Below are 57671 nucleotides of genomic sequence, written 5' to 3' on the forward strand. Positions count from 1 at the left end.
CGCTTCCGGGTGTCGGTCACCGCCGACGACACCGTCAGCACCAAGCCCGCCCCCGACCCCTATCTCGCCGCCTGCCGCGCCCTCGGTGTCGAACCGGCCCGCTGCGTGGCCGTCGAGGACACCCCCACCGGCGTCAGCTCCGCCGAGGCGGCCGGCTGCGCGGTCCTCGCGGTGCCGTCGCTCGCCCCCATCGAGGCGGCGCCCGGGCGGACGGTCGTGGCCAGCCTGGAGGAGGTGACCGCGGAGCGGCTGCGGGGCCTGGTCCGGCCGCGGCTGCGCGTACTGAGCTGGAACCTCTGGCACGGCGGCACGAAGGTCGACGACCACCGCGCCAAGCAGCTCAAGGTCATCCTCGACACCGAGGCCGACGTGGTGGGCCTGCAGGAGACGGCCGGTACGGCGGCCCGGGAACTCGCCGAGGCACTGGGCTGGCACCACCACCAGGCCGGCGAGAACCTCGGCATCATCAGCCGCCACCCGATCACGGCCCGCCTCGGCGACCCGGCCGTCGGCTTCTACGGTGCGGCCGGAGCCCGCATCCGCCTCGGCGGCACGCGGGAGCTGGACGTGTGGACGGCCCACCTGCACTACACACCGTACGGGCCCTACGAGGCCGCCTTCGACGGGCTGCCGGCGGCCGAGCTGATCGCCCACGAGGACGTGCGGCTCGCGCAGATGCGGCAGGCCCTGCGGCAGATCGCCGAGGCGGCCGGCACGACCACGCCGGTCGTCCTGACCGGCGACTTCAACTGCCCTTCCCACCTGGACCGGACGGACGTGGCCTGGCCGGTGACCAGGGCGGCCGAGGAGGCGGGGCTGCGCGACTCCTACCGGGAGGCCCGTCCGGACCCGGCGCGCGACCCGGGCCACACCTGGTCGCCGGTCCACCCCCGGCACGAGGACGACCCCTCGCTCCCCGAGCCGCAGGACCGGATCGACTACGTGCTGCACAACGGCCGCGGCCTGCGGGTCCTCGACTCGCGCACGGTCGTCACCGGCGTCCCGCGCGCCTGGCCCGACGTCGCGGGCAACGACTGGCCCTCGGACCACGCGGCGGTGCTCACGACGTTCGAGCTGAACCCGCCGGACTGACCGGGGCCGGGCGCCCGGCCGCCGTCACCCGGCGGCGTTGTCGACCCGCAGACGCACCTGCTCCTCCAGCCGCTCCAGGCTGTGGTCGAGGGCCTCGCACGCCGCCGCCTCGCCCGGGTCGTGGCCGTCCTCGAGGAAGGACAGGTGCACGGTCACCTCGCTGGTGCCGGTGTCCAGGCCGGCGACCTGGAGCCAGCCGGCGTAGCCGCCGTCCTCCCGGGTGCCCCACTCCAGGCGCATCTGGTCGCGGCGCCGGCGCAGGAGCGCGGGCGTGTCGTGGTCGGCGCCGTCCTCGTGGACGGTGACCGCCGGCAGGTCGTCGGGGCGCACATGCAGCTCGCGGGGCAGCCAGCTGTCCAGCTGGCCGACGTTGGCCGCCTGGTCGAAGACGTGCTCCGGCAGGGCGGGCATCGTCCGGGAGCGTTCGTACTCGGTCATCGTTCATCACCTCCGCGATCGTGGCGCAGCACACGACGCGTGCCCCTTTTGAGGTGATTGAACCCACGACCTCGGCATCGGCCGGCGCGGGCGGCCGGAGGCCCCGGCTCGCGCACCGGACGACAACTTGTCACCCCTGTACGCCAGTTCCCGCTGTCCGAACGATCTCCCAGCGTCGTTTCCCGTCCATCATCCGTCAGTCCCGGAGACTCGCGTCCCGCGCCCCGGCTCCGCGCCTACCTTCCGAGGACCGGGCGGGCCGTCGGTCCGTCGCAGCCGACAAGCATTCGAAGGGGTGGGCGCCATGGCGGGCGTGGAAGTGTCACTGAAGGAAATGATGGCCGGGGTCGAGGGATCGGTGGGGGCCGCGGTCGTCGACTACACCAGCGGAATGGCCCTGGGCACACTGGGCGGCAGCAAGGACCTCGACCTGACGGTCGCGGCGGCCGGCAACACGGATGTGATCCGGGCCAAGGTGCGCACCATGGAGCAGTTGGGGCTCAAGAGCGGGATCGAGGACATCCTGATCACACTCGACCGGCAGTACCACCTGATCCGCCTGGTCGCCGGCCGCAACGGCAACGGCCTGTTCCTGTACCTCGTACTCGACAAGGAGCGCTCCAACCTGGCGATGGCCCGCCACCAGCTCAAGCGCGTCGAGGAACAGCTCGAGGTCTAAAGATCCCCCGGCGTCCGGGTGTCGTGCGCCCATGATGTGAAGACTTCTTCAACTCACCACATCAGCATGATCCCAATTCGTGCCTGCGCACGGCCCCGGGCGGCCAGGATCGGTTCCGAAGGGCAGCCGCGGCGGCGCCCTCGGGGCCGCCGCTCCATGGCAACCGCACCCGACCCGGCAGGGAGAGAGCACGATGCAGGTCCCCCTCTACCAGGCCAAGGCGGATTTCTTCCGCATGCTCGGGCATCCCGTGCGCATCCGGGTCCTGGAGCTGCTCCAGCACGGTCCGGTCCCCGTGCGGGACCTGCTGGCCGACATCGAGATCGAACCGTCCAGCCTCTCGCAGCAGCTGGCCGTGCTGCGCCGGTCCGGGATCGTGGTGTCCATCCGGGAGGGCTCCACCGTCACCTACGCCCTCGCCGGCGGTGACGTCGCCGAACTGCTGCGCGCGGCCCGCCGGATCCTGACCGAGCTGCTGGCCGGGCAGAACGAGCTCCTGGCCGAACTGCGGCAGGCCGACACCTCTCCCCCGCCGGTGTCCACGAGCCCCCCGCCGGTGTCGACGAGCGGCCGTGTCTGACGTCCGGCGGGAAACCGTCGCCGGCGCGTTGCTCCGCCCGAGTGGTGGATCCGTGCGCCCGGCCGTAGCGTCGAAGCGGGGACGGACGATGGTGGCTCGCGCTCGGGAGCGGTCATGCGCGGACAGGTAATCAGTACGGCGGTCGCACTCTGTTTCGCCGCGTCGCTCACCGCGGCGGCAGCGGCGCCTCCCTCGGCGGCCCGGCCCGCGTCGGCACCCGCCGCGCGGGCCGCACGGCCGCCGACCGGTCCCGTGCTCGTCGACTGCTTCTGGCACGCCCGGGTCCGCCCGGCGAACTTCATGCTCGCCTGCGGGGACGGCAACAGCCGCCTGGCGTCGCTGCGTTGGACGATGTGGGGCCGGGACTCGGCGCGGGCTCAGGGCGTGAACTGGGTCAACGACTGCAAGCCGTACTGCGCGGCCGGCCGGTTCCACGCCTACTCCGTGGTCGTACGGCTGGATCACGCGCAGCCCTGGAAGAAGCACCCGCGGCTGCGGCACTACACGCGGATGACGCTCGTCTACAACACCGACCGGCCGCGCTCCTTCCCGCGGACCGTGGTCTATCCGCTGTGGGACTGATCCTTCTCCTCGCGTGAGCCCTGGTCGCCCGCGTCCAGCGGCGACCGGCCCTGGAGGGACTCACCGGCGGTGAGGTGTTCCAGGACCTCGACCAGCTCCCTGCAGGCCTGTTCCACCGAGCGTCTGGTGTTGAGCTGTTCGGTGATCACCGCCGACAGCAGGAGGGCGGTCAGGGCCATCGCGCCGTTGAAGGCCTGGAGCTTGATCATCACTTCGATGCGGGTCATCCGGGCGAAGGGCCCGACCTGGTCCGTGGCGGCGACCGTGGCCATGACGGAGGCCAGGGCGGCGCACAGCATGCTGCCGGCGAGCTGGAAGCGCAGCGCGGCCCAGATCACCAGGGGGTAGACGAGGAACAGCAGGCTGATGTCGCTCCGGGTGGCGAAGGGGATGAGGCCGCCGGCGATGAGGGCCAGGCCCACGGCCTCCCTCCAGCGGGGCGTGCGCGGGAGCCGGTGCACCCGCCACAGTACGAGCAGGACCGGGGTGACGATCAGGACGCCCATGGCGTCGCCGGCGTACCAGGTCGACCAGACGAGCCAGAAGCCGCCGGCGGCGAGCTTGCCGGTGAGGACCAGGAGTCCGGCGCCGGCCGTTGCGCTGACCAGCATGGCGGTCAGCGCCCCGAGGAACACCAGGGCGAAGCCGTCCCGCAGCCGGGCGAGGTCCGTGCGGAAGCCCACCCGGCGCAGCAGGTAGTAGGCGCACACGGGGGCGGCGGTGTTGCCCACCAGGGTGCCGATGACGGTGGGCTGGATCGAGGTGATCGACATGACGACCAGCAGGGCGCCGAGTGCGATGCCGGGCCAGGAGCGCATCCCGAACAGCAGCAGACAGGCGACCGCGACGCCGGTGGGCGGCCAGACGGGGGTCACCACGGCGCCGTCCACCACCAGCTGCCGCATCAGCCCCAGCCGTCCGGCAGCAAAGTAGCAGGCGGCGACGGCCGTCACCTGGAGGGCGTAGCCGACCGGTCGGCGCAGATCCTCGGTACCCACCACATGTGCCATCACACACCGCCCGGCCCGTCTCTGCGAGGCGAGGGACGGTCCGGCGGGCCGTCGGCGGGGCGCCGCGGGCTCCCGTCGTGGTCGCGGGGTTCTACGCACCCGGGGCGAGGCCGTCGTGTCCGACCACGAGTACCGCCGCGTCGTCCTCGTGACCCACGCGCTCGGCGACCTTCATCACCGCGGCGGCGAGTGCGCCCGCCTCCATGCCGGCGACCGCGGCGATGCCGGCGAGGCGGACCACCTGGTCGAGGCCGTCGTCCACGCTCAGGGACGGTCCCTCGACCACGCCGTCCGTGAGCAGGACGAAGACGCCGCCGGTGGTGAGCCGCGACCGGGTGACCGGGAAGTCGACGCCCGACACGATGCCCAGCGGCGGGCCCCCCTCGCCGTCGGCGACACCGGACCGGCCGTCCGCGGTGGCCCAGATGTGCGGGATGTGCCCGGCCCGCGCGCTCTCCAGGACCCCGGTGGACGGGTCGAGCCGCATGAAGGTGCAGGTGGCGAAGAGGTCGGTACCGAGGGTCAGCAGCAGGTCGTTGGTCCGGGACAGCAGCTCTCCGGGCTCGCTGGTCACGGAGGCGAGGGCACGCAGGCCGACCCGGACCTGGCCCATGAAGGCGGCCGCCTCGATGTTGTGGCCCTGGACGTCCCCGATGGACAGGCCGATGTGCCCGTCGGGCAGGGTGAAGACGTCGTACCAGTCGCCGCCCACGTTGAGCCCGTGGTAAGCGGGGGCGTAGCGCACGGCCAGGTGGAAACCGCGGGCGATCGGCAGGTCCCGGGGCAGCATGCCGCGCTGGAGGGCGATGGCCAGCTCGACCCGGGAACGCTGCACCTCGGCGAGCTCGCGCGCCTGGGCGGTCAGCGAACCGAGTCGGGCGAGCAGCTCGTCGCCGTCCTCCGCGTCGCGCATGGTGGACATCGATCACTCCGGCGGGGCCGTGGGCCGTGACCCCTTCAAGGCAAAAACCCCGAATTCACATTTAAGAGGATGATAGCGACAAGCGAGGGCGGACCGACGGCCTTCCGTCGGCCCGCCCCGGGCACGAACCGGCCGCGTCAGCCGCCCAGCGCCGCCATGACCACGTCCTTCGCCTCGTCCTGCACCTGCGCGAGGTGCTCGGGCCCGCGGAAGGACTCGGCGTAGATCTTGTACACGTCCTCCGTGCCGGAGGGACGGGCCGCGAACCACGCGTTCTCGGTGGTCACCTTGATGCCGCCGATGGACGCGCCGTTGCCGGGCGCCTCGGTGAGCACCCCGGTGACCGCCTCCCCGGCGAGGGTGTCGGCGGTGACCTGCGCAGGGGAGAGCTTGCCCAGCAGCGCCTTCTCCTCCCGGGTCGCCGGGGCGTCGATGCGCGCGTAGGCGGGTTCGCCGAAGCGGTCCGTCATGGCGGCGTAGTGCTGCGACGGCGTCTTCCCGGTGACCGCGGTGATCTCGGAGGCGAGCAGCGCCAGGATGATGCCGTCCTTGTCCGTGGTCCACACCGAGCCGTCCCGGCGCAGGAAGGACGCGCCCGCCGACTCCTCCCCGCCGAAGCCGATGGAGCCGTCGACCAGCCCGTCCACGAACCACTTGAACCCGACGGGCACCTCGACGAGCCGCCGTCCCAGGTCCGCGGCTACCCGGTCGATCATGCCGGACGACACCAGGGTCTTGCCGATCCCCGCCTGCGCGGGCCACTGCTCGCGGTGGCTGTAGAGGTAGGAGATCGCGACGGCGAGGTAGTGGTTGGGGTTCATCAGGCCGGCGTCGGGGGTGACGATGCCGTGCCGGTCGGCGTCGGCGTCGTTACCGGTCGCGATCTGGAAGCGGTCGCGCTGCTCGATGAGCGAGGCCATCGCGTAGGGCGAGGAGCAGTCCATGCGGATCTTGCCGTCCCAGTCCAGCGTCATGAACCGCCAGGTGGGGTCGGCGAGCGGGTTGACCACGGTCAGGTCGAGGCGGTGCTGCTCGGCGATGCGGCCCCAGTAGGCGACGGACGCCCCGCCGAGCGGGTCGGCGCCGATGCGGATGCCGGCCGAGCGGACGGCGTCCAGGTCGAGCACGTTCGGCAGGTCGGCGACGTAGGCACCGAGGTAGTCGTGGCGGCGGGTGGTCTCGGCCGCGAGCGCCCGGGTGTACGGGATGCGCCGCACGTCCTTCAGACCGCCGGTGATGATCTCGTTGGCGCGGTCCTGGATCCAGGAGGTGGCGTCCGAGCCGGCCGGTCCGCCGCTGGGCGGGTTGTACTTGAAGCCGCCGTCGGCGGGCGGGTTGTGCGAGGGGGTGACCACCACGCCGTCGGCGAGGCCGGAGGAGCGGCCGCGGTTGTGGGTGAGGATGGCGTGCGACACGGCGGGGGTGGGCGTGTAGCCGTCGGCGCTGTCGATGAGCACGGTGACCCCGTTGGCCGCGAACACCTCCAGCGCGGTGACGCGGGCGGGCTCGGACAGGGCGTGGGTGTCGGCGCCGAGAAAGAGCGGCCCGTCGGTGCCCTGCCCGGCGCGGTACTCGCAGATCGCCTGGCTGGTGGCGGCGATGTGGTCCTCGTTGAACGCGGTCGTCAGGGACGATCCGCGGTGTCCTGACGTGCCGAACGCGACCCGCTGCCCCGGGTCGGCCGGGTCCGGGTGCAGCGCGTAGTACGCGGTGACCAGCCGGGCGACGTCGACGAGGTCCTCGGGGCCGGCCGGACGGCCCGCTCGCTCGTGCTGCATGTGCCCGCTCCTCCACATCGGTTGTCCAAACTGCTTGCCGCCCCATCTTCCCTCGTCGGGGCGGCACGCAGCGAGAGCGGGTCAGTGACCGGACGGACCGAGCAGCGCGCAGACGAAGTTCTCCTGAACGGCGCGCAGCCGCCGCAACAGGTCCGGCTTCAGGGCCTCGTTGATCTGGGTGGTGACGGAGAAGGTCAGGGAGCGGCTGCCGTCCGGGGTCGCGGCGATGAGCTGGGTGTAGCCGGGGAAGTTGCCGGTGTGGCCGAGGACGACACCGCACCGGGTGGTGTAGCGGAACAGGGCCAGGCCCGCGGAGTTGCTCCCGGGACCGGCGGGCTCGGAGGCGCCGGCGATCCAGTGCCTTTGCTGCCGTACGACGTCCGGGCCGTACAGGTGCCCGCCCGCGTAGCCGCGGATGAAGCGGGTCATGTCGGCGGGGGTGGAGATGATGCCTCCCGACGCCCAGGAGCCCGAGGCGCCGAGGAGTTCGCTGACGTCCTGCGGGGGCGCGGGCGGGCTGACGTCGTAGCCGTGCAGGTAGGGCTCCGGGATGCGGTAGCCCTGGGGCAGGCTCGTGTCGCGCAGGTGCAGGGGACGGTTGACGAGCTCACGCAGGAGCTGTTCGTACGGGGTGCCGGTGACGGCCTCCGCCATGAGGGCGACGGCGATGTTGTCGGAGTTGGAGTACTGGTAGCGGCTTCCCGGGGGGAACTCCAGGGGCCGGTCGGCGACGAAGTCGAGCAGGCGCCGGGAGTCGAACTGGTGGTGCGGGTCGGCCGCGAGGATGCTGCGGAACCTGGGCGAGGTGGTGTAGTCCGGCAGACCGCTGGTGTGGGCGAGGAGCTGACGCAAAGTCACTGCTGCCCAGGCACGCGGGAGTTGGGGAAGTCGCTTCCCGATGGTGTCGTCCAGCCGCAGGGCGCGCCGGTCGACCAGGGACAGCGCCACCGCGCCGCTGAAGGCCTTCGCCGTGCTGGCGATGCGCATGTGGTCGTGAGGAGCCGGGCGGCGGCCGGTGGCCAGGTCGGCGACACCCGCCCGGACGACGCGGGTGCGCCGGTCCCAACGCAGCACGGCGATGACGCCGGGCGGTCCGCCGGGCTCGTGCACGAGCTGCTCGGCCTGGCGCAACAGGTCGTCGTGGTGCGGGACGGGGGTCGCGGCGGTACCGGTCGCGGCCGGGCCGAGGGCCGTGACGCAGAGCGCGACGCAGCCGGAGATCAGTAGTCGGGAACGGGCGGCGAAGCGGCGGGGCATGGGCACTCCAGGCGAGGGTGGGACTGCGGTGCAGGCCCAGCCTTGCCGTCGGCCCGGACCAGCGCCCTGCGGTGCTGCTGCATCCGGCCGAACGACACCCCCCCCCCGGCCGTCACGCGTCGGCCGGGTACAGCTTCGTGACCTTTCCCTGCGGAGTGGCTTCGAGGTAGCCGGTCTCGCCGTAGTCGTTGGTGAGGTAGACCCGGATCGAGGCGGGCTCGTCGAAGATGCTTCTCGGGATCTGCGTCAACAGGTAGGTAAGTGTCGGCTTGTCGACATGCAGTTTCTTCTCGGCGACGGCGAGCAGGCCGGGCACGGCGTCCCAGTTGTAGTTCTTCAGGCTCACCGGGGTGTCGCCGCTCGTCAGGGTTCCCTTGATGATGCCCTTCTCCACTCCGCTCGCCGGACGATAGGTGTAGGTGTCGTAACGTGTCCGGCTGCCGGGGACCATCGCCTTCGCTGACACGTACGTGGGGTAGACGCTGAAATCGCCGAAGGTGTTCCTGCCCGTCTCGTCCTCGATGGCCTTCAGCGCCTTGCGGATGGCGGTCGGCGTGAGCATGCCGGTGGCGAGCTTCGACGTCGCGCCGGGTGCCGGCGATGCCGACGGCTTCGTGGGCGTCGGGCTCTGTCGCACCGTCGCATGCCGGCTCGGTCCCGCTGCCCCCGAGGGGCTGTCGCCCTTGTCGCCGCCGGACAGGGCCAGCCAGGTCACCCCGCCCACCAGCACGGCGCCTGCCGCGGCGGAGGCGATCACGGCACGGCGGGTGCGCCCGGGGCGGGCCACGACGGTCTCGGACGACAGCGGCGTCGACGGCGGTCGCGGAGGCGCGAGCGGGTAGGAGGTCGTGCCGGGACCGTCGACGTCCTGTGCCGCCGAGGCGAGCAGGGCGTCGATCGCCTCCGCGCCCGGCCGCGCCGCGGGATCCCGCACCAGCACGCGTTCGAGTACGTCCGTCAGCGACCCGGCCTGCTTGGGCGGCGGTACCTCCTCGTGGAGTACGGCGGCCAGCGTGGCGAGGGTCGTTCCGCGCCGCAGCGGGTGGTGGCCCTCGACGGCCACGTACAGCATCATCGCCAGCGACCACAGGTCCGCCGCGGGGCCGCCGTCACCGCCCGTCACCCGTTCCGGTGCCATGTAGTCGGGGGTGCCGATGATCGAGCCGGTGGCGGTCAGCGCGGTGGCCTCGCGGACCGCGGCGATCCCGAAGTCCGTGAGTACGGGGCGGCCGTCGGTGCGCAGCAGCACGTTGGCGGGCTTGACGTCACGGTGCTGGACGCCCGCGGCGTGCGCGGCGCGCAGGGCGTCGAGCACACCGCGGCCGATGCGGGCGGCCTCGGCGGGTGCCATGGGCCCGCGGGCCAGCCGGTCGGCGAGCGAGCCGCCCTCGACGAGCTCCATGACGATCCACGGATAGGTGCCCGGTCCGCCGTCGACGATGTGGTGGATCGTCACGACGTTCGGGTGCTGGACCCTCGCCAGGGCCCGGGCCTCGCGCAGCACCCGCTCGCGGAGCATGCGCGCGCTGTCCGGGTCGTACTCGGCGAGGTCCGGGTCCGCGGGGCGGACCTCCTTGACGGCCACGGCGCGATGCAGCAGCAGGTCGCGGGCGCGCCAGACCGTGCCCATGCCGCCGCCACCGAGCCTGGTCAGCAACTCGAAGCGGTCGTCGACGATCCGTCTGCCGCTCTCCCCGTCGTTCATGGCGAGGAGCTTAAGGGACGCCTCGGACAGCCCGTGCCCCGCACCGCGGTCCGGTGCGGAGCACGCGCGCATGGGCCCGCTACTCGGCGCCGACCAGAGCCTTCACCTGGAACTCGTCGTAGGTGTCCGGTTCTTCGTGGCGCGCCATGACGGTGCCGAGCCAGCCGAGGACGAAGCCGGCCGGGATCGAGACGATGCCCGGGTTCTGCAGTGGGAACCAGGCGAAGTCGGCGTCCGGGTAGAAGGAGGCCGGGGTGGAGGAGACGACCGGTGAGAAGACGACGAGGAGCACCGAGCACAGCAGGCCGCCGCAGAGGCTGAGCAGGGCGCCGGTCGCGTTGAAGCGCCGCCAGAACAGGGTGTAGACGAGGGTGGGCAGGATGGCGGACGCGGCGATGGCGAAGGCGAGGAAGGCCAGCGTGGCCGTGTTGGCGCCCCAGGACACCAGGGCCAGCAGCATGCCGAGGACGCCGATGACGACGGCGGCGAGGCGGGCGACGACGAGCTCCTCGGTCTGCTCCGCCCTGCCCTTGCGGATGACCTCGCCCCAGAGGTCGTGGGCGAGGGAGGAGGCCGCGGCGAGGGTGAGCCCGGAGGCGACGGCGAGGAGGGTGACGAAGGCCAGGCAGGACAGCAGGGCCGTCAGGACGCCACCGCCGAGCTGGTGGGCGAGAAGCAGTACGGCCGAGTCGCCCTTGTGGTCGGTCTGTTCGATGGTCCCGCGGCCCACGACGGCCGTGGCCCCCAGGCCGAGGATGCCGGCCGCGAGGCAGACGAAGCCCACGAGACCCATCGCCCAGACCACCGAGGACCGCAGGACGCGGGTGGTGCGCGGGGCGAGCAGCCGCATCATGACGTGCGGGAGGGCGGCCAGGCCGAACACGATGGCGAGCTGCAGGCTGAAGAAGTCCAGCTTGCTGGCGGTGCTGGCGCCGTAGCGCAGGCCGGGTTCCAGGTAGCGGGTGCCGAGGCCGCTGTGGTCGGCGGCCGAGCCGAGCAGAGCGTCGAGGTTCCAGTGGAAGTGGTGCAGCACCATCACCGCCGTCACCGCGATCCCGGAGATGAGCATGACGGCCTTCACGATCTGGATGAACGTCGCTCCGGGCATGCCGCCGATCGCGGCGTACACGATCACGATGGTGCCGATCACCACGACGCACAGGGTGCGTGTGGTCGCGCTGGGTTCGCCGGTGAACTGGGTCAACAGGGCGACACTGCCGACCAGTTGTGCCACGAGATAGAGGGTGGTGACGGCCAGGGTGCACAGGGACAGGGCGAGGCGGACCGACCGCTGTCCCTGCGACAGGCGCAGCGCCAGAGTGTCGCCGAGGGTGAACCTGCCCGCGTTGTGCAGGGGTTCGGCGATCAGCAGCAGGACCGTCATCCAGGCGACGGCGGTACCGCACAGGTAGAGGAGGCCGTCGTAGCCGGTCAGGGCGACCAGGCCGGTGCTGCCCAGGAGGGTGGCGGCGGAGATGTAGTCGCCGCACATGGCCAGTCCGTTGCGCAGCGGGGTCATCTCCCGGTTGCCGAGGTAGAACTCGCTGATCTCGTCGCGCTGCGGGGCCAGCAGCAGCGCGGTGAACAGGGTGACGACGACCACGGACAGGAAGATCAGGAACGTCAGTTGCAGACTGAACCGGTCCACGACGCCGGCGGCGGTCGTCACCATGTGCGGTACCCCTCGGTGGGTCGGCGGGGCACGGACGGGTGCTGCGCAGCGCGGCCCGGGCCCTCGGCGGTCGGCCGGTGGAGCTGGGTACGGAAGCCGCGGGCGACCGGGTCGACGCGCGTGCGCATATGGACGACGTAACGCCGTGCGATGACGGCCATCAGGACGAACTGCCCCAGACCGAGGGCGAGTCCGAGGGTCAGATGGCCGCTGAGGGAACTGTTCATGAGGCCGGGCGTGAAACTCGACAGCAGCACATACAGCAGAAAGCCGCCCACGCCGATGACCGTCATTGCCGCGCCGGAGCGGCGCTGCGCGCGCTTCAGGGCCTGAAACTCTGGATTGCCGGATATCGCCTGCTGTTGCGGTTCGTGGGCGGTCGCGGTGGAAATTCGCGGAGGCGGTTCCAAACCTTCATGGTTCCTTGACACCAGAGCACCTTCTTCGCTGCTTCGGGCCGCGCATGCAATTCCATCGAAAGGTATGAACTCCAGCTCACAGAGGCAGGGACGGAGACGGAAGAGGCATGCTGGAATCGCTTCCCGTGCGGACATTGTGGGGGATCGGTGAATCCGGAACTGCCGCTTTCCGGATTCACGGGCGGGAGATCAGAGAGATCCCGGCCGGAAGCCGGAGTATGGCAGCGTCACGATTGAAGAATCAACCGCACGGGAGGGTGGTTTTCAGCGGGTGGCTCGTTCGCACGCCTCGCGAAGAGCCGTCGCACTCGGTCGGCCAGCGAAAAGCAGGACGGGCCTTAATAGTCCATACCTTTTTCGCGGAGAGGCTGTCTCAAATGCTGCGCAGGGCAGCGGAGTCCGGCCCGGGTTCGGTCCGTGTCCGGCCTTCGAAGCCCAGGGTCAGCCCATGAGTCCGGCCGCGAGTGTCGCCCCCAGTTCCCAGCAGGCCTCGATGTCGGCCTTGCCGGGCTCGCCGGTCACGGTCACGGGGTTCGCGGCGCGGCGCCAGCCGAGCCCGGTGGTGATGGTGTCGATGGCGCGGACGGCGCCGGTGACGTCGCTGCCGCCGTGCACGTAGTAGCCGTAGGGCCTGCCCCGGGTGGCGTCCAGGCACGGGTAGTAGATCTGGTCGAAGAAGTGCTTGAGGGCTCCGGACATGTACCCGATGTTGGCCGGGGTCCCGAGCAGACACGCGTCGGCGGCCAGCACGTCCGCGACGGAGGCGGACAGCGCGGGCCGCCGTACCACGTCGACTCCCTCGATCTCCGGCGCGGTGGCACCGGAGACGACGGCCTCCAGCATGGCCTGGCAGTTCGGCGAGGGCGTGTGATGCACGATCAGCAGGGTGGGCACATTGCGCACCCTGCCCTCTCGCGCCTCACCCGCGCAAGCGCGGACGTCTCACCCGCGCTTGCGCGTCCTCACCGTTGCCGCAGGAAGGTGCGCTTGGAGCGGGCCAGCACGATCAGGCCCGCGACCAGCAGGACGGTACCGGCCGCGGCGGGCCACAGGCTCGTGCCGGTCTCGGCGAGATTCCCCTGGACCGCCTGGGGTTCGGTCTGTCCCGCGGCCTGCGCGTCGTTCCCGCCGGAGGCCTGGGACTGCGCGGAACCGCCGCCGGAGCCGCCGCCGTTGTCCGCCGGGGCGCTGTTCGCCGGGGCGGCCGAGGCGTTTTTGGAGGCCGAGGACTTCCCGTAGACCTTGGGCAGGGACGTGCTGGACACGCTCGGCTCGTCGCCGGCCGGCTGTCCGGTCTGCGGCGCGGCGGTCGTGGGCTGCGACGCCCCGTCACCGGAGCCGCCCTGGTCGCCGTTGCCCGAACCGCCGTTGCCGCCCGCCCCCTTGCCGTCGTCGCCCTTGCCGTCACTGCCCTTGCCGTCGTTCCCCGTGCCGGGGTCCTGCGTGGGCTGCGCGGTCGGCTCCTGCGAGGGAGTGGCGGACGGCTGGTCGCCGGGCTGGTCCGTCGGCTGCGCGGACGGCGACTGGGTCGCTCCCCCACCGGAGCCGCCGTTGTCACCGGAGCCGCCCGAACCACCGTTGTCACCGGAACCGCCCGAACCACCGTTGTCACCGGAACCGCCCGAACCACCCGATCCACCGTTGTCACCGGAGCCGCCCGAACCACCCGGGTCCTCGCCGGTGCCGGCGCCGCAGTTCCGGCCGTCGTTGATGCAGGAGACCATCTCCTTCATCAGGTTCGCGTCGAAGACGTTGATGAAGTCGCCGTGGTCGGTCACCGGCTTGTGCAGGTTCTCGGGGAAGGAGTCCACCGCGAACAGCGGGGTCGTCCGGCCGCCGTCCTGCAGGCTCGGCGCCTTGACGTCGTAGACGATGCGCTGGACGAGCTGCGGAATGGCCTCGAAACCGTTGGGGCAGGCGCCCGAGGCGTCGGCGAAGGCCACGTGGGTGCGGTGGTTGGCGCTGTCGATGTTGCGACCGTCCCAGCAGCTCTGGAAGCGGAAGGTGCGCACCACGTCGCTGCCCTGCGGGCACAGCGGGTACTTGTCCTTCAGCTGCCGGTCCTCGAAGCCGGTGCAGCTCCAGGCGGCGTTGGCGTTGGCCGGACCGTTGACGAAGGCCTTTGCGTCGCCGGTGATGATGCGCAGCAGGCGGGGCATCTCCGCGACCTTGCTGCGCGCGCTGCCGATGAAGGTCATGGTGACCTGCTTGGGCGTGACGATCTGGCCGGCGTTGCCCTCGGTGCCGCCGCCCGGCTTGTCCGCGTCCTTCTCCTGGGTGCCGTTCTGCAGGCGCAGCACGGGCCAGTAGTACGTGGACTTGTCGCCCTTGTTCTCGCAGCTGGTGTCGGCGTTCGCCAGGTCGTCGTCGCTGGCGAAGGCGGTGTTGGACTGGTTGCCGATGTAGTCGTGGAAGTGGTGGGCGCCGTTGCTGACGCCGGGGGCGACGATCACGTTGTCCGAGTTGCGCAGGCCGTTGGCGTTGACCCCGCAGCTGGTGGTGAAGGTGCCCTTGGAGACGAAGGAACTCAGGTCCGGAGCCGGGGAGTTGGGCTGGACGGTGTTGATGTCCTGGAAGTCCGCTGCGCCCGGCCCGTTGCCGGCCTGGCCGCCGTTGCCGTTCTGCTGGCCCCCCTGCGGCTGGCCGCTCGGGGAACTCCCGTTGTTCTGACCGTTGTTCTGGCCGTTGTTCTGCGAGTCGCCCGCGTTCTGGCCGCCGTTCTGGCCGTTCCAGGTGCGCATCGAGCAGTCGGCCATGGAGTCGAGCCCGTCGGACTTCCCGCCCGCCTGGTCCATCGCGGCGCCGATGCTGTCGAGGGTCTGCCCCCGCTGCTCCTCCAGCGGCTTCATGACCTTCTCGTCGGTGTAGCCGCTGTCCTGGCGCTGCTGCGGTGTCGCCGCCTGCAGTTGCTGGTAGGCCTGGGCTATCTGCTGGTCCAGCGCGGCCAGGTCCTTGTCGACGTCCGGCCTGGCCTTGTCCGGGACCTCGGTCAGCTTGTTGCCCACGTCGGGGCAGTCGATCGTGCCGCCCGTGGCACTGAACGTCGAGCCCTGCTGTGCCCCGCCGTCCTCCGTCGCCGAGGCGTAGACGTTGGCCGCGATCAGTCCGCCGCCGCCCAGCATCAGGGCCATGGCCGCGAAGGTGGCCCGGCGTGGGCCTGTCGGGCGTCTGCGCGAGTTGCGTCCCACGAGTGTTCTCCTACTGCTTCCGGCGGTCGGCATGGAAATCCCTCGCCCCATACGGACGGTGGCGCCCGAGTGTTCAATCGCCTCAGGAATTCATAGAAACCTCTCAGAAGACGTTCGATCCCGCTGGTGATCCGAGGTGTCGATTGCGGCGGTCCGGACCGGGAACCCGGGTGGTGCCGTCCGCATCGACACGTCTGGAGAGCGCCATGAGTCTCTTGCGCATGACCGGCCGTCCCCTGCTCGCCTCGATGTTCGTGGCGGGCGGTCTGAACAGCCTGCGGGCCCCCGAGGAGGTGGCGCCGGCCGCCGAGCCCGTGGTGCGGCCGGTGACGGAGCGCGTGTCGGCACTGCCGGACCGCACCGACCAGGTCGTACGGCTGAGCGGTGCCGTCCAGGTGGTGGGCGGCGTCCTGCTGGGGCTGGGCCGACTGCCCCGGCTGTCCTCGCTGGCCATCGCGGCCACGCTGGTGCCCACGACGCTGGCGGGCCACCGCTTCTGGGAGGCCGAGGATCCCGCCGACCGGGCCCGGCAGCGCATCCACTTCCTGAAGAACCTGTCCATGCTGGGCGGTCTGCTGATCGCCGCCGACGACACCGCAGGCGCCCCGTCCCTGCTGTGGCGCGGGCGGCACGCCGCCCGGGGCGTGCGCCGGGAGGCGCACCTGGTGCGGCGTACCGCCCGCGCCACCGCCCGTCCTGCGGCCGTGGCCGGTGGTCTGCGGGCCAAGCTGCCCCGCTGACGGGCGGGGAGCCGGTCAGGTCTGCGCGAGTTCCGCGACCTCGGCCGCGGTCAGCGTCCTGCCGTACACGCGGAAGTCGTCGACCGCGGCCTTCAGGTAGGGGTCGTCGTACTGTGACCTGCCGATGTACGCGGCGCGGATGTGGTTGCCGAAGTACCGCGGCTCCACGGTGATCCGCGTGTTCCGGCCGGCCTCGCGGCCGTCGACGTACAGGACGGCCGTGCCGGCGCCGTAGGCGACCGCGACGTGCACCCAGCGGTCGGTGGGCAACGGGTCGGCGTCGATGCGCTGTTCGGCGCCGCCGCCGCCCGCGGTGATCGCGTACCGCAGGGTTCCGGAGTCGCTGCGCGGGGTGAGGAACATGTTCGCGGTGACGCCGGTGCCGAAGTCGAAGATCCTTGTCCAGTAGGCCGGTTGGCCGTCCAGTCGCACCCGGGTGGCCACCGAGTGGGCGGACGCCCCGGCCAGCAGGTCCTCGGCGAGGGCCACATGGGCGTCGGTGCCGTCGAGGGAGACCGCTCCCCCGAGATGGCCCTGCGTCCAGGCGGCGTGGCCCGTGAGCGTCGCGGCCTTGCCGTTGCCGGTGGCGTCGGACGCGGTGGTGCCGGTCGTCTCGTCGAAGCGGTGCCAGGCCGCGAACTCCGGGGGCGGGGAGGGCGGTTCGCCGGTGAGCCAGTACACGTCGTAGTGCTGGTGGTGGACGCGGGCGACGGGCAGCAGGGTGACGGTCTCGTCGTCCGCGCGGGCGGTGAAACGCAGGGGGTCGGCGGAGGTCTGCCGCACGGTCGAGGTGTCCAGACGTGCCATCCACGGGTTCGCCCGGTCCCCGTAGGCGCCCGCGAGGACGACGGGACCGTGCAGTACGGCCTTGACGTCCGGGTCGTCGGGGGTCGCCTCGACCCTCGTCCGCATCGGCAGGGTGATCTCGACGCGGTCGCCGGTGCGCCAGGCCCGGTCCAGGACCAGGCGGCCGCCCGCCCGCGGACGGGTGGGCAGCGTGAGGCCGTTGAGCTTGACGCGGGCGCCGTCGGCCCATTCGGGGACGCGTACCCGCAACTCGTGCTCGGCCTGTCCGGCGGTGACGGTCAGCACGGTCGCGCTCCGGTCGGGCAGCCGGGTGCTCTGCCGCCAGGTGATCCCCTTCTCGCGCCAGTGCACCTCCGAGGGGATGAACAGGTTGACCAGCAGGCGCCGTTCGTCGTGGGTGTAGATCGTGTCGGCGAACTTGGCCTGGGTCTCCATGCCGGTGCCGTGGTCGCAGGAGAAGTTGTCGTAGTCGGTGGAGTAGGCGTCGGGATCGGTGCCCATGAAGGACGGCTGCTGCTTGAAGGAGCCGGGGGCGAGACCGGTGTAGTAGATGTTGAAGCCGTGCTCGGAGTCGGGGTCCTGCTCGCCCAGCATCTGGTTGAACAGGGTGCGTTCGTAGTAGTCGAGCAGGTCGGTGCGGTCCGGGGCGTGCAGGTGCAGCAGCCGGGTCAGCTTGAGCATGTTGTAGCTGTTGCAGTTCTCGCAGGTGCCGTTGGACAACTGGCCCGCGATGACGTCCGGTTCGTGGAACGCTTCGCCGTTGCTGTTGCCGCCGATGACGTAGGTGTGGTGATCGGTGACGATCTTCCAGAAGTTCTCGCCGACCGTGCGGTACCGGTCCGCCAGCCCCTCCTCCCACAGCCGTACGGCACCGACCATCTTGGGGATCTGGGTGTTGGCGTGCAGCCCGGCGAGGGCGTCCTCGTTCCGCGCCAGCGGGTCGAAGACGCGGGCGTGGGTGAAGCGTTCGGCGACCTCCAGCCACCTGGCCTCACCGGTGAGGGCGTGCAGGTCGGCCAGCACGTCGTTCATACCGCCGAACTCGGTCTCCAGCACGCGCTGCATCTGCTCGTACGACAGTTTCGCCGTCCGCGCGTCCACCCAGGCGCCCTTGCGCAGGACCACGTCGAGGGCCTGCTGGTCGCCGGTGAGCCGATACTGGTCGACGAGCCCGGCCATGATCTTGTGCAGGGTGTAGTACGGCGCCCACACCCCCGTGCCCGCTTCGAGGCGGTCGAAGAAGCTCTCGGGGAAGGCGGAGAGATAGCCCTTGCCGAATCCCGCGGCCGGCGAGGCGGCCTGGCACTCGGCGAGCGCCGCGACGAGTCGGCGGCCCTTGTCGCGCAGCGCGGTGTCGCCGGTGGCGGCGTAGGTGAGGGCCAGTCCGGAGAGCAGGTGGCCGGTGGAGTGGCCGCGCAGTTCGACCGTGGGCGCCTCCCAGCCGCCGCACGGCTGGGCTGCGCTGGGCAGCCCGACGTTGCGGCGGAAGGTGTGGAGCAGTCGGTCGATGTCGACGAAGCGCAGATAGGCGGTGTTGCGGCGCTGGTTGTCGCGGAAGGGGCCGTCGAGGAGCGTGACCGCGGTGAGCGGGAAGGGCAGCACACGGGCGGCGGCGCGCCCTGCGGCAGCCGGGCCGAGGGGTGCGGCATGTGACATGGCACTGGTCGTCATGGTCAGGGCGGCGGCGGTGGCCGTCCCGGCCGCCGCGAGGAAGGGCCGTCTGCCGAGGGGTGGATTCACGGGGACCTCCGCATGCCGAAGACGCGGGGCGAAGGCGTCCCATCCTCAACCCCGCTCGAAATATCGGACGTTGTGCGACAGGCTGTGCGGGCATCCACGCTAGAGAACTGGACGGCGGTGTCAACAGTGCCTAACGGGACGGCTGTTGTCTGGCAAGGGGAGCGCTCCTATGCCGCCATGGCGCGGCTCCGCCAGGGATACGGAGTCGAAGCCTTCGTCGAACGGAGGCCCCCCACATGCAGGCCACCGCACCCTTATTGCTCAGATGCGCACGCCGCGTCATCGTCCTGCCGGCGCTGTGGGCGCCGGCCGCGGCCCTGGGGGTGGCGCCCGCCCCTACGGCCGCGCGGCGAGAACGACGTCAATCCGGCCTACGCGGCGTTCACGGCCGCCGAACTCGCCATCACCGTCCAGGGGCACGGCGCCGGGGCGCGCTGGAGGAGGGGTGCGCCCCGGACACCGTCAGGCCACGACCTCCTGCGCGTAGGGCACCAGCCGCACGGGGCCGACCAGACCGTGATCCTGACGGGCCGTCGTGCCGAACACCGCGGGCTGTGCGACCCGCAGGCGGTTGATCAGCGGGGTCGCGACCTCGACCTCGATGATGTTGTCCCCGCCGCGGAGGTGGCGGCCGACGTCGACGACGGGGTGCAGCCGGTCGACCGGGGGCACCCGCGTGCCGTTCACGGTCACCCGGCAGGTGTCGCTGACCTGGCCGAGTTCGAGCACGGCGCCGTAGGAGGAACTCCACCGCTCCGGCAGGGCGATCGTGGTGCGGTAGCGGCCGATGCCGGCTGAGTCGGCCAGCTCGGGTATCCGCGACCAGGGCGCGAGGGCGTCCAGGGTCACTGTGCGGCGGACGTGTTCGGTGCGGGTCGGGGTGGAGCCCGGGGTCCAGTCGTCCACGTCGAGCCGCCACCGGTTCGGGACGATCGGGTCGGGAACGGCGGGGAGCCTGGTGGTGACCGTGCGCCCCCGGGACAGCCGTGTGGTGTACGTGCCCGCGGTGCCGGCCCGCACGGTCAGCCCGCGCTCGGTGAACAGCACGGTGTCGGCGTCGGAGGCGAGGGCGTGCGGGCGGTCGCCGTTGCGGTCGCCGAACAGCCCGGGCCGCCCGAGGGCCACGATCATCGTCTCGCCCGGCTGGAGGGTGACCCGCACGGTGACGTCGTCGCCGTCCTCGGTGTAGCGGGCCAGCCGCACGGCCTCGCCCGTCCACGCGTCCAGGAGGTACGGCACCGACTTCCCCGCCCGGGTGCTGCGCAGGGTCACGTCGTGGTCGATGGCGGCCACCGCGGGCTTGACGGTCTCGGCGTGCTTGCCGTTGCAGAGGTAGTAGAAGTCCGCCTCCTCGGTGGCCCGGTGGGCGTTGAGCAGGGTGGAGGAGGTGGCGTAGCGGACGTCCGGGCTGATGCCGAGCCCGGCGAGGGCGTCGCCGACCGCGGTCTTGTCGGTGATCCGGGTGACGTGCGGCAGGGCCAGCAACGCATCGACGACGCCTTGCAGTCGGGCGGTCTCGCCGTCGGCGGGTACGCCGGGGGTGAGGGCCTGGTCGAAGACGCCGAGCAGGACCATGGGCAGCCCCTGCCGGGCGAGCCCGAGCAGCTTGCGGGCGTCGGCGAGCGCGAGCGTGGGCGCGGAGCCGTAGAAGAAGTCACCCTCGACGAACAGCGCCTTGTAGGCGGGGCCGTCCGGGGCGAGGCGGCCGTCGGACACGGTGGCGCCGGGCAGGTCCAGCAGGGGGCCGCTGAGGAACTGGTGGGTCCAGCCCTGGGGGATGCCGGTCGAGGTGAACCAGGAGGCGCCGATGCCGGTGGCGGTGTAGCCGGTCTGCCGGAAGACGGCGACGTCCGCCCTGGCCGCGCCGGCCTGCAGTACGCGGTGCACGCGGCCGAGGTAGCCGGAGATGTCCTCGACGTGGTTCCAGGTGGGCTGCCGGGGGCCCCACGACTCGCCGTAGCCGGGTGCGCCGTTGTAGGGGCTGAAGGCCGCGAAGCCGGGCCAGCTCACCTGTGGGGCGGTGGCGTACGAGAAGCCGTGGACGACGGTCTGGTTGACGCCGGCCGCGTACGCGCCGCCCATGGTGCGCAGGAAGCGGTCCCAGGTCGTGCTGTACGCCGAGCCGTTGTAGGCGCCCGCCTCACAGGACAGCACCGTCCGTCCGGCCATGTCACGGCCGCCGGCCAGGCAGCGGAAGTCGTCCAGGTTCTTGAAGCCGAGGGACTCCCCCTCGGGGATGTCGAGGAGCGCCGCCGACGCGATGGCGTCGGTCTGCAGGCCGTAGGGCTGCGACCGCAGCGTCATGTCCAGCGAGTGCGCCCAGTCCCGCAGGGCGCGCAGGTGGTGGCGGTTGAAAAGGCCGGAGACGGTCTCCCAGAAGTCGTGTCTGATCTGCCGGGTGAGCTGGGCCTCGAAGGCGAAGACCTGGTTGCCCTTGTCCAGGACGAGCGCCGGGAGATACGGCAGCAGCTCTCGCCCGGTGTGCTCCTCGAAGGCGTCGGGCAGGCGCGGGGTCCAGGTCAGCCCGTCGGTCTCCAGCTCCACCGAGTCCTCGAAGAAGGAACCGCCCGCGGCCTTCAGCAGCAGCCGCAGGTCACGCGTCAGCATGCCGTCCCAGTGGCCGGTGACGGCGGCGGTGCCGGCCGGGCTGAAGTGGTCGACGACACAGGCGGCGGGGAAGGTGTGCGGGCCGGACTCGGGCTGCCGGCCCGAGCCGCGCTGCCAGTAGGAGATCAGGACCCAGTCGCCGTCGGCGGGCGCGGTCCAGGTCAGCACGTCGTCGGCGACGGTCCCGGTGAGGTCGCGGACCGTCGACAGGTCGAGGCCGGTCTCCTTGCGGGTGGAGTACGCCGGTGCGACCCGGGCGGCCTGCACGGCGAGGAGCCGCTGACGCGTGACACCGGAGGCGGGAGCGTGCGCGGGCGGCGGGACCGGTCCCCGGTAGGTCGCTCCGGCCGCCAACGACAGCCGCCCGTAGGCGAGTTCCTGCGCGGCGGCCTCGTCGTCGGGGTCGACACCGGGGACGGCCACGGGCCAGCTCGGGCCCAGGGTGAGATCGACGGTGAGGCCGCGTCTCGCGGCCCGGCGCAGCGCCGCCTCCACACCGTCGAGCCACGGTCGGCTGCCCCACCCGTGGTGCGCGGTGTCGAGTACCGACTTGTCCTTGATGCTGTGGTGCACACCGGCGATCTCCACGCCGCCGAAGCCGGCGTCGGCGATCTGGTCGATCTCGCGAGCGACCTCGTCCGGCTCGACGAGGCCGTCCGGCCACCACCAGCGGAACCGGGGGCGCACGGACCGCGCGGGGCGGGCGAACCAGTCGGCGGCCGGCCCCTGTTCGTCACCGGCGGGCAGTGCGGCCGCGGCGGGCGGCACGGTGCCGAGGGCGGCCACCGCCCCCACGGCCACTCCGGTGGCGAGGACCGTGCGGCGTGACATCCCGCCGCGCGAGACGAGTTCGTGCATGGGTGTGCCCCTGGAGTCGATGGATTGAATCGTTTCAAACCGCTGTAAAGCCGGAACGTTAGGTCGCACGCTCGTCCGAGGTCAAGAGGCCGTCGGCAGGTGATCCCGAGCAGCGGGGGTCCAAGACGTGCCGCGGGACCCCGGGTGCCGGGCTATGCCTCCAGCCAGAACCCCGTGCGCTTCAGCCAGAGTTCGAGCAGTGCCGCGTCACCCCGCGTCTCGACGGCCGGCGCGGGGCGGCGGTAGAGGAACAGCAGCAGCTCCGTCACGGGTCCGCGCACGACCACGGCGGCCTGCCCGGCCCCGGCACGCCACGCCGGCCGGTAGCCGGTGAGGTCGACGTGCCACTGTCCGGCGCCGGGCGCGTCGAGGCGGAGCGTGCGGCCGGGCCCGAGCAGACCGGGTGTGCCGGGCGTCGGCTCGTAGGCCTCGGCGACCGTCGAGAACTCCAGCCACTCCTCCACCGCGTCGACCGCCAGCTCGTCGTCCAGGCCGAACCCGGCGCCGACCGCGAGCGCCGCGTCTGCCCGGTGGACGACCGTCTCATGGGTCATCCGCCTGGCCCAGAAGCCGGCGGACTGCGGTACGACACCGCCGTCGGCCGGGGTCCAGACCCGCACGTCCGGCCCGGCACCGCGCAACGTGGCGGCGAGCCCGGCAGCGCCCTCACCCAGCCAGCCGTCGAGTGCCGAGCCGTCCAGCCCGGCATACGTCCGGGGGTCGTCGACGCCATCACCGGCGACGGGTTCGGCGGCCCGCGTCCGGACGATCTCCTCCGCCCAGCGATGGTCACCGCCCACGTGCCGCAGCAGACGGCCGAGGTCCCATCCGGGGCAGGTCGGCACGGGGGTGGCGGTGTCCGCCCCTTCTACCTGCTCTCTGAGCAGGTCGGTCTGAGCGACGATCTGGTGACAGTGGTGCGCGAAGGTCAGCGAAGTCACCCGCACATCATGGGCCATCCGGCCGGCCGACGGGCCGGCCGCGGCGCAGGCTCCCGCGCAGGGACGCCGGGCGGCCCGCCGCCCCTGTGGGCGACGCCCCAACGCCCCGGCACCCCGGCACCGGCTCCTGACGCACCGCCACCCCGACGCCCCAACGCCCCACCGTTCACCCCGTCTTCACCACCGCGCCCCGGCCGACTCTCCCCTTTCACCTGGCGGCCTCCTAGCCTTGCGCGCGGCCCGGAAGCGGTCCGGGTCCTCGTTCCGTCACCGAGAGGCGACTCACGCATGCGCCTGCAACGACCGCGCGCGGCACGACGATTCGGCGCGAGATCCGCGGCCGTCCTGATCACCACCGCCCTCGCCGTGGGCGTTCCGTTCCCGTCAGCGGGTGCGGACGGCCCCGACGAGCGCCCGTCCTCGCTCGTCGATCCCCTGATCGGTTCCGCCAACGGCGGCAACACCTACCCCGGCGCCACCCTGCCGTACGGGATGATCGCCTGGTCACCGACCAGTACGACCGGGGACCAGACGAGCACGGGAGCGGCCAACGGCTACCAGTACGGCGTCACCCGCATCCGCGGCCTGAGCCTGACCCATGTCAACGGCGCCGGCTGCAACCCGGGCGCCGCGGGTGACGTACCGATCATGCCGTTCGTCGGCGACGTGACCTCGTCGCCGTCCGCGGACACCAAGGACGCCGTCTACGCGGCCGACTTCACGCACGCCGACGAGAAGGCGACACCCGGCCGCTACACCCTGGGCCTGGCGTCCGGCGCCAAGGCGGACCTCGCGGTCGGCGAGCGCGCGGGCGTCGCCGACTTCACCTTCCCCGCCGACCGTCCGGCCAACCTGCTCTTCCGGGTCTCCAACTCCCTCAACGGCAGCGAGGACGCGCACGTCGACATCGACGCCGCGCACCGCAAGGTGACCGGCTGGGTGCTCACCGGCGCCTTCTGCGGCCGCCGCGCCAACGGCGGCGTCAACAACCGAAAGAGCTACTACCGGCTGTACTTCAGCGCGTCCTTCGACCGCGCCTTCTCCTCCACCGGCACCTGGAGGGACGGCACCCTCTCCCCCGGTACGACGTCCGCCTCCGGAGGCGAGGGATACGCGACGGGCGCCGAGCGGGCGGGGCGCGGCTCGGGCGGCTGGGTCGGCTTCGACACCCGCTCCGACAACGATGTCCACATGCGGATCGGCATCTCCTACGTCAGCCTCGGGGGCGCCGAGGCCAACCTGCGCGAGGAGATACCGGCGCACGCGAGCGTCCGGCAGGTCGCCGACGCGGGGGCGCGGGTCTGGGACCGGGAGCTGACGGCCGTACGCGTGCGAGGGGGCGGCGTCGCACGCCGGCAGTCCTTCTACACCGCGCTGTACCACGCCCTGACGCAGCCGAACCTGATCAGTGACGCCGACGGGCGGTACTGGGGCATGGACCAGCAGGTGCACCGGCCGGCGCCCGGTCAGCGGGCGCAGTACAGCAACTTCTCCGGCTGGGACCAGTACCGGGCGCAGATCCAGCTGCTCGCCCTCCTCGAGCCCACCGTCGCGGGCGACTTCGCCCAGTCCCTGTACAACTTCGCGCGGCAGAACGGCGGGGTGTGGGACCGCTGGGTGCACGTCAGCGGTGCCACGCATGTGATGACCGGCGACCCGTCCGCGGCGACACTGGCCACCTTCTACGCCATGGGGGTGCGCAACTTCGACTACGAGGGCGCCTTCGACTCCCTTGTCCGGCAGGCCACCGTGCCGCATCCCGACGGCCTCTCCGACGCCGGCTGCCCGGGGCAGTGCGTCGGCCAACGCCCCAATCTCGCGCAGTACTTGAGCTCGCACTACGCGGCGCAGGACGTGTGCCACTGCTGGGGCGGGGCGGCCGAGACCCTGGAGGACGCCGTCGCCGACTCCGCGCTGGCGCGGTGGGCGCGGCTGCTGGGCCGGGACACGGAGGCGAAGGTCTTCACCGAGCGGGCCGCGTACTGGCGCAACGTGTTCGACCCGGCCACCGGATACGTCCGGGCTCGCAGGCTCGACGGCTCCTGGGTGACCCCGTTCAGCCCGGGGAGCGACTTGGGCTTCGCGCAGGGCACGAGCGCGACCTACACCTGGATGGTGCCGCAGGACGTCCAGGGCCTGGCCGAGGCGATGGGCGGCCGGGAGGCGGCGGCGACCCGGCTGGACGGCTTCTTCCACAACGCCGACGGTTCCTGGTCCGTGCGCGGCGGCGACCCGTTGCGCTACGACCCGACCAACGAGCCCGGCATCCACGCCCCTTGGCTGTACAACGCCCTGGGACAGCCGTGGAAGACGCAGGCGACCGTCCGCCGGATCGTCGACACCGTCTACGGCACGGGCCCGTCGGGCCTGCCCGGCAATGACGACCTGGGCACCATGTCCGCCTGGTACGTCTTCGCCGCCCTCGGCATCTATCCGCAGACGCCGGGGACCGCGAACCTCCTGCTGGGCGCCCCGGTCTTCCCGGCCGCGGTGGTGGACCGGCCGGGCGGCGCCGACCTCGTGATCACCGCGCCGCGGGCCGACGACGCGCACGCGTACATCGACGCCGTACGGCTCGACGGGCGCCCTCTGCAACGGTCGTGGACGGGCGCCGGTCTGCTCCGCACCGGTGGCCGGCTCGACTTCCGGCTGGTCGAGCAGCCGAACACCGAGTGGGCCACGAACCCCGGAACGCTGCCGAAGTGAGCCGTCCCGAAAGCTGATCGGGGGCACGGCGGCCGTCCGTCACATGCGGCGGGCGGCGGCGAACGCCGCGATCTCGTCGAGCGCGGGGGCGTATCCGCGGGTGGTGTCGACCTCGAGGGACGGCACGTCGAGGGAGACCCGGTCGAAGGCGTCGTAGTCGCGGGCATGTTCCTCGGGATCGTCGTAGGAACGTTCGCCGTGCGCCCACCGCAGGGGCGTGTCCCGAAGCCGTCGGCGCCTGCGGTGCAGCACCACGCGGGCGTCCGCCCGGCAGTGGACGACCCGGATGTCGGCGAGACCCAGCAGGGGTCGCAGGCCCGGGCGCCAGACGCGGTCCTGGAACGCCGCCTCCGCGACGGTGGTCACGCCGGCCCGGAGAAGCACGTCGAGGACGCCGAAGAACGTGGACAGCGTGCGCATGCTCAGTTCGTCCCCGGGACCGGGCACGAAGCCGGGCGTCGCGTGGACCATGCCCTCCTTGATCTCGTCCCGGCAGACGGCCGGGCAGCCCACCAGGCGGGCGAGCTCGTGGGCGAGGGTCGTCTTGCCGCTTCCGGGCGGGCCGCCGACGACGATCAGGGCGGGACGGGAGAGCACCCGCCCAGTCAAACAGACGACACGCGGGGGCGGTTGAGGATCATCGCCGTCTCTGTCCGGGAGATCGTCACGGCTCGTACGCGCGTTCCCTACGATGATCCGATGACCAGTGACACCGGAGTCGACGAAGACGTGCGCGCGGCCGTCGTGCCCGAGGCCACCGCATGGGCCGCGCGACTGCGGCGGTTCGGCTGCCCGACCCTCCCCCGCGCCGACACCCGCGCGCGTCTGATACCGCCCTTTCCCCGCCCCACCGGCCGGACGGGAGCCGCGATGGGCTGGCTCGGGCCGGTCCTCGTCGGCGTCCTCGCCGGGGTGCTCCGCTTCTGGCGGCTGGGACAGCCCCGGGCGGTCGTCTTCGACGAGACGTTCTACGCCAAGGACGCCTGGTCGATGCTGCGGCACGGCTACGAGGGGACCTGGCCGGACCGCAAGATCGCCGACCCGCAGCTGCTGGCCCACCCTCAGGTGATCCCGCTCTCCGACACCGCCTCCTTCGTCGCGCACCCGCCGATGGGGAAGTGGGTGATCGCCCTCGGCGAGGGGCTGTTCGGGCTGGGCCCGTTCGGCTGGCGGTTCATGACGGCGCTGCTCGGCACGCTGTCGGTCCTCATGCTGTGCCGCATCGGACGCCGGCTGTTCCGGTCCACGGCGCTGGGCTGTCTGGCCGGGGCCCTGATGGCCGTGGACGGCCTGCACTTCGTGATGAGCCGCACCGCGCTGCTCGACATCGTCGTCATGTTCTTCGCGCTGGCGGCCTTCGGTTGTCTGCTGATCGACCGCGACCGGTCCCGGGCCCGGCTCGCGGCCGCGCTGCCGCTGCGTGAGGACGGTTCGGCCGGGCCCGACCACGACGCGGGCACGCACACGCGCCTGGGCCTGCGCCCGTGGCGGCTCGCGGCCGGCGTGTTCCTGGGGCTGGCGGCCTCCAGCAAGTGGAACGGCCTGTACTTCCTCGTGTTCTTCACCGCCCTGACCGTGCTGTGGGACGTCGGCGCACGCCGGGTCGCCGGCGCGTACCGCCCGTACCGGTCGGTGCTGCGCCGGGACCTCGGCTGGTCCGTGCTGTCCCTGGTACCGGTCGCCGTGGTGACGTATCTGGCCACCTGGACGGGATGGTTCCTGTCCGACAAGGGCTACGACCGGCACTGGGCGGACGGCCGCGGCGGCGCCTGGTCCTGGGTCCCGGCCCCGCTGCGCAGCCTGTGGCACTACGAGTACCTCGTCTACCAGTTCAACGTGAACCTGCACTCCCCGCACAAGTACCAGTCCAACCCATGGAGTTGGCTGGTCCTCGGCCGGCCCGTGTCCTTCTACTACGAGACTCCGCAGCCGGGGCAGCAGGGCTGTCACAGCACGTCCCCGTGCTCCCAGGAGATCCTCGCGCTGGGTACGCCACTGCTGTGGTGGACGGCCTGCGCCGCGCTGGTCTACCTGCTCTTCCGGTGGGCGCTGCGCCGCGACTGGCGGGCGGGGGCCGTGCTGTGCGCGGTGGCGGCCGGCTATCTGCCCTGGTTCGGCTTCCAGGACCGGACGATCTTCTCCTTCTACGCCGTCTCGTTCGTGCCGTACCTGTGCCTGGCCGTCGCGATGCTGGTGGGCGCCCTGCTGGGGCCGCCGCGGGCGGGTGAGGGACGGCGCGTGGTGGGCGCGGTGGCCGCGGGGGCGCTGGTGCTGCTCATCGCCTGGAGCTTCATCTACTTCTTCCCCCTGTACGCGGGCCAGGCGATCCCCTACGCCGACTGGCACGCGCGGATGTGGCTGGACACCTGGATCTGATGGCCGTACGGCACCTCAGAGGGCGTCCAAGTCCCCCGTCGTACGCCCCAGATACGTGACCGGGCCGGGGTCGGGCACCTCGATCTCGTGGAAGCCCAGGCGGTCGTAGAAGGCCCGGGCCGGTGTGTTGGCCGTGACCATGCACAGGTGGACGGCGGCCACCTCCCGGTCGCTCAGCGCCTGCAGGAGGGCCCGCATCAGCGCGCGGCCGTATCCGCGGCCCTGCCAGCCGGGGAGCAGGTCGATGTGCAGGTGGGCTGGATAGGCGGCGACTTCGGGGACGATCATCCGCTCGGGCCGGTGCAGCAGCAGGACGATCGCCTCGTCGGGGTTCTTCGGCGGTTCGGCGGGCTCCGGGTAGCGCTCCGCGACGAGGGGCAGCCACTTGGCGCGGAACTCCGCGACGTAGCGCGGGGTGTCGGCGGTGCCGACGATGTAGCCGACCGCCTGCCCGTGCCCGTCGTCGAGAACGAACGCCAGCTCGGGTTCCAGATGGGCGTAGGGCGCCGCGAAGGCCGCCGGGAAGATCGACGGGTCCGCGTAGACGCCCCGGCTGTCCTGGCCGACATGGGCGGTACGGACACAGATGTCATCGAGGGCCGCACGGTCCTCGGGCCGGTAGGGGCGAACGATGGGAGTCGAGGTCACCGCAGCATCCTGACTCTCTGGGAGCGCTCCCACAAGGTCCTGTGAACCAGGTGGCCGACCACATTCCGGTTCCGGCACCGTGCCCCCTCGTGCGCCGGCTCCTGCCCTTCGCTCGGCACCGGAACCCGACTCGGACGCGGGCGCTTGCCATCCGCCGGGCACCGGACCGCTCGGGAGATCCCGCGGGGTGGGTCCCCGCGCGGCCGCCCGAGGCTCCCGCGATTGGCGCAAAAGTCCCTGGTCCGAGCGCGCCGGGAGCGCTTCGCGGGCGCCCGGCGCGTTCCCTTGCAGCGCCTCTCTCACTCACGTCGCCGGATCCACACCGTCCGCCCGGGTGCGCCCGGGGCCCCTGGTGGCGCATTCTTGCTGTGTCATCCGCTAGGGCGGCACGGACGAGGTAGGGCCGATGACTGGGAGCGCGGAGGACGCGGACCGGACGTCCGGGCAGCTGGCCACGCTGCTGATCGACGCCTCGGAAGAGGCGATCGGCGTGGCCAGCGGCCATTCCGGGGGCATCTATCTGCGCTCCGGCACGCCCGGACTGCTGCGGCTGGCGGTACTGGCCGGACTGCCCGGCCCGCTGTTCCGGCCCTGGTGGCGGATGCACGTCGACCGGCCCTTCCCGGTGGCCGACGCCTACCGGCTCGGCGTACAGGTGGTGCTGCCGAACGCCACCGAGACAATGCGCCGCTATCCGCAGTTCGCCGCCGGGCTGCCGTTCCAGTTCGGTTCGCTCTACGTCCCGGTGGTGGGCGGGGGGACCACCTACGGCGTGCTCACCGTGCTGCGCCCTTCCGCCGCGGACGCCGCCGAACTGATGCACCACCGCGACCGCATGGCCGCGGTGGCCGAGGACCTGGGCGCGGCCCTGCTTCGGCTGGAGAGCGGCCGCGGCAGCCCGCCCGTCGCCTGGGACGGCGAGCCCATGTGCGTACGACCGCCCGGCACCCGCCCGCCGGCCGGGCGGGCCGGGGGGTTCGCCTGGGATCCGGTGACCGACGTGGTGACGGTCGACGAACGGCTGCCCGCGCTGCTGGGGGTGCCGGGCGAGGAGTTCGGCCCCGGTGTGCACGCCCTCGCCGAGGCCGTCGCCCCGGCCGACCCGTCACGGGTGCTGGCGGCGCTGCGGGAGACCGCGGCGGGCAGACCACCACCCCTGCCGCTGTACGTGCGAGCCGCGGACGAGGCGCTGCGGCTGGTGGAGCTGTGGAGCCCGTACGCCGCGCCCTCCCCGCCCGGCACACCGTCGGGCGCCCACCCGGTCCGGGGCTTCGTCGTCGATCCGGGACCCGGAGCGGCGGCCGACGCGGCGGCCGACCTGCTGCCGGACGGTGTCCTGTGCCTGGACCGGCTGGGGGTGATCCACTACGCCAACCCGCGAGCCGCTCAGCTCCTGAACAGCACCCGGGCCGAGCTGCTCGGCCGCTCGCTGTGGGAGGGCGTGCCCTGGCTGAACCAGCCGACCTGCGAGGACCACCTGCGCGGTGCTCTGCTCTCCCCGGAGCCGGTGCGCTTCCACGTCGCCCGCCCGGCCGGCGCGAGCGCCGACCCTTCGCTCGAAGAAGACGCCGACGGAACGCCGTACGAGGGCGCCTGGCTCGATGTGTGCGTCTTTCCGGGTCCCGACGTCCTCGCGTGCACCTTCCGCCCGGCGAGCCGGGTCGCCGAGGCCGCCGGGCTGCCTCCCGCGGCCGAGCCGGAGGAGACGGTCCCCGAGGCAGCGCCCCGCGCCGCGTCGCTGGCCCCGCTGTACCGGCCCATCGTCCTGGCCATCGCGCTCACCGAGGCGGTGACGGCGCGCCAGGTGGCGGCCGTGGTCATGCGGGAGCTGCTGCCCGCGTTCGGCGGCCGCCGCCTCGCCATCTACCTGTTGCAGGACCGGCATCTCTACCTCGCCTGGGAGAACGGCTTCCCCAAGGGGTTCCTGACCCCCTTCGAAGGTGTGGGGCTGGACGCCCATCTGCCCGGTGTGGAGACGCTGACCAGTGGCCGGCCGCTGTTCTTCGACTCGATGCAGCAGCTGACGGACGCCTACCCCGGCATCCCGCTGGACGCCACTCGCGGAGCGCGCGCCTTCCTGCCGCTGATCGCCTCCGGCCGGCCGGTCGGCTCCTGCATCCTGGGCTTCGACGTGCCGCGCACCTTCAGCACCGATGAGCGCGCGGTGCTCACCGCGCTCGCCGGACTGATCGCCCACGCCATGGAGAAGGCACAGCGCTACGAGAGCGAGGCCGCGCTGGCCCGCGGGCTGCAGCAGGCCCTCCTCCCCCGCCGGCTGTCCGTCCATCCGCAGGTCGACACCGCCGGACGCTATCTGCCGGGCACCCAGGGCATGGAGGTGGGCGGCGACTGGTACGACGTCGTGGAGGCCGGTGACGGTCTGGCGCTGGTGATCGGCGACGTGCAGGGGCACGGGGTGTCGGCCGCCGCTACGATGGGGCAACTGCGCAGCGCGGTGAGGGCGTTCGCGCTCGGCGACCGGCCGCCCGACGAGGTGCTGAGCGGCGTCAACCACCTGCTCATCGACCTCGACCCCGGCCAGTTCGCGAGCTGCTGCTACATCCGGCTGGATCCGGCCTCCGGACTGGCCAGGGCCGCGAACGCCGGGCACCCGCCGCCGCTGCTGCGCCGTCCGGACGGTCACACGGAGGTCGTGGACCTGCCCGGCGGTGTGGTGCTGGGGGTGGACCCGCACGCCCGCTACCCGGTCACCGAGCTGCTGATCGAGCCGGGCGCGGTGCTCGCGCTGTACACGGACGGGCTCGTCGAACGGCCCGGCGTCGACATCGACGAGGGCATCACCGCGCTGCGCGTGGCCCTGGCGAGGGCGGGGGCCTCGGCCGCGCGTCCGGGCCGGCGACCGCTCGCCGGGGTCGCCGACCGGCTCACCGCCAAAGCCCGGCACACCGCCGACCGCCCCGACGACATCGCCCTGCTCCTCGCCACCCGCCGGGTAGCGGCACGCAGCCACCGCCGGGGCATCCACCCACTGCGCCCACCCACCTGAGGAACCCTTTCCTCACCGGCGACCACGACGCCGGGGGCTTCACCGCTGCCCTCCGGGGGCGTGCACCCCTGACCGCGCCCACACGGATCGCAAGGAGCCACCCCACGAGATCGCGGGCCCCCGCCTGCGCGGGAAGGCGGGACGCCGCCTGCACGGGAACGCGGGACGCCGCCCGCACGGGAGGGCGGAACGCCGCCCGCACGGGAACCCGGGACACCACCCGCACGGGAGGGCGGAACGCCGCCCGCAGGGGAACGCGAGACGCCGCCTGCGCGGGAACGCGCGCGCCCCCCGCGTGGGAAGGCGGGACACCACCCGCACGGGATCACGCCCCCGCCGGATCGCCGAACCCACCCGCACGGGACCCCCCACCGAATCGCCCGACACTCACCCGCACGGAAACACGCCCCCGCCGAATCACCGGACGCACGGCATCACGGCCACCCGAGATCGCCGGACGGCGGACGCAGGACGCAGGACGCAGGACGCCGGACGCACGGAGACATGGCACCGCACCCGCACGACATGGCCCGGCGCCGCCCACACGCGGTCACGGGACCACCCGCGCGGCATCGCGCCACACCCCCGATGACACCGCTTTCCGCCGGAAGGGCACCCCGTCACCCTCTGTGACGCCTCTCGCCTCCCGGGGCCCGGCAGTGTAGACATGGGCACATGGTCCGACTTCCGGACCGCTCCGGGACCCGGTCCGCTCACCGTCGTCCCGGCGGTCCCCGCGCCCGGCGCGGGGTCGACCATGCCCGCGCGGCCCACAGGCGGCATACACGGGCCGGTGCAGCCCGCACGGGCGGGCGCCCAGACCCCGCGGAGCCGAAACGGACGGGAAGACTGCGCTCGGCGCTGACCGGGCGGAGCGTCGCCGGGCAGGTGTTCCTCCTGCAGGTGGTGATCGTGCTGCTGCTGGTGGTCGCCGCGGTGGTCTCGCTGTACCTGCAGGCACGCCACGACAGCACGCAGGAGGCCCGCAGGCGGTCGGTCGCGGTCGCCGAGGCCTTCGCCAACGCGCCGGGCACCCGCGAGGCGCTGAGCAGCCCTCACCCCACGGCGATCCTGCAGCCCCGGGCGGAGGCTGCCCGCAAGGCGACCGGCGTGGACTTCATCGTCGTCATGAACACCGACGGCATCCGCTACACCCACCCCAAACCGAACCGGATCGGCAAGAAGTTCGTCGGCACCATCGCGCCCGCGCTGGCCGGCAAGACCGTGGTCGAGGAGATCAACGGGACGATCGGGCGGCTGGACCAGGCGGTCGTGCCGGTCAAGGCGCCCGACGGCAAGGTCGTGGGCCTGGTGTCGGCCGGCGTCACGACCCGCAACATCGGCGGCGCCGCCAACCACCAGCTGCCGCTCGTGCTGCTGACCGCCGCCGTCGCACTCGCCCTGGCCACGGGCGGCACGGCACTGGTGAGCCGACGTCTGCTGCGTCAGACGCACGGACTCGGGCCGCACGAGATGACCCGGATGTACGAGCACCACGACGCCGTGCTGCACGCCGTACGCGAGGGCGTGCTCATCGCCACCGGCGAGGGGCGGCTGCTGCTCGCCAACGACGAGGCGCACCGGCTGCTCGACCTGCCCGAGGACGCCGAGGGCCGGCACGTCCTGGAGCTGGGCCTGCCCGCGGACACCGCCGACCTGCTGGCCTCCGGTCGCGTCGCCACGGACGAGGTGCACCTGGTCAAGGACCGGCTGCTGGCGGTCAACCAGCGCCCCACCGACGTCCAGGGCGGCCCGCCCGGCAGTGTCGCCACCCTGCGTGACTCGACCGAGCTGCGCGCCCTGTCGGGCCGCGCGGAGGCGGCCCGCGAGCGCCTGGAGATGCTGTACGACGCCGGGGTGGGCATCGGCACCAGCCTGGACGTCACCCGCACCGCCCAGGAGCTCGCGGAGCTGGCCGTGCCCCGGTTCGCGGACTTCGCGACCGTGGACCTGTTCGACGCGGTGCTCGGCGGCGGCCAGCCGGAGGCGGTGACTCCGCTGCGCCGTACCGCGGTGAGCGGGATCCGCGAGGACGCGCCGCTGTATCCGGTGGGCCGCCAGCTCCGGTTCGTCGACACCTCGCCGCAGGCCCGCAGCCTGCGCTTCGAGCAGGCCGTGCTCGAACCGGACCTCGACCTGGCGCCGGGCTGGCACGCCCAGGACCTGGAGCGGACCGCACAGGTCGTGGACTACGGCATCCACTCGCTGATCACCGTGCCGCTGCGCGCCGGGTCCTCGGTGCTGGGCGTCGTCAGCTTCTGGCGCTCGGAGAAGCCCGAACCGTTCGACACGGAGGAGCTGGCCCTCGCCGAGGAGCTGGTGGCCCGCGCCGCGGTCTCCATCGACAACGCGCGCCGCTACACGCGCGAGCACAGCATGGCCGTGACGCTGCAGCGCAGTCTGCTCCCGCGCCGCCTGCCCGAGCAGTCGGCCCTGGACATCGCCTACCGGTATCTGCCCGCGCAGGCCGGGGTGGGCGGCGACTGGTTCGACGTGCTGCCGCTGTCGGGGGCGCGGGTCGCGCTCGTGGTGGGCGACGTCGTGGGGCACGGACTGCACGCCGCGGCCACGATGGGACGGCTGCGCACCGCGGTGCACAACTTCTCCGCGCTGGACCTGCCGCCCGACGAGCTGGTCGCGCTCCTGGACGAGTTGGTCGCCCGCATCGACCAGGACGAGGCGGCGCACGACGGCAGTGCCCCGGTCACCGGCGCGACCTGCCTGTACGCGATCTACGACCCGGTGTCCCGGACCTGCACCGTCGCCCGCGCCGGCCACCCGCCGCCGGCCCTCGTCCGGCCGGACGGCAGCGTCACGTTCCCCGACGTGCCGGCCGGTCCGCCGCTCGGGCTCGGCGGTCTGCCGTTCGAGACGGCCGAGCTGACCCTGGAGGAGGGCAGCCGTCTCGTCCTGTACACAGACGGGCTGGTCGAGGACCGGGACCGGGACATCGACGAGGGGCTCGACATGCTGCGCGGCGCTCTGGAGCGGGCCGGCAAGTCGCCGGAGGAGACCTGCCGTTCCGTGCTCGAGACGCAGCTGCCGTCCAAGCCCAGCGACGACGTCGCGCTGATCGTCGCCCGCACCCGGGCTCTGCCGGCCGACCGCGTCGCCGAGTGGGACGTGCCCCCGGACCCGGCGGCCGTCGCCGGGGTGCGGGCCGCGCTGAACCGGCACCTGGAGCAGTGGGGGCTCGACGAGCTGGCGTTCAGCTCGGAGCTCATCCTGAGCGAGCTGGTCACCAACGCGATCCGCTACGGCGCCGATCCCATCCACGTACGCGTGCTGTTCGACCGCACCTTGATCTGCGAGGTCTTCGACAGCAGCAGCACCTCGCCGCACCTGCGGTACGCGGCGATGACCGACGAGGGCGGCCGGGGTCTGTTCCTGGTGGCCCAGCTCGCCGAGCGCTGGGGCACGCGGTACACGCCGGCGGGCAAGGTCATCTGGGCCGAGCAGCCGCTGCCCTGAGCGGACTCCCTTCGTCGTTCCCTACGAAGTTGTCCCGGTTCCCCGCGAACTTCCCCGCAGTGGGTGTTCCTCACGGCCAGCTTCTGATAGGAAACCTTCCTATCAGAGTGAAGCACGGCCAACTCCCCACCCCCCACTCCCCTTTGGAGCACCCGTGAGAGACGCTTCCGACGGCACCGCCGTCAACACCTCGCGCCGCACTGTCCTCGCCCTGTTCGGCGCGTCCCTGGCGGCGGCCCCGCTGCTGCTGCGGCCCTCGCACGCCTCGGCCGCCCCGGCCGCCGCGGGCTGCGTGGGACTGGACGATCCCGCCAAGAAGGAGATCGCCATGCAGCTGGTGTCGAGCGCGGAGAACTCCTCGCTCGACTGGAAGGCGCAGTACAAGTACATCGAGGACATCGGTGACGGGCGCGGCTACACCGCCGGCATCATCGGCTTCTGCTCGGGCACGGGCGACATGCTCGACCTGGTCCAGCTCTACACCGACCGCAAGCCCGGCAACGTCCTCGCCAAGTACCTGCCGGCCCTGCGCCGGGTGAACGGCTCCGACTCGCACGACGGACTCGACCCCAACTTCCCCAAGGACTGGCGCAAGGCGGCCCAGGACACCGCGTTCCAGCAGGCGCAGAACGACGAGCGCGACCGCGTGTACTTCAACCCGGCCGTCAAGCAGGGCAAGGCGGACGGAATCGGCACGCTGGGACAGTTCGCGTACTACGACGCCATCGTCATGCACGGCGACGGCGACGACCCCACCAGCTTCCGCAACATACGCAAGCGCGCCCTGAACAAGGCGAAGCCGCCGGCGCAGGGCGGCGACGAGGTGACGTACCTCAACGCCTTCCTGGACGCCCGGGTGTGGGCGATGAAGCAGGAGGAGGCGCACAGCGACACCACCCGGGTCGACACCGAGCAGCGCGTCTTCCTGCGCAAGGGCAACCTGTGCCTGAAAACGCCACTGGACTGGAAGGTCTACGGCGACAGCTACCACATCGGCTGACGCCACCGGACGCACTCTGTGGGCTCATAAATTCGGCTTATGAGCCCATAGACCGGACCCGCGTACCGACTTAGGCTTGCCTTAGCTTAGGCTCCCTGTTCGAGTCGATCCATTCGCCGCTCGAAGGGAACCTGATCATGCCCCGCCCCCTGCGGGTAGCCATCGTCGGAGCCGGCCCCGCCGGGATCTACGCCGCCGACGCGTTGCTCAAGTCCGACGTGGCCGCCGAACCCGGTGTGTCCATCGACATCTTCGAGCGCATGCCCGCGCCGTTCGGCCTGATCCGCTACGGCGTCGCCCCCGACCACCCCCGCATCAAGGGCATCATCACGGCCCTGCACCAGGTGCTCGACAAGCCGCAGATCCGGCTGTTCGGCAACGTCGACTACCCGAACGACATCAGCCTCGACGACCTGCGTGCCTTCTACGACGCCGTGATCTTCTCGACGGGCGCGACGGCCGACCGGGAGCTGCGCATACCGGGCATCGACCTCGACGGCTCCTACGGCGCCGCGGACTTCGTGTCCTGGTACGACGGTCACCCGGACGTGCCGCGCACCTGGCCGCTGGAGGCCGAGAAGGTCGCCGTGCTCGGCGTCGGCAACGTCGCCCTCGACGTGGCCCGCATCCTCGCCAAGACGGCCGACGAGCTGCTGCCGACGGAGATCCCGCCGAACGTCCACGAGGGCCTGATGGCCAACAAGGCGCTGGAGATCCACGTGTTCGGCCGCCGTGGCCCGGCGCAGGCGAAGTTCTCGCCGATGGAGCTGCGCGAGCTGGACCACTCCCCCAACATCGAGGTCATCGTCGATCCCGAGGACATCGACTACGACGCGGGCTCGATCGAGACCCGGCGCGGCAACAAGCAGGCCGACATGGTCGCCAAGACCTTGGAGAACTGGGCGATCCGCGATGTCGGCGACCGCCCGCACAAGCTGTTCCTGCACTTCTTCGAGTCGCCCGTCGAGGTCCTCGGCGAGGACGGCAAGGTCGTCGGGCTGCGCACCGAGCGCACCGCCCTGGACGGCACCGGCAACGTCAAGGGCACCGGCGAGTTCAAGGACTGGGACGTCACCGCCGTCTACCGCGCGGTCGGCTACCTGTCCGACAAACTCCCCAAGCTGCCCTGGGACATCGACTCGGGCACGGTCCCGGACAAGGGCGGCCGGGTCGTCCAGGAGTCCGGTGAGCACCTGCAGTCGACGTATGTCACCGGCTGGATCCGGCGTGGCCCGGTCGGCCTGATCGGCCACACCAAGGGCGACGCCAACGAGACGGTGGCCAACCTGCTGGCCGACTACGCGGGCGGCCGTCTGCAGACCCCCGCCGCGCCCGAACCCGCGGCCGTGGACGCGTTCCTCGCCGACCGGAACGTCCGCTTCACCACCTGGGAGGGCTGGTACCGGCTGGACGCCGCCGAGAAGGCGCTGGGCGAGCCGCAGGGCCGCGAGCGCGTGAAGATCGTCGAGCGCGAGGACATGCTCCGGGAGAGCGGCGCCTGAGATCACGCGAGCCGGTGGGGCCACGCGCAACGGACGGCGTGGCCCCACCGGCTTCTTGCGTGTCCACGGCGTGAACCCCTCTGATCGCCGCCGTCGGCGGAACCTCCGCCGTCTGCGCGACGTTCTCACAGGTGCGCGTACGACCACGGGGGCCGTACGGACACACGGGGGTGGGCGTGGCTCGGGTGCTGGTCATCGGTGGCGGGATCGCGGGCGCGGCGACGGCTCTGGCACTGCACAGGGCGGGGCTGGACGCCCGTGTGTACGAGGCCCATCCGGACTCGGCCGAGGACCTGGGCGCGTTCCTCACCCTGGCGAGCAACGGGATGCGCGCACTGGCCGCGCTCGACGCCTCGACCGTCGTCACCGCGCTCGGCTTCCCGCTGACCTCGATGCGGGTCCTGGACGGCACGGGCGCACAGCTCGCGCGGGTGCCGCTCGGCGAGGCGGCCGACCCGCTCCTGCGCTACCGGTGCCTGCGCCGCGGCGACCTCGGCTCCGCGCTGCAGGCGGAGGCCGCCCGCGGCGGCGTCGCCTTCCGGCACGGGGCACGGCTCGTCTCCGTCGAGGACGGCACGGACGGCGTCACCGCCCGCTTCGCCGACGGCACTTCGGCGAGCGGCGACCTGCTGATCGGCGCCGACGGCCTGAACTCCGCCGTCCGCGCGACGATCGCGCCCGCCGTCCGGCCTTCCTACGCGGGCCAGCAGGTCTTCTACGGCTACACCGGCGCCGCGGGGCTGCCCGCGGGGGACGCGTGCATCACGATGGTGCGCGGCAGCGCGGCGGCCTTCGGCTTCGCGGTCTCCCCCGACGGGGAGACGTACTGGTTCGCGCGGGTGAGCGGCGACCCGCTGCCCGCCGAGAAGACCGGCGGCGGCACGCCCGCCGGATGGCGCGAGACCCTGCTTCCGCCGCTCCGCAAGGACGACACCCCGGCGGCGGACATCGTCACGGCCACCGGCGACGACGTCCTGGTCACCAACGCCACCGAGATCCCGCCCGGCAGCCCCTGGCGCGCGGGCCGCGTGCTGCTCGTCGGCGACGCCGCGCACGCGGCCTCCCCGGCCACCGGCCAGGGCGCGTCGATGGCACTGGAGGACGCGGTGGTCCTCGCCAAGTGCCTGCGCGACGTGCCGGACACGGACGCGGCCCTCGCGCGCTACGAGGAGCTGCGCCGACCGCGCGTGGAGCACAACATCACCGTCAGCGGCAACATCTCCCGCGGTGTGAGCTCCGCGTCCCCGGCCGACCGGGCCGCCGCGCCCGCACGCCCCGGCGAGGAGGAGCTCGTGCCCCTGCTGGACTGGACGGCCGGTCTTCCCGCACGGCCCTGAAACCCCCTCGGCCTGTTACCGTCCCCCGGTGTTCACCCTCACAGAACCCCCCTTCTTCACTCTTCTGCGCGATGCGCGGCGGGTTCTCGTCGCCGGTGCGGGCGGCGGATTCGACGTGTACGCCGGCCTTCCGCTGGCCCTCGCGCTGCGGTCGGCGGGCAAGGAGGTCCATCTGGCCAACCTGTCCTTCGCCGACCTGTACGGCCTCGACCTGGACGTGTGGCTGGAGGCGGACGTGGCGGCCGTCCGGCCCGACACCCCCGCGCGCGGCGACTACTTCCCGGAGCGCACACTCGCCCGCTGGCTCGAACGGCAGGGGCTGCCGGCCACGGTGTACGCGTTCCCGCAGACCGGGGTCCAGCCGTTGCGCGCCGCCTACCGCGCGCTCGTGGCGCATCTGGGCGGAGTGGACGCCGTGGTGCTGGTGGACGGCGGCACCGACATCCTGATGCGGGGCGACGAGCACGGACTGGGCACGCCGGAGGAGGACATGGCGAGCCTGGCCGCCGTGCACGGCATGGACGAGATACCCCAACGGCTGGTCGCCTGCCTGGGGTTCGGGGTGGACGCCCACCACGGGGTCAATCACTCCCTGGTGCTGGAGAATCTGGCCGCGCTGGACCGGGAGGGCGCCTATCTCGGCGCGTTCTCCCTGCCGCGCGAGAGCCGCGAAGGAGCCCTCTACCTCGACGCGGTGGCCCACGCCCAGCGCGCCACGCCGGAGTACCCGAGCATCGTCAACGGCTCCGTCGCGGCCGCCGTGCGCGGCGACTTCGGCGACGTCCGCTTCACGGAACGGACCAAGGACAGTGAACTGTTCATCAACCCGCTGATGTCCCTGTACTTCTGCGTGGACGCCGTCGGCCTGGCCCGCCGCAACCTCTATCTCGACCGGCTGGAGAGCACCGCGCTGATGCGTCAGATCAGCACCGCCGTCGCGGACTTCCGCGGCAGCCTGCCGCGTCAGCGGCCACCGCGGGCCTATCCCCACTGACCACGGCCGGGCAACCGGACGGCGCGATTTCGGTGAACTGGCCACGCAAATCGGTCCCGTCGCATAAGCTCCAGATTCTTCACGAAACATGCACACAGGGGGGAACTTCTCCATGCGTATACGTCTTGTCGCCGCGACCGCCACCGCCGCGGGCACGCTCGCCGTCCTGGCCGCCGTCCCGGCGCACGCCACCGAGTACCAGTCCGCGCTGAAGATCAAGGGCGTCCAGTACGACGCGCCCGGCCGGGACTCCAACAGCTGCTCCACCGGCAACACGGACGAGGAGTACCTGACGCTCAAGAACTACTCGTCCCGGACGACCGTGAACCTCAAGGGGTACGTGGTCAAGGACAAGGCGGGCAACAAGTTCACCTTCACCCGCAACCACTACCTGCAGCCGGGCGACTATGTGAAGCTCCGCGGCGGCAGGGGCACCGACTCGGACGCGCGCAACGTCGTGTACCGCAACAACTGCAACTTCATGTGGAACAACGACAAGGACACGATCTACGTGTACAAGCCCTCGGGCAGCGGCGCCGACTCGCACGCGTACACCAAGAGCGGCAACGACAGCGACGGCAACGGGTACATCACGTTCCACGGGTGACGGCGGCGGAGCGGGCCGGCAGTACCCGCCCGCTCGCGCCGGCAAGGAGCAGCCCGCCGACCGTGCAGACGAGGGCCGCCGCGGGCAGACGGTGGCCCGTCGTGCCGAGGTCCGGATAGGAGCGGACGATCCGCACCAGGGCCGCCGCGCCCGCCAGTTGCGCCGCGACCAGTACCGGCAGCGGCGCCCACGAGCCCGTCACCTCGCCCCCTTCGGTCAGCGTGTCGCGAGGTCGCGCCTGGCCACGAGGGCGAGGGCCACGACGAGCAGCGTGATGGCGGCCGTCTGCGCGAGCGCGCCGCCGACGAAGGCGGCGGGCAGGGGCACGGACAGCCACGGGGACAGGGCGGCCACGCGAAACGCCAGCAGGAGCAGGCCGAGCGCGGCGAGGGCCACGGCGCCGCAGCCGGTGCTCGTCGAGTCCGCGCCGCGGGCCCGCAGCAGCAGCCAGCCCAGCGCGCCGAGGACGAAGCAGGTGGCCGGGGCCCAGGCCGCGTCGGCCAGGGCGGGCAGCAGCACGAGCGATCCGCCCATCACCACGCAGCAGGCCGTGTAGAGCAGGCCGGGGGTGCCCACGGGCAGGGCGGCCAGTGGGGCGTCCCGGTGGAACGCGGCACACAGAGCGAGCGCCGGCAGCCAGGCCAGCAGCGCGGTGGTGACGGCGTACCACGGCTCGGACGGCGCCCATTCGCTCACCAACGGCTCGAGAAGCGGCCACAGGGTGGGCAGCGCGGCGAGCAGCACGGCCGTACGCGCGAGACGCCGGCGGTCGTGGACGAGTGCGAAGAAGCCGACCGTCCACAGCAGGGGCAGCACCCACTGCGCGACGCCGACCGTGCCCAGCAGCGCTCCGCGACCGGTGAATCCGGACAGGAACATGTCCCATTCGCGCGCGCCGCGCGTCGAGGACCAGGTCAGGTTCATGATCCGGTCGACGACGGCGGCGGCCGCCTGCAGCAGGACGGCGAACAGCGCGAAGTGGCGCACTGCCGAGCCGAGCAACGCGTACGGCCGGGGCGCGCCGGAGGCGGCCAGTCTGCTGCGCACGGCCAGGGCGGCCACGCTGGCGATCTCGCCCAGGGTGGGCCTGCTCTGGTCCTGCGTCTCACGGTCGACGTCCCACAGGAAGACCTCGACCATCTCCCCCTCGCGATCCGCGCGGTAGTAGGCGGGGAGCAGGCGCAGCACGGTGCGGTAGCGGGTTTCGAGCAGGGTCGTCACGCCAGACCTCCTGCGAGTCCGGGACCGGTGGCGGGGTTCGAGGCCGGGTTCACCGGCTGCGCGGGGGTCTTGCGGCCTTCGGCGATGCGCTGCTTGGCGGCGCTGGCTCCGGCGGCCATCCGCTCCGCCTCCGCGGCCAGGGCCCGCGTCCCGTCGTCCGTGACGCGGTAGTAGCGCCGGAGCCGGCCGTCGTGCACCTCTTCGCGGTCCGGCGTGATCAGCCCGTCCGCGGTGAGCCGGTCGAGCACGCCGTAGAGGGTGCCGACGCGCAACTGCACCTCACCGCCGGACAGTTCCTCGACCTCGCGCAGGATGCCGTAGCCGTGCCGGGGCTGGTCGGCCAGGGCGGTGAGGACGAAGAACGCCGCCTGAGTCATGCTCCTCGATGCCATACGGCCACGATATCTCGCCTTCCGATATATAGCGCGGCGGCGAGCATGGCGGCGTGTCGGGGCACCGGTGCGGGCGGAACAGGGCCCGCCCCTAAGCGGATGGCGGGCGGGCCCTGTTCGCGGGCGCCATTGTGACCGGGCCAGGTACCGCCAGGGGACGTGTGAAACACCGGGGCTGAAGTGGACGGCGCGCACCCCGAGTGCGCGGCCCGCGTCCCGTGCGCGCGACCCCGCATGATCTCCGCCATACGGCGCAGAGATACTGGTGTCCGCACATGCCCCCGCCCTCAGATGGACTCATGCGCACTTCCCCGACGGCACGCCCGACCCCATCGACCACCCTGTGGCTGGCCCGTGGCCGGCACACCGGCCCCGACGCGGCAGACGTCGTACGCCGCACCCTCCAGCGACTCAAGAGCAGCGAGGTCATCGACGACCATCTGGAGGTGCCCGACTCCGACGGCGACCCTCGGCAGATCTTCGAGGCACGCTGGAAGGTCGCCGGGACGGTGACCGTGCGCGCCCGGCTGACCCTGGCCCCGCCGGCCGAGGACGGACGCGACTGGGTGCTGGCGGCGGAGGCGGAAAGCGCGTGGGACCAGGGATGGCCCTCTCCCGCCACGATGTTCTGGCCCGACGAGCCCGACGTCGCCTGGGACCACGAGCCCGGCACAGGAGTGCGTTTCCGCGAGGCCGCCCATCTGCCGGCGGACGACGACAAGGAGATCCGGCGGCTGCTCAGGAGCGCGGTGCGCGGCGGCTGGAGCGTGAACTTCGTCGTGCACGAGGCGATGACGCCCGACGAGCGCGGCCGGCGTCCGCTCGGCACCTTCCTGCCGCCGGGTCTGCGCCACCGCGTCGTGGAGCACCGCGCCGCCCCCGAACAACTGCGCATCGTCAACCGCGCGCTGCGCGAGTTCGGCGTGCAGGTCCCGCGCGGCGGTGCCGTCGTACTGCCGCCCGACCCCGCGCCCGAGGGCTTCGAGGCGGACGACTTCTCGATCCGTACCGTCTTCCTCGACGGCTCGCGCCCGGACGAGCTCGTCGACGCGCTGACCCGTTACGCCGCCCTGCCCCAGCCGCTGCCCGAGGGCGCGGAGGAGGCCGTCGCCGAACTGCGCGACGACTGGCGGCTGATGACGCTGGAGGAGCAGCTCGACCACGAGCGCAGGCTGGTCACCATGTACGCGGAGGCGTTGGAGGCCATGACGAAGTCGCGGGACCTGTACCGCGAGGCCGCCGAGCGCGCGCACGAGGCGCTGGCCGCCTATCGGGAGGCCGGTGTCGAGATCCCCGCACAGCCGCAGCCTCCCGCGACGCCGCCGGCCGGCTCCCCCCTGCAGCAGCTGACGCGGACCTTCGAGCGCCTGAAGTTCTCGGCCAAGGCGCTGCGGCCCGCGGCCGGTGCCGACCGCGAGAGTGCGGAACCCGCCGGGAAGGGCACGGACGAGCGGCCACCGCCCGCGGACGGCTGACCCCTGCCGCTTCCCGGCGCGGACGTGTCAGCCGGCGCAGGCTGGATACGCGGTCTGAACGGCATCCGAGACCGTCCCGGAAGGTCCCTCGCCATGGGCAGCAACCACAGCCTCCCGGCTGGACAGGGCACCGCGAGCGGTCCCCACCAGTCCCCCACCACGCTGCGGGTCAACGGCAAACCGCGCACCCTGACCGTCGACCACCGGCGCGTCCTGCTGGACCTGCTCCGCGAGGACCTGGGCCTGTTCGGCGCCAAGAAGGGCTGCGACCACGGCCAGTGCGGGGCCTGCACCGTCCTGGTGGACGGCCGCCGCGTCAACAGCTGTCTGCTGCTCGCCGTGACCCTGGACGACCGCGACGTCACGACCGTCGAGGGACTCACCGGCGACGGGGAGGAGCTGCACCCGCTGCAGCGGGCCTTCCTCGACCGCGACGCCTTCCAGTGCGGGTACTGCACCCCCGGCCAGCTCTGCTCCGCCGTCGGCATGCTCGCCGAGGCCGAGGCGGGGCACCCCTCCCGCGTCACCGATCCCGGGACCCCCTCCGGCGGGCCGGTCCCCCTCGGCCGGGAGGAGATCCGCGAGCGGCTCAGCGGCAACCTCTGCCGCTGCGGCGCCTATCCCCGGATCGTCGACGCGGTCGAGGACGTGATCCCGTGAAGGCCTTCGCGTACGTACGTCCGTCGAGCGTCGAGGAGGCCACCGCCGCGTTCGCCTCCCTGCCCGGCGCCCGCTACCTCGGCGGCGGCACCAACCTCGTCGACCTGATGAAGCTCGGCGTCGAGCGGCCCGCCGCGCTCGTCGACGTCGGCCGCCTCCCCCTGGACACGGTGGAGGACCTGCCCGACGGCTCGCTGCGCGTCGGAGCCCTCGTCCGCAACAGCGCCCTCGCCGCCCATCCCGCCGTCCGCGACCGGTATCCCGCCCTCTCCCAGGCCCTGCTCGCGGGCGCCTCCGGGCAGCTGCGCAACGCCGCCACCACCGGCGGCAACCTGCTGCAGCGCACCCGCTGCCCGTACTTCCAGGACGTGACCAAGCCGTGCAACAAGCGCGAGCCGGGGAGCGGCTGCGGAGCGCGGGACGGCGTCCACCGCGATCACGCGGTCCTCGGACACTCCGAGGCCTGCATCGCCACCCACCCGTCGGACATGGCCGTCGCGCTGGCCGCGCTCGACGCCCGCGTCGAGCTGTACGGCCCCGAAGGCGCCCGGGAGGTACCCGCCGCCGACTTCCACCGCCTGCCCGGGGACCATCCGGAGCGGGACACCGAGATCCGCCCCGGTGAGCTGATCACCGGGGTGCTCCTGCCCGGTTCGACGGCCGGGCTGCCGTCCCTGTACCGCAAGGCGCGGGACCGGGCCTCGTACGCCTTCGCCCTGGCCTCCGTGGCCGCGGTGCTGCAGGTGGCGGACGGGGTCGTCGCCCGGGCCGGGATCGCGTTCGGGGCGCTGGCCCACCGGCCCTGGCGGGCCCGCACGGCCGAGGAGGCGCTGGTGGGCGCGGCGCCCACCGCGGCAGCCTTTGAGCGCGCCGTCGACCTCGAACTGTCCGCCGCCCGGCCGCTGCGGGACAACGCCTACAAGGTGCCGCTCGCCCGTTCGCTCGCCCTGGACGTCCTGACCCGGCTCGTCGAGCCCGCCGGGACCTGAACCGGTATCCGAGGAGACCACATGGTCCGCACCGCCGCCGTGGGCGCACCGGCCGAGCGCCGGGAAGGCCGGGACAAGGTCACCGGCACCGCCCGCTACGCCGCCGAACACGTCCGTCCCGGCCGTGCCCACGCCTGGCCGGTGCCCGCCGCGATCGCACGCGGCACGGTGACCGCCGTCGACACCGCCGCCGCCCTGGACCTGCCCGGGGTCCTCACCGTCCTCACCCACGAGAACGCGCCGCGCCTGACCGAGCCGGACGATCCCGTACTCGCGGTGCTGCAGGATCCGCGGGTGCCGCACCACGGCTGGTTCGTGGCGCTCGTGGTGGCCGAGACCCTGGAGGCGGCCCGGGCCGGCGCCGCGGCGGTGAAGGTCTCGTACGACAGGCAGGACCACGACGTCACGCTCACCGAGACGCATCCGGGCGCCTACGTCCCCGAAAAGGCCAACGGCGGCTACCCGGCGAGCCGCGAACACGGCGATCCCGAGGGTGTCTTCGGCTCCTCCGCCGTCCGGGTCGACGTCCGCTACCGGGTGCCGCCGCTGCACAACCACCCCATGGAACCGCACACGAGCACCGCGCTGTGGGATCGCGACCGCCTCACCGTGCACACCTCCAGCCAGGGCTCGAACGTCGTACGTGCCACGCTCGCCGCCCTCTTCGAGCTTCCCGAGGAGCGTGTCACCGTCGTCGCCGAGCACGTGGGCGGCGGTTTCGGCTCCAAGGGCACTCCGCGCCCCGACGTGGTGCTCGCCGCGATGGCGGCACGGCAGACGGGACGCCCGGTCACCCTGGCCCTGCCGCGCCGGTACCTGCCGGCCGTGGTCGGGCACCGGGCGCCCACGCTGCACCGGCTGCGCCTCGGCGCGCGCGCCGACGGCAGGCTCACGTCCTTGATCCACGAGGTCACCACCCACACGTCCCGCGTCAAGGAGTTCGTCGAACAGGCCGCCGTACCCGCGCGGATCATGTACGCCGCGCCGGAGAGCCGGACCCTGCACCGCGTGGCGCCGCTGGATGTGCCCACGCCGTCCTGGATGCGGGCGCCGGGCGAGGCCCCCGGCATGTACGCGCTGGAGTCCGCCATGGACGAACTGGCCTGCGAACTCGGCATGGACCCGGTGGAGTTGCGCATCGCCAACGAGCCGGAGACGGAGCCCGACAGCGGCAAGCCGTTCAGCAGCAGGCATCTCGTCGAGTGTCTGCGCGAGGGCGCCCGCCGCTTCGAGTGGGCGCGCCGCGACCCGCGCCCGCGCTCCCGCCGCGCCGGACCACTGCTCCTCGGCACGGGCGTGGCCGCCGCCGTCTACCCGGTTCTCATACAGCCGTCCACGGCGTCCGCCCGGGCCCTGCCCGACGGGACGTTCCTGGTGCGGATCAACGCCACCGACATCGGCACGGGCTCGCGCACCATGCTCGCGCAGGTCGCGGCCGACGCCCTCGGCGTGGAGCTCGAACGGGTCCGCACACAGGTCGGCAGCAGCGATCTGCCCCCGGCCTCCCTGGCCGGCGGTTCGTCCGGCACGGCCTCCTGGGGCTGGGCGGTGCACGACGCCTGCGCCCGGCTGGCGGCTGCCTTGAGCGAACACGCCGGGCCGCTGCCCGCCGAGGGTCTGGAGGCGGGCGCCGACACCGCGGGACGGGCCGACGCCGAGAGCCCCTGGGCCCGCCACGCCTTCGGGGCACACTTCGCCGAGGTGGCCGTCGACACCGTGACCGGCGAGATCCGCGTGAGCCGGCTGCTCGGGGTGTACGCCGCCGGGCACATCCTCAACGCCCGTACCGCGCGCTCCCAGTTCGTCGGCGGCATGACCATGGGTCTCGGCATGGCGCTGACCGAGGGCAGCACCGTGGACGCCGCCTTCGGCGACTTCACCGAGTCCGACCTGGCGTCGTACCACGTGCCCGCGCACGCCGACGTGCCCGACATCGAGGCGCACTGGATCGACGAGGACGATCCCCACCTCAACCCCATGGGCAGCAAGGGGATCGGGGAGATCGGCATCGTCGGAACGGCCGCCGCCATCGGCAACGCCGTCCACCACGCCACCGGCGTGCGCCTGCGCGAACTGCCGCTCACACCGGACCGGGTGCTGGGCGCGGCCGCACGGGGCCGGCCGTAGTCGGCCGGCCCGACGCGGTCGCGGCCGCACCGGTCGCGGTCACTCGGCCCGGCACCGGGCCGGCTCCAGCGGCGCCGCGCTGAGCAACGGCGCCTGGGAGGCCGGGCCGGACGCCCGGCGCCACGAGGGCCGCCAGGCACACGCGTGTGGTTCGGCAGCCCTCGGGCCGTCGATACGCTTCACGCGACGTTACAAGCCACTACCACGCGTCACCACCGCACCGTGCCACTCGGGTGACCCGTTGGTGTGAACCGCCGCCGTGTCGCCTGCAGGCGGCAGGACGTACGAAGGCCGGATGCGGGAATCCGACTAGGGGCGGGCCGCTCGGCACGCCGGACGGAGGAAGATCCGTGGATACGACCACGACCGTGATCGTCATCGCCGCGGTCCTCGCGGCACTCGTGCTCGCGGCGGCCGTCGCCGTGCTGGTCCGCCTGGTGCGGACGCGGCGCGATCTGAGCAGAGCCGGTCTGCCGACCGGGCCGCGCTGGATTTTCTGGGGGGCCGTCCTCTACTTCGTACTGCCCACCGACCTGCTGCCCGACCCCATCTATCTGGACGACATCGGCGTCCTTCTCCTCGCCCTGCACAATCTGCGTGCGCCACTTCGTGGGATCTATGGCCACAAATCCCCCTTGACTACGCAGAGTAAGGAAACCAATCACCCGTTCGATTCGTATAAGTGACTGGAAGGGCAAGGCAGTCGGCGGACCGGCGCCGTCCCGGAGGGGGGACGGCGCCGGTCGGCGCAGCACCGACGAGGGAGACACGATGCAACCGTTCGCGCTCAACTACGCACGTCCGGCGGTGGAGTTGGAGGCCACGACTCCGTACGCCTACGACTGTGCGCTGCAGTTGAACGTGCTCATGGACGGCCGGGTCGCCGCGGGCGACCTCGCACTGCTGAGAGAACTGGGGACCACGACCTCCACCGCGGGTTCCAAGACTCACTTCGACGACTGAACGCGGAACCGCCCACGATGACCGTCCTGATCCTGACCTGTGAAGAGGATGTGACCGCCGACATGGTGGTGGTGCACCTCAACGCCTCCGGGGTCCCGGTGGTCCGGCTGGACCCGGCGGACCTCCCCGGCGGTGTCGCGCTGTCGGGTGAGTATGTGCACGGGGCCTTCCGCGGCCACCTCCAGTCCGCGGGGCGGCTGGTGAGCATCGCCGGCCTGCGCTCCATATGGGTGCGCAGGCCGGGCGCCCCGGCCGCGCGGGCTCCGCAGTCCTCCGCCTGGCTGACCGAGGAGTCCTCGCAGGCGCTGTACGGCATGCTCCGCGGCAGCGGGGCCCGTTGGATGAACCATCCGGACGCGGCCCGGCAGGCGCGCCACAAGCCGTGGCAGTTGCGGCTGGCCCAGGACTGCGGGCTGCCCGTGCCGGCCACCCTGATCACGACGTTCCCGCAGGCGGCGCGGGAGTTCGCGGAGCGCTATCCGGACCTGGTGGTCAAGCCGGTCTCCGGGGCGCACCCGCAGGATCCTCCCCGGGCGGTGCCGACCAGCAGGGTGGCTCCGGACACGGACTTCTCCGCCGTCGCCTTCGGGCCCACGCTGCTGCAGCGGCGCGTCGCCAAACGGGCGGACATCCGGCTGACCGTGGTGGGCCGGCGCATGCTGGCGGCCCGCAAGGCGACGGCCGCGGACGCCGACCCCGACGCGGTGGACGTGCGCTTCGCGCCGGGGGACGTGCCGTGGCGGCCCGCCGAGGTGCCGCCGCGCGTCGCCGACGCCGTCCGCTCCTATCTGGACCGGGCGCAACTGGCCTACGGTGCCTTCGACTTCGCCGAGGACGCCGACGGGACGTGGTGGTTTCTGGAGTGCAACCAGTCGGGACAGTTCGGCTTCGTCGAGGTGGAGACGGGCCAGCCGATCGCCCGTGCCGTCGCGGAGTGGCTCGCCCAGCCCGGCCCGGAACCCGATGCTCGGGTCGACGACGCCGACGCCTCGGTGTGTTGAGGTACGGTCAGTGGGGAAGCGAGCCGGGCAGCAGGGCCGTCCGCTGCCATCCGGCGCCGGGCGCCGCGGGCCGCTCAGGCGTCAGGCCCGCGCCGAAGGACGACAACGGCCGCATCGCGTACTCCAGTTCGCGGCTGACGCGCTCGGCCTCCCTGCGGGTCTGAAGGGGGATGTCGCCGCGTTCGGCGACGAGCCGGTCATAGATGGGGGAATCCTGAAACACCCTCGACGCGCCTTTCGTATGCCGGCCCATAGGTATGGGCACAGTTGTCGAGTGTAAGCGCCCCGGCACACCGCGGTGCGAATTCCCCTGAGCGCTTGACGCCGCGACGACCGGGCCGGGCCGCCGGTCAGGCCCCCGTGGTGGAGCCGGGGCGGACGATCATCAGCACGGTCACGGCGGCCCAGAGCAGGTTGAACACCCCGGTGAACATGGCGAGTCGCACGGTGACCGGCCGCTCCGCGGGCCGTCCCGCGTCCAGTTCGACGAGGAGTTCGTCCTGGTGGGGCAGCACGAAGGCGATCAGGAGGCCGGCCGCGACGGCCGTGAGGGTGATGGACGCGATCAGCCATCCGCTGCCCAGGACGCCCATCGCGGCCGCGGTGGCGAAGCCCAGGGCGGGTACGGCGATGCCGATGCCGGAGTAGACCCGGCAGATGCGGTGCAGCAGCCGGACCGTGTGCACCGCCGCCTCCCCGTCGGCCCGGCGGGCCGCGGGCGGGAACATGCTCGCGGCGACGGCCACCGGCCCCACGGCCATGATGGCGGCCAGGACATGGAGGGTGAGCAGCAGCTTGGTCATCGGGGGCCTTTCGGGAGTGCGGTGGCCGGGTCCGCGCTCACGCTAAGGATCTTCAGGTCCCCGCCACAGGGGCTGAAACGACAGGTTCCGACGGGTTCTCGCCAACGCTCTCATCAGGGTTTTCCGCCAAGGACCCAGGCCACGAGCGAGGCGTGAATCCGCCTATGGTGGCTCTCATGCACTCCATTGCCATCCTGGCGCTCGAACAGGTCGTGCCGTTCGACCTGGCGGCACCCATGCAGGTGTTCGACTGGGCGCGGCTGCCGGACGGCCGCCGCCCCTACCGGGTGCGACTGTGCGCCGAATCGCCGGAAGTGCTGGGGGACGGTCTGGTGCTGCGGGTGGACCGGGGGCTGGAGGCGCTCGCGGACGCCGACACGATCGTCGTGCCGGGCCGGGCGCCGGGAGCCGGACCGACGCCCGAGCCGGTGCTGGAGGCGCTGCGCCGGGCGGCCGCCGCGGGCACCCGCATCGCGTCGGTGTGCGCGGGCGCGTTCGTGCTGGCGGAGGCGGGGCTGCTGGACGGTCTGCGGGCCACCACGCACTGGATGGCGGCCGGTGAACTCGCGCGCCGCCACCCCGAGGTCGAGGTCGAGCCGGACGTGCTCTACGTCGACAACGGCCAGATCCTCACCTCGGCCGGCGCCTCGGCGGCACTGGACCTGTGCCTGCACATGATCCGCCGGGACCTCGGCTCGGCCGTGGCCGCCGACGCGGCCCGCATGTGTGTGATGCCCCTCGAACGGGAGGGCGGGCAGGCCCAGTTCATCGTCCACGAGCAGCCCCCGGTGCCGCGCGGCTCCACCCTCGAACCGGTCCTGGAGTGGATCGAGGACAACCTGGCGGGCGAGATCACCCTGGGTGCGATGGCCGCGCGTTGCGGCATGAGCGAGCGCACCTTCAGCCGGCGCTTTCGCGAGCAGACGGGGACGACGCCGCTGCAGTGGCTGCTGCGGGCCCGGGTGCGGCGGGCCCAGTACCTGCTGGAGAACAGCGACCGTCCGATCGAACGGATCGCGCAGCAGGCGGGGTTCGGCTCACCGACGGCGTTCCGCGAGCGGTTCCGCCGGGTGGTCGGCACCACCCCGCAGGCGTACCGCGCCGCGTTCCACGGGCGCGCCGCCCTCGCGGGCGTACGTTCCTGAGGCGGGCCGCGCTCCGTCAGGCGGCCTGCGACACGCAGTCGTCGCCGCAGCCGATCCCGGCCCTCATCCGCCGCGCCGCGCTCAGCAGGGCGTCGGCGCGCTCGATCGCTTCCCGCACGTCCGTGGCTCCCGTCATCGCGCACAGCCTGCGGCTGACATCCGCCAGCTCCCGTGTCGTACGCGGTGTGCCGCGTTCGGCCTGCGCGATGCGCAGCGACGCGTAGCGGGTGAGCAGCGTTCTGACGGCCTTCGGGTCCGCAGCGAGCACGAAAACGCCCCTTCTCTCGGTTTTCGCCTCGTGTTCCCGGGCACAGCGGGCTCAACCCCATCCACCGTCACTCGTTTCACAATTGACGCAATTTCGCCCCCGATCCGGTTCCCCTCTCGCCGTGCGTCGTTGTACACAGAGCAACCATCCCGGCACGAACGGTGACCATCATGAACGGATCCGGCCGCCTCCTCTGCGCCCTGTACCTCGCCACCAGCGGCGGGCTCGCCTGCACCACGGCCCTCGAGTACCGCGGCGGCGGTCCGCTGTGGGCCGTGTTCCTGTGCGCCGCCGCGGCCGTGGTCCCCGTGATCGCCGTCGTACGGGAGACGCTCATCGGCGAACTGCGCGCGACCGTTGCCGGGCGGCGCCGGCCCGCGCGTTCGGCCGCCGACGAGATCGTCCGCGAGAAGCTGGACGCGGCCTGCTGCGAACGCTGGTGGACGAGCCTGGGCACCGCCCACGACGCGGTCTGCCCGCACCGGGTGCCGCGCAGCAGCGCCGCCTGACCCGCGCGGGTCAGGCGACCTGTCCGCCGTGCAGGTGCGTGTACGCCCCGCCGCGGCGCAGGAGTTCCTCGTGCGTCCCGGTCTCCAGGATGCGGCCGTCGCCCATCACGACGATCCGGTCCACGCCGCGCACGGTGGACAGCCGGTGCGCCACCACGAACGTGGTCCGGCCGCGCAGCAGTCGGGCCAGCGCCACATCGATGGGGGTCCTCCGTGGTGACCGGGTGTCAGACGGCGTCGAGCTGTGCGAGTTCCTCGGAGCCGAGTTCGAGGTCGGCGGCGGCGAGGGAGTCGAGGATCGTCTCCGGGCGGCTGGCGCCCGGGATGGGCACGACGACCGGCGACTTGGCGAGCATCCACGCCAGGCACACGCGCTGCGGGCTCACCCCGTGCGCCTCGGCGACGCGGGCGAACGGCGCGTAGGCGGAGCCCAGTTCACCGGCTCGGGAGATGCCGCCGAGGGGGCTCCAGGGCAGGAAGGCGATGCCGAGCTCGTCGCACAGCTCCAGCTCGGGCTCGCTGGAGCGGAACGCCGGGGAGAACTGGTTCTGCACGGAGACCAGCCGCCCGCCGAGGATCTCCTGGGCCTGCCTGATCTGCTGCGGATCGGCGTTGGAGATGCCCGCCATGCGGATCTTGCCCTCGTCCAGCAGGTCGCGGATCGCGCCGACCGACTCGGCGTACGGCACCCTCGGGTCGGGGCGGTGGAACTGGTACAGCCCGATGGCGTCCACGCCCAGCCGGCGCAGGGACGCCTCGCAGGCCTCCTTGAGGTACCGCGGGCTGCCGTCGAGGGTCCAGCTGCCGTCACCGGGCCGCAGATGGCCGCCCTTGGTGGCGACCAGGACGTCCTTGCCCCGGTCGTGGGAGGCGAGGGCCTTGGCGATCAGGGTCTCGTTGTGGCCGACCTCGTGGGCGTCCCGGTGGTAGGCGTCCGCGGTGTCGATCAGGGTCACGCCGGCGTCCAGGGCGGCGTGGAGGGTGGCGAGGGAGCGTGCCTCGTCCGGCCTGCCCTCGATCGACATGGGCATCGCGCCCAGCCCGATCGCGCTGACTTCTACGTCCCCGATGCGGCGGGTGTGCATGTGGTCGTGACCTCTTTCGCCTGGGTGAGGGCGGTGCCGAAACACCTCCAGCCTGGACCGCGCGCGGGCCGGAGGTCCAATAGAGGAAAGAGAACGGATTCAGCAGCCGGGGCGCTGAATGGCGGCGCCCGTCGGCACGGTTGCGCGGTCGGCAGGTCGGTGTGCGACGCTCACTGCCGGACGGCCGCCACGGGGGCGGCACGGCGGAGAGGCGGCGGCATGCGCATCGGACTGCTCGGTACCGGCCCTTGGGCGGCCATGGCACACGCGCCCGCCCTGAGCGAGCATCCCGGAGTCGACTTCACCGGGGTGTGGGGGCGCCGTCCGTCGGCCGCGAAGGAACTCGCCGACCGGTTCGGCACCCGTGCCTACGACGACGTCGACGCGCTGTTCGCCGACGTGGACGCCGTGGCCGTGGCGCTGCCGCCGGCCGTGCAGGCGGAACTCGCGGTGCGCGCGGCGCGGGCGGGCCGCCATCTGCTGCTGGACAAGCCGCTGGCGACGACGGTGGAGCAGGGGCGGGCGGTGGTCGACGCCGTGCGCGAGGCCCAGGTCGCCTCGGTCGTCTTCTTCACCAGCCGCTTCGTGACGGGGACCGAGGCGTGGATCTCCGCGCAGGCGGAGACGGGTGGCTGGTTCACCGCGCGGGCGGAGTGGCTGGGATCGCTGTACGGCAGCGGCAGCGACAGCCCGTTCGCCGCCTCGCCGTGGCGGCGGGAGAAGGGCGCACTGTGGGACGTGGGTCCCCATGCGCTGTCCGTGCTGCTGCCCGTCCTCGGGGACGCGCGCCGGGTGGCGGCCGCGGCCCCCGGGCCCGGCGACACCGTCCATCTCGTCCTCGACCACGCCGGCGGCGCGTCGAGCACCGTCACCCTCAGCCTGTCGGCCCCGCCCGCGGCCGCGGGGGCCGCCGTCGAACTGCGCGGCGAGTCGGGCGTGGCCGTGCTGCCCACCGGTGCGGAAGGCGCCGTCACCGCTCTGGCCCACGCCGCCGACGCCCTGCTGACGGCCGTCGGCACCGGCCGGCCGCACGCCTGCGACGCGGCGTTCGGGTTGCGGGTCACGGAGATCCTGGCCGAGGCCGAGGCCCTGCTGGACGGCCGCACCGGCTGACGCGGCATCACGACCGGCCCCTCCCACCGCGCCTCCGGCATGCGCTCACCGCCCCGCCGTAGGAGCGTGGTGGTGTGAAGAGGGTGACCGTGGTGTCGGCGCGCCGGGACCGTGGCCGGCGGGGCTGGCTGCGGGGCGCGCCGCCGCCGTGGTGGGTGAAGGCCCTGCCGGTCGTCCTGATCGCGGGCGTGTGCACGGCGACGCTGATCAGCCCCGACCCGCTCGACATCGGGTTCCTGCTGGGCGCGATCCCACCGCTGGCCGTTCTCTCGTACGGTCCCTGGGCGACCGCGGTCCTCGGTGCCGCCGTGGTCGCCGTGCTCAACGTGCCGGCCTTCCATCTCGACAGCCCCGGCAACACCGACCTGCTGACCATCGTCTTCGTGGCCGTGCTGAGCGTGTTCGTGTCGTACGTGCGCAGTCACCGCGACGCCCAGCTGGACCTGGAGCGCACGGTCGCCGAGGCGGCTCAGCGCGCGGTCGTGCCGCCGCTGCCGGAGCGCGTCGGCGCGGTGCGCTGCGCCGGGCTGTACCGGGCCGCGCAGCGCGGGACCCTGGTGGGCGGCGACTTCTTCGACGTACGTGAGGGGCCCTACGGTGTGCGGGCCGTGCTCGGCGACGTGCAGGGGCACGGGCTGTCGGCGATCTCCACGGTGGCCTCCCTGCTGGGGGCCTTCCGGGAGGCGGTCCTGGACCAGCCGGACCTGGAGTCGGTCGCCGCTCGTCTCGACCGCAGGCTGGTGGCGGACTCCGCGTCGTCGCGGTACGCCGAACTGTTCGCGACCGCCGTGCTGCTGGAGTTCTCCCGGGACGCGCGCTCGGTGCGCCTGGTCTCCTGCGGGCATCCGGCGCCCCTGTTGCTGCGCGGCCGGGAGGCCACCGAGGTCGAGCTGACCGCTTGGACGCCGCTCGGGCTCGGCCTGGCCGACGGCGGCCCGCCCGCCGGGCTCACGCTGCGGCTGGAGCCCGGGCACAGCCTGTTCCTGGCGTCGGACGGCGTCAGCGAGGCGCGGGACGGCGACGGCACCTTCTACCCGCTGCCCGACCGCCTCGTGGCCCTGTCCGACAGCGACCCGGCGGTGCTGGCCGAGCGGGTCTGGACGGATCTCGTGCGGTACTGCCCCGCCGTCGCGGACGACGTGACGATGCTCGTCCTCACGCCCGGGTCCGCGGACGGCCGCTGACGTCCTGCTGGCCGGCGGCCTGCTCCTGGTCGCCCTCGGCGTCGATGTGCGGCAGGATCCGGTCGAGCCAGCGCGGCGTCCACCAGGCACGCGGCCCCAGCAGCGTCATCACGGCCGGCACCATCAGCAGGCGCACCACGGTCGCGTCGATCAGCACGCTCACGGCGAGGCCCAGTCCGAGCATCTTGACCACGATGTTGTCGCTGACGATGAAGGCCGCGAAGACACTCACCATGATCAGGGCGGCGCAGGTGATCACCCGGGCGGTGATCTCCAGCGCGTGGGCGACCGACGCCTTGGCGTCCCCGGTGCGCAGCCAGGCCTCGTGGACGCGGGAGAGCAGGAAGATCTCGTAGTCCATGCTGAGGCCGAAGATGATGGCGAACATCATCATCGGCACATAGCTCTCGATGGGCACCTTGCCGTTGACGCCCAGCGCGGGACCGCCCCAGCCCCACTGGAAGACGGCCACCACGACGCCGTACGAGGCCCCGATGGACAGGACGTTCAGGACGGCCGCCTTCACCGCGACGAGCAGACCGCGGAAGACGGCGAGGATGATCAGGAAGGCCAGCCCGACCACGACACCGATGATCAGCGGCAGCCGGCTGGCGACGATGTCGCGGAAGTCGACCTGGGCCGCCGTGGTGCCGGTGACGTAGCCCTTGGCGGAGGTGCCGGAGACGGCGTCGGGGAGGGTGTGGTGGACCAGCCGGTTCGCCAGGTCCGTGGTGCCGGCGCTCTGCGGGGACTCCTTGGAGTAGACCGTGCCGACCAGGACGTCCCCGTCCTTGGTGGGCGTCAGCTGGGTGACCGTGGAGGCTCCGGAGACGCCGTCGAGGGTCTTCTGCGCCTGGGACGACAGGTCCGAGCGCTTGGAGGAGGACACGGTGCTCTGGTCGATGACGACGGTCAGCGGGCCGTTGGAGCCGGGACCGAAGGCGTCGGTCATCAGGTCGTAGGCGCGCCGGTCGGTGAAGGACGTGGGGTCGGCGCCGTCGCCGATGTGCCCGAGCTGGATGGACAGCAGCGGGATGGCGAGGACGACGACTGTCACCACGCCCGCCGCCAGGAACTGCCAGGGCCGGTGCTCCACGCGCTGCGCGTAGCGGTGCCAGGTGCCCTGCGGGGTGGCCCCGGGCTCGGCGTCGGTCTCGGCGACGGGCCGGCGCACGTGGTAGCGGTCGATGCGTCTGCCGATCAGCCCGAGCAGGGCGGGGACCAGGGTCAGCGCGGCGGTGACGGCCGAGACGACCGTCACGGCGGCGGCCAGGCCGAGTTTGCCGATGAAACTCACGCCCGACGCGTACAGGCCGGCCAGCGCGATGATCACCGTGCAGCCGGAGACGAGGACGGCCCGTCCGCTGGTGGCCGTGGCGTGGCCGGCGGAGTGCACCGGGTCGACGCCGTTCATGATGTTCTGGCGGTGACGGGTGATCAGGAAGAGGGCGTAGTCGATGCCCACGCCGAGGCCGATCATCGTGGCGAGGGTCGGCGAGACGGTGGCGAACTCGAACGCCGCGGCGAGCAGGCCCAGGCAGGCGAGCCCGCCCACCGCGCCGACCAGCGCGGTCAGCAGTGGCAGACCGGCGGCGATCACGCTGCCGAAGCCGATGAGGAGGACGACGATCGCGACGCCGAAGCCGATCAGCTCGCTCACCCGGTCGTCGGGCGCGGGCCGGGCCAGTTCGCCGAGCGGTCCGCCGTACTCGACCTGCGCCCCGGCCGAGCGCAGTGGCTGCACGGCCTTGTCGACGCCGTTCAGATAGCTGTCGCCGAGGGTGGAGGGCTGCACGTCGAAGCGGACGGTGATGTAGGCGGTCCTGCCGTCCGAGGACAGCGGACCGACCTTCGACGCGGGCGTGGACAGCGGGTTCTGGGCGGACAGGACGTGCGGCAGCTTCTGCAGGTCGCCGACGGTGGTCGACATCTGCGAGCCGAGTGAGGTCAGGGCCTTGTCGCCGTCGTGCATCACGATCTGGCTGCTGTATCCGCCCGCCGCGGGGTCGTGCTTCTTGAGGACGTCGAGGCCCTGCTGGGACTGGACGCCCGGCAGGGAGAAGTTGTCGGAGT

At 72.5% G+C, this 57671-nt stretch carries 48 protein-coding genes and 1 pseudogene (2 of these 49 cut by a window edge); 25 read left to right on the plus strand and 24 right to left on the minus strand.

All coding sequences use genetic code 11. From position 1 onward, the window contains the following. Nucleotides 1-1092, plus strand: the 3' portion of a protein-coding gene (locus ACQF4J_RS05185; RefSeq protein ID WP_351803729.1) for an HAD-IA family hydrolase. It extends 375 nt beyond the left edge of the window; the window shows 1092 of its 1467 coding nt (coding positions 376-1467); its start codon lies beyond the left edge, outside the window; the stop codon is at nt 1090-1092. Between the two features lie 24 nt (nt 1093-1116). Here the strand turns inward: ACQF4J_RS05185 and ACQF4J_RS05190 are convergent, their stop codons facing one another. After that, nucleotides 1117-1530: an SRPBCC family protein gene (locus tag ACQF4J_RS05190; protein WP_427164768.1), complete on the minus strand. Its 414-nt coding sequence runs from the start codon at nt 1528-1530 to the stop codon at nt 1117-1119. Between the two features lie 304 nt (nt 1531-1834). On the opposite strand from ACQF4J_RS05190, the gene ACQF4J_RS05195 reads away from it, so the two are divergent. The 3 genes from ACQF4J_RS05195 (at nt 1835) to ACQF4J_RS05205 (ending at nt 3371) form a co-directional block, all read left to right on the plus strand. Then, nucleotides 1835-2209 (plus strand): hypothetical protein, encoded by a 375-nt coding sequence (locus tag ACQF4J_RS05195; protein WP_142145747.1) that lies wholly within the window; start codon nt 1835-1837, stop codon nt 2207-2209. Nucleotides 2210-2402: 193 nt separating this feature from the next. Next, entirely contained in the window at nt 2403-2789 is a 387-nt protein-coding gene (locus ACQF4J_RS05200; RefSeq protein ID WP_351563889.1) for an ArsR/SmtB family transcription factor, read from the plus strand. A 114-nt stretch (nt 2790-2903) separates the two neighbouring features. After that, nucleotides 2904-3371, plus strand: coding sequence for a hypothetical protein (locus ACQF4J_RS05205; protein WP_351563891.1), 468 nt, complete (start codon nt 2904-2906; stop codon nt 3369-3371). On the opposite strand, the gene ACQF4J_RS05210 is transcribed toward ACQF4J_RS05205, so the two are convergent. From ACQF4J_RS05210 to ACQF4J_RS05250, 9 genes are all read right to left on the minus strand, one after another. Next, nucleotides 3353-4381 (minus strand): MASE1 domain-containing protein, encoded by a 1029-nt coding sequence (locus tag ACQF4J_RS05210; protein ID WP_427164769.1) that lies wholly within the window; start codon nt 4379-4381, stop codon nt 3353-3355. The two genes, ACQF4J_RS05205 and ACQF4J_RS05210, sit on opposite strands and share 19 nt — an antisense overlap. A gap of 91 nt (nt 4382-4472) precedes the next feature. Then, nucleotides 4473-5303, minus strand: a complete 831-nt coding sequence (locus tag ACQF4J_RS05215; protein ID WP_351563895.1) for a PP2C family protein-serine/threonine phosphatase — start codon at nt 5301-5303, stop codon at nt 4473-4475. A gap of 137 nt (nt 5304-5440) precedes the next feature. Then, nucleotides 5441-7081: a phosphoglucomutase (alpha-D-glucose-1,6-bisphosphate-dependent) gene (gene pgm / locus ACQF4J_RS05220; protein WP_351563897.1), complete on the minus strand. Its 1641-nt coding sequence runs from the start codon at nt 7079-7081 to the stop codon at nt 5441-5443. Nucleotides 7082-7162: 81 nt separating this feature from the next. Then, complete coding sequence (locus tag ACQF4J_RS05225; RefSeq protein ID WP_351563899.1) at nt 7163-8338, minus strand: serine hydrolase domain-containing protein; 1176 nt, start codon at nt 8336-8338, stop codon at nt 7163-7165. A gap of 112 nt (nt 8339-8450) precedes the next feature. After that, nucleotides 8451-10043 (minus strand): serine/threonine-protein kinase, encoded by a 1593-nt coding sequence (locus ACQF4J_RS05230; RefSeq protein ID WP_427164770.1) that lies wholly within the window; start codon nt 10041-10043, stop codon nt 8451-8453. A 79-nt stretch (nt 10044-10122) separates the two neighbouring features. Beyond that, a complete protein-coding gene (locus tag ACQF4J_RS05235) occupies nt 10123-11715 on the minus strand; it encodes a solute symporter family protein (RefSeq protein WP_427164772.1) in 1593 nt (530 codons plus the stop codon). Then, nucleotides 11709-12269 (minus strand): DUF485 domain-containing protein, encoded by a 561-nt coding sequence (locus tag ACQF4J_RS05240; protein WP_351563905.1) that lies wholly within the window; start codon nt 12267-12269, stop codon nt 11709-11711. The genes ACQF4J_RS05235 and ACQF4J_RS05240 overlap by 7 nt, the downstream gene beginning before the upstream one ends. 306 nt (nt 12270-12575) lie before the next feature. Further along, nucleotides 12576-13028: a flavodoxin family protein gene (locus ACQF4J_RS05245; RefSeq protein WP_351563907.1), complete on the minus strand. Its 453-nt coding sequence runs from the start codon at nt 13026-13028 to the stop codon at nt 12576-12578. Between the two features lie 68 nt (nt 13029-13096). Next, on the minus strand, nt 13097-15322 hold the full coding sequence (locus tag ACQF4J_RS05250) for a DUF1996 domain-containing protein (protein WP_427164773.1): 2226 nt from the start codon (nt 15320-15322) through the stop codon (nt 13097-13099). A gap of 206 nt (nt 15323-15528) precedes the next feature. Between ACQF4J_RS05250 and ACQF4J_RS05255 the strand changes: the two genes are divergently transcribed. Further along, nucleotides 15529-16062: a DoxX family membrane protein gene (locus ACQF4J_RS05255; RefSeq protein ID WP_351563909.1), complete on the plus strand. Its 534-nt coding sequence runs from the start codon at nt 15529-15531 to the stop codon at nt 16060-16062. A gap of 15 nt (nt 16063-16077) precedes the next feature. Here ACQF4J_RS05255 and ACQF4J_RS05260 read toward each other — a convergent pair whose 3' ends face one another. From ACQF4J_RS05260 to ACQF4J_RS05270, 3 genes are all read right to left on the minus strand, one after another. Further along, entirely contained in the window at nt 16078-18609 is a 2532-nt protein-coding gene (locus ACQF4J_RS05260; RefSeq protein ID WP_427164774.1) for a beta-L-arabinofuranosidase domain-containing protein, read from the minus strand. Between the two features lie 462 nt (nt 18610-19071). Continuing rightward, nucleotides 19072-22074 carry a glycosyl hydrolase gene (locus tag ACQF4J_RS05265; RefSeq protein ID WP_427164775.1) on the minus strand — a complete coding sequence of 1001 codons (3003 nt, stop codon included), beginning with the start codon at nt 22072-22074 and terminating at the stop codon, nt 19072-19074. A gap of 152 nt (nt 22075-22226) precedes the next feature. Next, a complete protein-coding gene (locus tag ACQF4J_RS05270) occupies nt 22227-23015 on the minus strand; it encodes a maleylpyruvate isomerase family mycothiol-dependent enzyme (RefSeq protein WP_427164776.1) in 789 nt (262 codons plus the stop codon). Between the two features lie 288 nt (nt 23016-23303). On the opposite strand from ACQF4J_RS05270, the gene ACQF4J_RS05275 reads away from it, so the two are divergent. Then, nucleotides 23304-25721 (plus strand): GH92 family glycosyl hydrolase, encoded by a 2418-nt coding sequence (locus ACQF4J_RS05275; protein WP_427164777.1) that lies wholly within the window; start codon nt 23304-23306, stop codon nt 25719-25721. 39 nt (nt 25722-25760) lie between these two features. On the opposite strand, the gene ACQF4J_RS05280 is transcribed toward ACQF4J_RS05275, so the two are convergent. Continuing rightward, nucleotides 25761-26318: an AAA family ATPase gene (locus tag ACQF4J_RS05280; protein ID WP_351563921.1), complete on the minus strand. Its 558-nt coding sequence runs from the start codon at nt 26316-26318 to the stop codon at nt 25761-25763. A gap of 102 nt (nt 26319-26420) precedes the next feature. On the opposite strand from ACQF4J_RS05280, the gene ACQF4J_RS05285 reads away from it, so the two are divergent. Beyond that, entirely contained in the window at nt 26421-28097 is a 1677-nt protein-coding gene (locus tag ACQF4J_RS05285; protein WP_427164778.1) for a dolichyl-phosphate-mannose--protein mannosyltransferase, read from the plus strand. A gap of 15 nt (nt 28098-28112) precedes the next feature. On the opposite strand, the gene ACQF4J_RS05290 is transcribed toward ACQF4J_RS05285, so the two are convergent. Beyond that, complete coding sequence (locus ACQF4J_RS05290; RefSeq protein WP_427164779.1) at nt 28113-28745, minus strand: GNAT family N-acetyltransferase; 633 nt, start codon at nt 28743-28745, stop codon at nt 28113-28115. A 406-nt stretch (nt 28746-29151) separates the two neighbouring features. Here ACQF4J_RS05290 and ACQF4J_RS05295 point away from each other — a divergent pair, with 406 nt between their 5' ends. The 7 genes from ACQF4J_RS05295 to ACQF4J_RS05325 all read left to right on the plus strand — a co-directional run bounded on the left by ACQF4J_RS05295 (nt 29152) and on the right by ACQF4J_RS05325 (nt 40663). After that, the gene (locus ACQF4J_RS05295) at nt 29152-31752 is read left to right on the plus strand and encodes a SpoIIE family protein phosphatase (protein WP_351803743.1); all 2601 of its coding nucleotides are present in this window, start codon (nt 29152-29154) and stop codon (nt 31750-31752) included. Nucleotides 31753-32427: 675 nt separating this feature from the next. Beyond that, entirely contained in the window at nt 32428-35223 is a 2796-nt protein-coding gene (locus tag ACQF4J_RS05300) for a SpoIIE family protein phosphatase (protein WP_427164780.1), read from the plus strand. Nucleotides 35224-35377: 154 nt separating this feature from the next. Next, the gene (locus ACQF4J_RS05305) at nt 35378-36223 is read left to right on the plus strand and encodes a chitosanase (RefSeq protein WP_351563932.1); all 846 of its coding nucleotides are present in this window, start codon (nt 35378-35380) and stop codon (nt 36221-36223) included. A gap of 137 nt (nt 36224-36360) precedes the next feature. Further along, nucleotides 36361-37725 (plus strand): FAD-dependent oxidoreductase, encoded by a 1365-nt coding sequence (locus ACQF4J_RS05310; RefSeq protein ID WP_351803747.1) that lies wholly within the window; start codon nt 36361-36363, stop codon nt 37723-37725. Nucleotides 37726-37901: 176 nt separating this feature from the next. Continuing rightward, nucleotides 37902-39062, plus strand: a complete 1161-nt coding sequence (locus tag ACQF4J_RS05315; RefSeq protein WP_427164781.1) for an FAD-dependent monooxygenase — start codon at nt 37902-37904, stop codon at nt 39060-39062. 28 nt (nt 39063-39090) lie between these two features. Next, on the plus strand, nt 39091-40056 hold the full coding sequence (locus ACQF4J_RS05320; RefSeq protein WP_351563938.1) for a DUF1152 domain-containing protein: 966 nt from the start codon (nt 39091-39093) through the stop codon (nt 40054-40056). A 112-nt stretch (nt 40057-40168) separates the two neighbouring features. Beyond that, on the plus strand, nt 40169-40663 hold the full coding sequence (locus ACQF4J_RS05325; RefSeq protein ID WP_351563940.1) for a lamin tail domain-containing protein: 495 nt from the start codon (nt 40169-40171) through the stop codon (nt 40661-40663). Here the strand turns inward: ACQF4J_RS05325 and ACQF4J_RS05330 are convergent. The 3 genes from ACQF4J_RS05330 to ACQF4J_RS05340 are packed head-to-tail and all read right to left on the minus strand — an operon-like array spanning nt 40647 to nt 42261. Beyond that, nucleotides 40647-40865 carry a hypothetical protein gene (locus ACQF4J_RS05330; RefSeq protein WP_427164782.1) on the minus strand — a complete coding sequence of 73 codons (219 nt, stop codon included), beginning with the start codon at nt 40863-40865 and terminating at the stop codon, nt 40647-40649. The genes ACQF4J_RS05325 and ACQF4J_RS05330 overlap by 17 nt on opposite strands. Before the next feature lie 14 nt (nt 40866-40879). Further along, nucleotides 40880-41884, minus strand: coding sequence for a hypothetical protein (locus ACQF4J_RS05335; RefSeq protein WP_427164783.1), 1005 nt, complete (start codon nt 41882-41884; stop codon nt 40880-40882). Further along, nucleotides 41881-42261, minus strand: a complete 381-nt coding sequence (locus ACQF4J_RS05340) for a PadR family transcriptional regulator (protein WP_427168566.1) — start codon at nt 42259-42261, stop codon at nt 41881-41883. The genes ACQF4J_RS05335 and ACQF4J_RS05340 overlap by 4 nt, the downstream gene beginning before the upstream one ends. 314 nt (nt 42262-42575) lie before the next feature. Between ACQF4J_RS05340 and ACQF4J_RS05345 the strand changes: the two genes are divergently transcribed. From ACQF4J_RS05345 to tgmB, 7 genes are all read left to right on the plus strand, one after another. Beyond that, complete coding sequence (locus tag ACQF4J_RS05345) at nt 42576-43751, plus strand: hypothetical protein (RefSeq protein WP_427164785.1); 1176 nt, start codon at nt 42576-42578, stop codon at nt 43749-43751. Between the two features lie 93 nt (nt 43752-43844). Further along, entirely contained in the window at nt 43845-44411 is a 567-nt protein-coding gene (locus tag ACQF4J_RS05350) for a (2Fe-2S)-binding protein (protein ID WP_351563947.1), read from the plus strand. Next, entirely contained in the window at nt 44408-45400 is a 993-nt protein-coding gene (locus ACQF4J_RS05355; protein ID WP_427164787.1) for an FAD binding domain-containing protein, read from the plus strand. Before ACQF4J_RS05350 ends, ACQF4J_RS05355 begins: the two co-directional genes overlap by 4 nt. 21 nt (nt 45401-45421) lie before the next feature. Then, the gene (locus ACQF4J_RS05360) at nt 45422-47527 is read left to right on the plus strand and encodes a xanthine dehydrogenase family protein molybdopterin-binding subunit (protein ID WP_427164788.1); all 2106 of its coding nucleotides are present in this window, start codon (nt 45422-45424) and stop codon (nt 47525-47527) included. A 350-nt stretch (nt 47528-47877) separates the two neighbouring features. Next, nucleotides 47878-48213, plus strand: a complete 336-nt coding sequence (locus ACQF4J_RS05365; RefSeq protein ID WP_351563952.1) for a YkvA family protein — start codon at nt 47878-47880, stop codon at nt 48211-48213. Nucleotides 48214-48298: 85 nt separating this feature from the next. Beyond that, nucleotides 48299-48490, plus strand: coding sequence for a putative ATP-grasp-modified RiPP (gene tgmA, locus ACQF4J_RS05370; protein WP_351563954.1), 192 nt, complete (start codon nt 48299-48301; stop codon nt 48488-48490). 17 nt (nt 48491-48507) lie between these two features. Continuing rightward, on the plus strand, nt 48508-49491 hold the full coding sequence (gene tgmB, locus ACQF4J_RS05375) for an ATP-grasp ribosomal peptide maturase (RefSeq protein WP_351563955.1): 984 nt from the start codon (nt 48508-48510) through the stop codon (nt 49489-49491). 7 nt (nt 49492-49498) lie between these two features. Here tgmB and ACQF4J_RS05380 read toward each other — a convergent pair whose 3' ends face one another. Together ACQF4J_RS05380 and ACQF4J_RS05385 are read right to left on the minus strand one after the other, a co-directional pair. Beyond that, nucleotides 49499-49714, minus strand: coding sequence for a hypothetical protein (locus ACQF4J_RS05380; RefSeq protein ID WP_351563957.1), 216 nt, complete (start codon nt 49712-49714; stop codon nt 49499-49501). A gap of 127 nt (nt 49715-49841) precedes the next feature. Further along, nucleotides 49842-50294 (minus strand): DUF2269 family protein, encoded by a 453-nt coding sequence (locus ACQF4J_RS05385; RefSeq protein WP_427164789.1) that lies wholly within the window; start codon nt 50292-50294, stop codon nt 49842-49844. Nucleotides 50295-50470: 176 nt separating this feature from the next. Here ACQF4J_RS05385 and ACQF4J_RS05390 point away from each other — a divergent pair, with 176 nt between their 5' ends. Next, nucleotides 50471-51439, plus strand: a complete 969-nt coding sequence (locus ACQF4J_RS05390; RefSeq protein WP_351563961.1) for a GlxA family transcriptional regulator — start codon at nt 50471-50473, stop codon at nt 51437-51439. Between the two features lie 16 nt (nt 51440-51455). On the opposite strand, the gene ACQF4J_RS05395 is transcribed toward ACQF4J_RS05390, so the two are convergent. Then, nucleotides 51456-51707, minus strand: coding sequence for a DUF5133 domain-containing protein (locus ACQF4J_RS05395; protein ID WP_351803765.1), 252 nt, complete (start codon nt 51705-51707; stop codon nt 51456-51458). 170 nt (nt 51708-51877) lie between these two features. Between ACQF4J_RS05395 and ACQF4J_RS05400 the strand changes: the two genes are divergently transcribed. Further along, a complete protein-coding gene (locus ACQF4J_RS05400) occupies nt 51878-52216 on the plus strand; it encodes a hypothetical protein (protein WP_351563967.1) in 339 nt (112 codons plus the stop codon). Nucleotides 52217-52226: 10 nt separating this feature from the next. On the opposite strand, the pseudogene ACQF4J_RS05405 reads toward ACQF4J_RS05400, so the two are convergent. Then, nucleotides 52227-52445: pseudogene (locus ACQF4J_RS05405) on the minus strand (ABC transporter ATP-binding protein); the annotation flags it as partial. Beyond that, on the minus strand, nt 52444-53301 hold the full coding sequence (locus ACQF4J_RS05410; protein WP_351563968.1) for an aldo/keto reductase: 858 nt from the start codon (nt 53299-53301) through the stop codon (nt 52444-52446). The gene ACQF4J_RS05410 and the pseudogene ACQF4J_RS05405, both read right to left, overlap by 2 nt. Nucleotides 53302-53520: 219 nt before the next feature. Between ACQF4J_RS05410 and ACQF4J_RS05415 the strand changes: the two genes are divergently transcribed. Next, nucleotides 53521-54414 carry a Gfo/Idh/MocA family protein gene (locus tag ACQF4J_RS05415; RefSeq protein WP_351563970.1) on the plus strand — a complete coding sequence of 298 codons (894 nt, stop codon included), beginning with the start codon at nt 53521-53523 and terminating at the stop codon, nt 54412-54414. A 74-nt stretch (nt 54415-54488) separates the two neighbouring features. Then, nucleotides 54489-55598, plus strand: a complete 1110-nt coding sequence (locus tag ACQF4J_RS05420) for a PP2C family protein-serine/threonine phosphatase (protein WP_351563972.1) — start codon at nt 54489-54491, stop codon at nt 55596-55598. Here ACQF4J_RS05420 and ACQF4J_RS05425 read toward each other — a convergent pair. Further along, on the minus strand, nt 55570-57671 hold the 3' portion of the coding sequence (locus ACQF4J_RS05425) for an MMPL family transporter (RefSeq protein ID WP_351563973.1). The gene runs 163 nt beyond the window's last position; only the last 2102 of its 2265 coding nucleotides appear in the window; its start codon lies off the right edge, out of view; the stop codon is at nt 55570-55572. The two genes, ACQF4J_RS05420 and ACQF4J_RS05425, sit on opposite strands and share 29 nt — an antisense overlap.

The organism is Streptomyces sp. C1-1 (assembly GCF_050214755.1).
Classification (GTDB): domain Bacteria; phylum Actinomycetota; class Actinomycetes; order Streptomycetales; family Streptomycetaceae; genus Streptomyces.

Excerpts from the sequence above, each read along its gene's own strand:
- ACQF4J_RS05240 (WP_351563905.1), bottom strand. The coding sequence starts at position 12,269 with ATGTCCGCACGGGAAGCGATTCCAGCATGCCTCTTCCGTCTCCGTCCC.
- ACQF4J_RS05345 (WP_427164785.1), top strand. The coding sequence starts at position 42,576 with ATGCGCACTTCCCCGACGGCACGCCCGACCCCATCGACCACCCTGTGG.
- ACQF4J_RS05215 (WP_351563895.1), bottom strand. The coding sequence starts at position 5,303 with ATGTCCACCATGCGCGACGCGGAGGACGGCGACGAGCTGCTCGCCCGA.
- ACQF4J_RS05295 (WP_351803743.1), top strand. The coding sequence starts at position 29,152 with ATGACTGGGAGCGCGGAGGACGCGGACCGGACGTCCGGGCAGCTGGCC.
- ACQF4J_RS05340 (WP_427168566.1), bottom strand. The coding sequence starts at position 42,261 with ATGACTCAGGCGGCGTTCTTCGTCCTCACCGCCCTGGCCGACCAGCCC.
- ACQF4J_RS05230 (WP_427164770.1), bottom strand. The coding sequence starts at position 10,043 with ATGAACGACGGGGAGAGCGGCAGACGGATCGTCGACGACCGCTTCGAG.
- ACQF4J_RS05385 (WP_427164789.1), bottom strand. The coding sequence starts at position 50,294 with ATGACCAAGCTGCTGCTCACCCTCCATGTCCTGGCCGCCATCATGGCC.
- pgm (WP_351563897.1), bottom strand. The coding sequence starts at position 7,081 with ATGCAGCACGAGCGAGCGGGCCGTCCGGCCGGCCCCGAGGACCTCGTC.
- ACQF4J_RS05225 (WP_351563899.1), bottom strand. The coding sequence starts at position 8,338 with ATGCCCCGCCGCTTCGCCGCCCGTTCCCGACTACTGATCTCCGGCTGC.
- ACQF4J_RS05195 (WP_142145747.1), top strand. The coding sequence starts at position 1,835 with ATGGCGGGCGTGGAAGTGTCACTGAAGGAAATGATGGCCGGGGTCGAG.
- ACQF4J_RS05205 (WP_351563891.1), top strand. The coding sequence starts at position 2,904 with ATGCGCGGACAGGTAATCAGTACGGCGGTCGCACTCTGTTTCGCCGCG.
- ACQF4J_RS05285 (WP_427164778.1), top strand. The coding sequence starts at position 26,421 with ATGACCAGTGACACCGGAGTCGACGAAGACGTGCGCGCGGCCGTCGTG.
- ACQF4J_RS05400 (WP_351563967.1), top strand. The coding sequence starts at position 51,878 with ATGAACGGATCCGGCCGCCTCCTCTGCGCCCTGTACCTCGCCACCAGC.
- ACQF4J_RS05255 (WP_351563909.1), top strand. The coding sequence starts at position 15,529 with ATGAGTCTCTTGCGCATGACCGGCCGTCCCCTGCTCGCCTCGATGTTC.
- ACQF4J_RS05415 (WP_351563970.1), top strand. The coding sequence starts at position 53,521 with ATGCGCATCGGACTGCTCGGTACCGGCCCTTGGGCGGCCATGGCACAC.
- ACQF4J_RS05275 (WP_427164777.1), top strand. The coding sequence starts at position 23,304 with ATGCGCCTGCAACGACCGCGCGCGGCACGACGATTCGGCGCGAGATCC.
- ACQF4J_RS05390 (WP_351563961.1), top strand. The coding sequence starts at position 50,471 with ATGCACTCCATTGCCATCCTGGCGCTCGAACAGGTCGTGCCGTTCGAC.
- ACQF4J_RS05190 (WP_427164768.1), bottom strand. The coding sequence starts at position 1,530 with ATGACCGAGTACGAACGCTCCCGGACGATGCCCGCCCTGCCGGAGCAC.
- ACQF4J_RS05265 (WP_427164775.1), bottom strand. The coding sequence starts at position 22,074 with ATGCACGAACTCGTCTCGCGCGGCGGGATGTCACGCCGCACGGTCCTC.
- ACQF4J_RS05410 (WP_351563968.1), bottom strand. The coding sequence starts at position 53,301 with ATGCACACCCGCCGCATCGGGGACGTAGAAGTCAGCGCGATCGGGCTG.
- ACQF4J_RS05300 (WP_427164780.1), top strand. The coding sequence starts at position 32,428 with ATGGTCCGACTTCCGGACCGCTCCGGGACCCGGTCCGCTCACCGTCGT.
- ACQF4J_RS05210 (WP_427164769.1), bottom strand. The coding sequence starts at position 4,381 with ATGGCACATGTGGTGGGTACCGAGGATCTGCGCCGACCGGTCGGCTAC.
- tgmA (WP_351563954.1), top strand. The coding sequence starts at position 48,299 with ATGCAACCGTTCGCGCTCAACTACGCACGTCCGGCGGTGGAGTTGGAG.
- ACQF4J_RS05325 (WP_351563940.1), top strand. The coding sequence starts at position 40,169 with ATGCGTATACGTCTTGTCGCCGCGACCGCCACCGCCGCGGGCACGCTC.
- ACQF4J_RS05200 (WP_351563889.1), top strand. The coding sequence starts at position 2,403 with ATGCAGGTCCCCCTCTACCAGGCCAAGGCGGATTTCTTCCGCATGCTC.
- tgmB (WP_351563955.1), top strand. The coding sequence starts at position 48,508 with ATGACCGTCCTGATCCTGACCTGTGAAGAGGATGTGACCGCCGACATG.
- ACQF4J_RS05310 (WP_351803747.1), top strand. The coding sequence starts at position 36,361 with ATGCCCCGCCCCCTGCGGGTAGCCATCGTCGGAGCCGGCCCCGCCGGG.
- ACQF4J_RS05235 (WP_427164772.1), bottom strand. The coding sequence starts at position 11,715 with ATGGTGACGACCGCCGCCGGCGTCGTGGACCGGTTCAGTCTGCAACTG.
- ACQF4J_RS05360 (WP_427164788.1), top strand. The coding sequence starts at position 45,422 with ATGGTCCGCACCGCCGCCGTGGGCGCACCGGCCGAGCGCCGGGAAGGC.
- ACQF4J_RS05350 (WP_351563947.1), top strand. The coding sequence starts at position 43,845 with ATGGGCAGCAACCACAGCCTCCCGGCTGGACAGGGCACCGCGAGCGGT.